The organism is Paenarthrobacter sp. YAF11_1 (assembly GCF_052113445.1).
Lineage (GTDB): Bacteria > Actinomycetota > Actinomycetes > Actinomycetales > Micrococcaceae > Arthrobacter.
The window spans coordinates 1-57671 of sequence record NZ_JBFRDF010000011.1 but is presented as its reverse complement, the minus strand read 5'-3'; the positions used below and the strand labels follow the sequence as shown (position 1 = coordinate 57671).

Sequence of the window (57671 nt, the reverse complement as noted above, 5' to 3'; positions counted from 1 at the left end):
ACTGTTTTGGGCGGCTCGGACTTCCTCGATGGCCGGGCGGGTTGCCAGGGCGGTCACGCCAACCACCAACGGAAGTGAGGTGCATTCCACCACGGTTTCCAGGACATCGCGGCGTTCCTCGGCCGTGAGCGCGGCTGCTTCGCCGAAGACGCCCAGGACGGTGAGGCCGGTTGCGCCGATGGCTTCATAGTGCTCCACGAGCCCGGACAGGCTGTCCAGGTCCACGTCCAGCGTGCTTCCTTGGAACGGTGTGGCAACAACGCCCCACACGCCGGACGGCAGGGATTCTCGGTTTTTGGGCGCAGAAGATTGCGTCATGGTTGGTTCCTTTCAGTGCGAAGTGCAAAGTACGGGAAGACGGAATGCTCAGCGGCCCGGCCAGGCGGGCATGCGCTTTTCCTGGAAGGCGCGGACGCCTTCGGCGGAGTCTTCGCTGTCCAGGGCAGCCATGAGGGCCGGCAGGCGAAGCCCGCGTGCCTCTTTGGCCGTGAGATGGGCGGTCTGTGTGACCATCTGCTTCACTGCCCGGACCGAGGTGGGGGCGCAGGCCAGGATCTGGTCCACCCAACGCTGCACCGCGGCGTCGAGCTCTTCAGCGGGAACCACCTCGTTGACGAGTCCCATGGACTGCATTTCCGCGGCGTCGGCTTTCCGAGCGGTGAGCAGCATTCCCATGGCCTGCGTGTAGGGGATCCGCCGCACCAACTGGTGGATGCCGCCGTCGAGCGCCAACCGCCCAACCCGGGGCTCGGTCAGGCCGAACTTCGCGGTATCGGCCGCCACCACGATGTCTGCTCCCAGCACCATCTCCATGCCGCCGCCCAGGGCGTAGCCGTTGACGCGGGCGATCACGGGGACATCGAGGGTGGTGCGCAGGCTCAGGCCACCGAAGCCGTTGGGATCGAGTCCGGCCCAGTACTCCAAGCCGGTCTTGTCCACGGCGGAGGCTGACATGTCCGCACCAACTGAGAAGGCACGCGGGCCGGCACCCGTGATGACCACGGCACGCACTGATGGGTCGTTCTCCAGCTGCTCCCAGATCTCATTGAGTTGGGCGTGGGTGGCAGCGTCCACGGCGTTCAGGACGTGCTGGCGGTCGATGACCACTGTTGCCACATGGTTCTCGATAGTGAGGGTCACAGCGTCAACGCGGGACTCCACAACAGCCGTCATCGGAGGACCCCCAGTTGCTGCAGGCGTTCGATGGTTTCTTCGTCGAAGCCGTTCTCCAACAGGACCTCAACGTTGTGCTCGCCGAGGCGAGGTGCCGCGCGCCGGATGGTGGGAGGCGTGGCCGAGAGCCGGATGGGTGCGTTCAGCATGCGCACCGTTCCTACTGAGGGGTGTTCGGCTTCCACGATCATGCCGTTGGCTTCGGTCTGTGCATCCGCCAACGCCTGCTCCAGGGTGTGCACCGGAGCGTTGAGCAGCCCCTGTTCCTCGAGCTGGTGCGTCCAGTACTCGGTGGAGTTGGTGGCGATATGCTCGCGGAAGATCGCCTGCAACGCCGGCTTGTTCTTGAACTGCTGCTCGAGGCTGGAGAATTCCGGCCGCTGCGTCAGGTCTTCGTCCAGGCCCAGGGCGTCGGAGATCCGTGCCAACGGGTCCGGGGTGAAGCCGCCCACCATGCACACGGCACCATCGGTGGTTTCGAAGACACCGCTCAGGGGCATCGCACCCCAGTTGACCTCGTAGCCGCGGTTGAGCTGCATGCACGCCTCCTGCATCTGAAGGTGCAGCATGGAGTCGTACATGGTCACCTCCACGCGCTGGCCAACCCCGGACGTTTCACGGGTGCGCAAGGCCAGCAGGATGCCCTGCATGAGGTGCATGCCCGTGATGTAGTCGCAGAGCGTGGTGGGGTAGATCGCCGGTTTGGTGTCCTCGGACTCCCGCCGCCACATCACACCGGAGTAGGCTTGCGCGATCGCGTCCTGGCCGCCCTTGTGCGAGTAGGGGCCGGCAGGTCCGAAGCCGGTGCCGGAGGCCCAGATGATTCCCGGGTTCGCAGCCTTGAGTTCTTCGTAGCCGAAGCCCATGCGCTCCATGACGCCGGAGCGGAAGTTGCTGACCACTACGTCGGCGTCCGCCATGAGCCGGTGCAGCACCTCGCGGCCTTCGTCCGTCCGCGTGTCCACGGAGACGCTGCGTTTGTTCCGGTTGATGGACAGGAAAATCGGGTTGTCCTGGCCATCCTGGTCCGGGAACGAGTTTCGGGAGATGTCGCCGGCGCCGGGACGCTCCACCTTGATGACGTCAGCGCCGTAGTCGCCCAACAACTGCGTGCAGGACGGGCCCATGAAAACCTGCGTGAAATCCACGATCTTGATGCCGTCCAGTGGGAGCGGCACCGTTGCCGGGGCAGTGGCGGCGAGTGCCGCCGTCGTGCTTTCCTGCTGTTCCGGTTCTACCGTCACGGTGCTCATGCCGGCACCGCTGCGGTTGCGTCCACTGTGGCGTTCGACGACGGGACGTCGCCCGGGTCTGCGCCGTGGCGGCGCATGCCCTGCTGGATATCCAGCGCGGAGACGTCCCGGACCAGGACGTTGTTCTCCACGGCGAGGGCCGCCGCGACGCCGACGGCTTGGCCCATGGCCATGCAGGGCGGGATCTCGCGGGACATTTTCTGCGCCTCCGGTGTTGCGGAGTAGTGGCGGCCGGCCACCAGGAGCTGGTCCACTTCCTTGGGCAGCAGCGAACGGTACGGATAGTAGTAGTCGCGGCCGCGGGCCACAGTGTCCTCGAAGTGGCGGCGCTGCGTGACGTCGTCCTTGGTCATGACGTACTCGCCCTGCAGAAGCCGGGTCTGGCGGACCCCCATCTGGGAGGCGACGTCCAGCATGTAGCAGTTTTCGAAGCCGGGGAGGTTGGCGCGGACGTAGTCCACGGCCTCGGAGATGCGGTCACGGGCGGCGAATTCTGCGGCGGTCATGTCGGCGGGATCCACGCCGTCGAAGCCTGACATGTGCGGAGCGTTGCACCAGACCACGCCGTCGATGGGCGTCTTGAGCCACCAGAGTTCCCAAGCGCCGCCGAGGAGGCGCTTGATCTTGCGGTTGATGGCGCGGGCTTCCTTGGGGTTGGCCTGTTCGAAGGCTTCGGCGGCGTTGGTGTCCACGTTGCCCAGGCGGAAGACGAGGGTGGTGAGGTAGTTGTCCTTGGCGTAGCTGGCGCCGGCCCGGGAAGCGACGTCGATGTCGCCGGTAGTGTCGATGACGACGTCGGCCATGAAGGCCTGCGGGCCCAGTTTCGTCTCGCAGATGACACCCTTGATCACGCCGTTGTCCACGATGGGGCGGGAGAACCAGGAGTGCAGGCGCAGGTCTACGCCAGCTTCGCGGACGAGGTCGTTGGAGACGCGCTTCCAGCCGTCGGGATCGAAGGCTGCTGCGTAGCAGATGGGCTTCGGGTTGGTGTGGGAGTGGAAGTCGAAGGTGCCGTAACGGCCCCACTTGTTCCAAAGTTCCTCGGAGGTCTTGCGGTCATCGGCCGGCGGGACGATGGCCAAGCCCAACTTCTGGAGGCGTTCCACGTATTCGGAGACGATGCCCGTGACAGTGATTTCCTGGCCGTTGATCATGTCATCGAGTACCAGGACCATGCCGCCGGAGGCCAAACCGCCCAAGGAAGAGTAGCGTTCCAGCAGCGTGACCTTGGCACCGGAGCGGGCGGCGGTGACGGCTGCGGCCACACCTGCGGGACCGCCGCCGACTACCAGGACGTCGGAACGTGAGATGACCGGGGCGGTGAGGTCCGCCATCGTAGTGCTGAGTTCAAGCGTATTCATGATGAGTCCTTACTTTCCGACGAAGATGCCGTTGGAGCGGCGTGCGGCGAGGTAGAAAACGATGCTGAGGATGGAGAGGACGGCCACGTAGACCGGGAAGACCCAGGTGATGTTCAGTGACTGGAACCAGACCAGGAGGTAGGAAGCGGTGCCGCCGAAGAGAGCCACGCCAATCCCGTAGCCCAGGGCTACGCCGGTGCCGCGGATGTTCTTAGGCATGAGGGACGAGCTGACCACGTTGTAGAGGGTCATGTTCAGGACCAGGACAATGGAGCCGCCCAGGAGGACCGCTGCGAAGCCGCCGATGCCTGGCTGGACGTACATCAGCATGAGGAACACGGACGGGATGGCGAGGATGCGGGTGACCAGGAACCACTTGGACATCGCCTTGCCATCGGCCAGTTTGCCGATGACCCAGCTGCCGATCACCAGGATGACGCCCAGGATGGTGGTGAGGGCGAAGACTGCGGTGGGATCTTCCTTGAAACCGCTGCGTGCTGCGCTGGGGAGACCGACGTTCCAGGCGTAGTTGTACGCCTGCGCTGCGCCCACCACGAAGATGATGGCAAGGACGGAGAGCCAGTGCTTACGGACTCCGGACCATACTGCCCGCGGAGTGTTGGTGGCCATTTCCTCGGCTTTGAGGGTTTCCGGCAGGGAGCGGCGGAGGTAGAGAACCACGAAGCCGAAGAGGGCACCGATGATGAAGGGTACGCGCCAGCCCCAGTCAGCCATGGCTGCACCGCCCAGGACCAGGCTGCAGAGGAAGCTGATGAGCGAGGCCAGCAGGATCCCGATGTTCACGTAGAAGGACATGATGCCCGCTACGTAGCCTTCGCGGCCCTCCGGGGCGAGTTCGACGGCGTGCGAGGTGGAAAGCGGCGCTTCGATGCCCGTTGAGATTCCCTGCAGGACCCGGCACACCAGCAGGATGATGCCCGCCGCGGGGCCGATGGTTTCATAGCTCGGAGTGACGGCGATGATCAGCGTGGTGCCGGCCATCAGCATGATGGACAGCAGCATGACACGGCGCCGGCCAATGCGGTCTGCGAGGGTTCCGAGGAGGATGCCACCCAAGGGGCGGAAGGCGAATCCGACGGCGAACACGGCCAAGGCGTTCAGCGTTGCGGAGAGCGGATCGGTATTGGGGAAGAAGTTCGGTCCGATGAAGGCGGAGAGGAGGCCGAAGACCATCCAGTCGTACCATTCCAGGGCGTTTCCGAGGCCAAGACCGAGCAGGCCCTTGCGGACTTCGGGGGTGAACTTCGCGTTCTTGCCGGGGGATGTGTGGCTGGTTTGTGGTGACGGGACTTCATTGTCCGTCGTGGTGGTGTCGAGCATGGAAGTGTCCTTACGCTGACGCCCCGGAGGGCGTGGGAGGGTATGACGCAGGAACGCCTGATGGAAGAGGCGCTTGATGCGAAAGTGGCAAGGATTGTCAGCGGCCACGGTTTCGTGTCCGGACAGTTAAGGGAAAACGCTGGCGCCGAGGGGCGGCAGGGTTACCACGCGTGTGGTGCGTTGACCCAGATGGCTACGCATACCTCTTCGTAGCTGTTCTTGTACCAGTGGGGGATCTCTGAGGAGTAGGTGATGGAGTCGCCCTCTTCAAGGCTGTAGCAGACGCCGTCCAAATAGACGTCTTTACGGCCGGAGATGATGTAGCAGAACTCTTCACCGCTGTGGGTAAACGGGGTGTCGCTGGTGTCGTGCCCTGGGGGCGTGCTGATCCACTGCGCTTCGATGCTTCCGTCGCGGTTCGGGGTGAGCAGCTCGTGCACTGCTTCACCTACGGATTCGCGGGTGACGTTCTTAAGGTTGCGCCGATCGGATTTGCGGACCACAGGGGATTTGGATTCATCCTGGCCGATGAAGAATCTTCCTACCGGGATGTCCAGGCCGTGGGCCAATTGAGCCAGTGTAGTGAAGGACGGGTTGGCCATACCGCGTTCGATCTGGCTGACGATCGCCTGGCTGAGCCCGGTGATGTCCGAGAGTTGGGCGAGGGTCATACCCTTTGCCTTGCGCATGGTGCGCACCTTGTTTCCCACCGTGGCCAGCAGTTCGCTGGTGGCCGGCGGAGCAGGAGTCTCGGTAGTCATTGCCGCATCCTTCGTTGGTGAGCTAACTCACACAACTATAGTGAAGATTTTTAGCGAGTCAATGGTTTCTCTTCAATAAGGTGAAGAAATTCACAGGAGTGGTGTTTCAAGCTCGCTGATGGTCCCGCCCACGAAGCGGTCGATTTCGCTGACTTGGGCAGAGAGCTCGTGCAGGTGGTCCGCGTTGGGCAGCAGCCTGATGCTGATTTCCAGCTCGGTAGCCAGGCGGTTCATGCAGATGGCACCCACCATGTGGCTGGAAGTCTTCAGGCTCAGGACCGCATCCATGGCATCTTCCATGTCCAAGTGTTCCAACGCCCTGTGGAGCCGGGACACCCGCCAAGGCAACAAGGCAACATAGTTGCGGACGAAGGCGCTGATGATGGCCTGGTCTCCGCCGAGCTCCGCCTGAAGCTCGGTGAGGACGGTGCGGTCCACCAGGGAGTCAGTGCACTCGTCGTACTCAGACACCAGACTCCTCCCGCCTCCAAACAATAGATTCACGATTCAACAGTAGGACCCGCGGAACGATGGAAGCGCCGGAAATCGAAAGCTTGATCCAATCTTGAGCGGACTCAAAGGGAGTCTTGATAGGCGGCCCCCAGAGTAGGACAGCAGAGGCAAGATCACGGATCTGGGGGATTCCAGGCTTGAATCAAGAAACGGGAAAAAGCATGAACAGCAGTGCTCGTCCATCACCAGGTCTGATGGTCATCGTCGTCTTTTGCATGACCGTTCTACTCGGCATCGGTGGGACCGCAGCGTACGCACTATGGGAACAAGGCACCCCCACCAAAGCCACTGACCGGGCCGTCAGCTCTGCCCCGGCTGTCTCTTCCGCCCCGTAGACGGGGAGCAGTGCGGGCCGTCCTCCAGGAATTGTGTGAGCCTGACTTCAAGAACCGACCGGTCCTTCAGTTCGCACTCCCACACCGTCAACACGTCCCAGCCGCCGGCGGCCAGTTGTTCCCGTTGCAGGGCGTCGCGCTCGCGGGTCCGGGTCCGCTTGGTTTCCCAGAACTCCGCGTTGGCCGCTGGCGCATGCTGACCCACGCGGCACGTATGGAAATGCCAAAAACAGCCGTTGACGAAGATGACTTTGTGCCGGCCCGCGAACACCAGGTCCGGTCGGCCAGGCAGCTTCGCCGCTCCGGACTGTCCATGCAGCCGGTACCGGTAACCCTTCGCGTGCAGCAGTCTGCGGACCAGCAACTCAGGCTTGGTGTTCTTGCCGCGGATCTTGGACATGTTGCGGCTGCGCTGTTCAGGCGTCAGGAGGTCCCGGCTCTCGCCCATGCCTCCAGCCTACCCAGGTGGAGTTTTTGTACACCTCCTGCCCTCAAGAGCGGGTTTTAGGGGCATTAGGTGTACAAAAACTCCAGGGTAACTGTCCGGGGTGCCTGGAACGACAACAGTCGCAGCCATTCCGGGTTTGAGTCGTGCAGTCGGACACCTTTGAGGGCTGCCGCGGTTTCATGAACGACGACGGCGGCCTCCAGTTCCGCGAGTTTGGCACCAAGGCACCGGTGGATCCCCGAGCCGAAAGCAAGGCCATATGGCGTGGGGCCGGGCCGTACGGGTTCCTCCGCCCACGGAAATCCGTGATTGCCCGTCAACTCCAACAGGATTTCCTCACCCGCGGGGATGTGCCGGCCATCCAGCTCCGTGTCCCTGCTGGCTACCCGTCGCCAGGTGAGGACGGAGGACTCGGTGGCAAGGATGTGCCGGACCAGGTCGCGGGCCTTGGATGCTGTAGCTGCCTCGCACCATGAGATGCCACGGGATCCCTCAGCCAGCCGGAACAAGGTGGTGCTGATCAGCTGCGTGGTGGTCTCCTGCCCGGCGATCAGCAGGAAGTACCCCAGGGAGCAGACCTCAGGGATGCTGAGGCCGTGGCGGGCCAGTGCGCTGAAGAGGTTGGGGCTCGGTGAGGCCACGGATTCCAGGACCAGCTCCCTGAGCCAGCGGTAGAAGTCGGCTGCGCTGTGGGCCAGCTCAAGTTGCCGGTCCGCATCCGGCCAACCCCAGAACAGTTCCAAGGAATCCAGGCTCCACGCTTTCAGCGCAGGCACATCGCGAACGGGTAGGCCCAGCATCTCCAGCATCACAATGGCCGGCGGGTCGGCGGCCACTGCCTGCACCACATCAACCGTCCCTCCGGTGGCCAGCAGGTGAGCTGCACGGGCTGCTGATACGCGGGCCAGGCCACGGATGCGCGGTTCCATCGCAGACACCTTCGCCGGCGTGAAGAAGCCCGCCACCACCTTGCGGATGCCCGCGTGGGTCCCGGTATCGTTGCTGGCCAGAACCGGGGGGAGTGCAAACCGGGCCTTCTGCAGCACGCGGAGTGCCGGCCCGCTCAGCGGCGTTACGGCCAGCAACGCGTTGGCCGGGCTGAAATCGTCGGGCCTGTGCAGGACTTCCCTCACGGTATCCGGGGTGCGGAGCACCATATAGGGACAGGTTCCGGCGTCCGGAAGTCCGGTCTCAGCTGTCAACGCTGCGCTCATACCGGCAACCCCTCAAGCCATCCGGATGCTTCTGCCCGGAAGTCGGCAGGATCCAGTCCTGACGCGCCGGCACCCACCGCACCCAGGAAACGAACGGGCCACGAGGTGATGGTTGCCCTGTTGGTCAGCTCCACCGCCCCCGGCGTCGGTGCCCATGCTCCGAGGACCACCCCCACCACCGGCAGGCTCCTGCGGTCCAACGCCTCCAAGGTCAGCGCCGTGTGGTTCAGCGTGCCCAACGCAGGCCGCGCCACCACCACGAAGCCAGCCACATCACCAAGGTGCGTGCCGAGATCAGCCAGTGTCCCGCCGTCGTGGTCCAACTCCACCAGCAAGCCGCCCGCCCCTTCCACCAGCACGTAGTCGTGACTGGCTGACAGCTCGCGGATCCGCCCGGCATGAATCCGCAGCGGCGGCAACCTGACCTCGTCCAGCGCAGCGGCCGGCACGGGGGCCATAGGCTCTTGAAGAACGACGCCGGCCTCCGCAGTCCGGGGACCAGCCAACCGGGCCACTTCGGAGCAGTCGGAATCGCCCTGCACGCTTCCGCTCTGGCACGGCTTGTAAACGGCTACAGTCCGTCCGCGTAGCTGCAGCGCGGCGGTGAGGGCCGCCGTCGTGATGGTCTTGCCCACACCGGTATCGGTGCCGGTGACCAGGATGATGGGAGGCAGTTTCATGATGTTCTCTCCAGGATGCTGCGCAACACTGCGCAGGCGTGGTCGATCTCAACAGGTGTGAGTGTGGCCCGAGCTGTGAGGCGAAGCCGCGACACCCCATCGGGAACGGACGGTGGTCGGAAGCAGCCCACCAGGACGCCTTCCGAGCTCGCTTCCTCGCTGGCAGCGAGCGCTGCCGCCGAGGAGGGCATGGGGATGGATTGGACGGCTCCAACAGAAGGCTCGACGACGGTGCCGAGCCTCTCCATCACGGGCTGAAGTTGGGCCGCCAGCGCAGTTGCGTTGCGGTGGACGGCTGCTGACCGCCATGGTTCTGCCCGCACGATGCCGATGGCGGCGAGCGCAGCGGCAGCCGCCGGGGGAGCCAGTGCGGTATCGAAGATGAAGCTGCGGGCCCGGTTCACCAGATGCTCCCTCAGCAAGGACGAGCCGAGGACGGCACCGCCTTGGCTGCCCAGTGCTTTGGACAGGGTGGCGGTGACGACGACGTTGGGGTGTCCGGCGAGCCTGGTTCCGGCCACTGCGCCGTGTCCCTGCGTGCTCCCGCTTCCCGCGACGCCCAGGCTGTGGGCTTCGTCAATCAGCAGCATGGCGTCGTGTGCTTCGGCCAGTTGCAACAGTTCGGCAAGCGGCGCCGCATCGCCGCCCACGCTGTAGATGGATTCCACGGCGATGAGGGCCCTCGGTTGGGTGCGGTTCGTTAGCTGGGCAGCCGCATCCTGGACGCTGTTGTGCGTGAACTCCTTGACCTCGGAACGGCTCAACCGGAACCCGTCCATCAACGAGGCATGGCATTGCTCATCGGCCACGATCAACGTCCCCGGACCGCCAAGAGCCGTGGTGACGCCAAGGTTCGCCAAGTAGCCGGAGGAGAAGACGAGTGCCGTGTCCATACCGGTGAGCTGCGCGAGTTCGTGCTCCACCTCCAGATGCAGCTCCGTGGTTCCCGCCACCAACCGGGACGAAGTGGCACCGGTACCCCAGCGACGGATCGCGTCCATGGCTGCTTCGGCGAGCCGGGGATCGGTGGCCAAGCCGAGGTAATCGTTGCTGGCAAGGTCAACCACCCCGTCCCTTGACCCGCGCACCCTTGGCGTCCGCACCCTTGGCGTCCGCACCAGCCCCCGGCGCTCGCGGACCCGGGCCTGGTCCTCCAACCACTGCGTCATTGCCGGGCTCATGCGAGCACCGCCTGAGTGGTCGCTTCTTTGATGGCCGCCACCATGCCGGAGGTCATCACGCCTACGTCCTCGGCGGAACTGATGTAGGGCGGCATCGCGTAGACCAGGTTCCGGAACGGGCGAACCCACACGCCATGCTCGACCGCGGCGCGCGTCACTGCGGTGACGTCCACCGCGTCCCTCAACTCGATGACGCCCACGGCGCCGAAGGTGCGGACGTCCGCAACGGCGTCGAGCATTGACGCCGGTGCCAGTCCCTCAGCAAGCCCGGTTCCAATGCGTTCCACATCCTCGCGCCAGGCCCCGGTGGCCAGGATCCCCAGGCTGGCGATGGCCGCGGCGCACGCCAGGGGATTGGCCATGAAGGTGGGACCGTGCAGGAGTGCCCCGGCGCGTCCGGAAGATACCGCCTTGGCAACGTCGCCGGTACACAGCGTCGCAGCCAAGGTGAGGTAGCCGCCGGTGAGCGCTTTGCCGACGCACATGATGTCCGGGACAACCCCGGCGTGGTCCGCGGCGAAGAGTTCACCGGTTCGCCCGAAACCCGTGGCGATCTCGTCCAGGATCAGCAGCAATCCGTAATGATCCGCGATGGTGCGCAGGATCCGAACGCACTCGGCCGGATAGGTGAACATGCCGCCGGCGCCTTGGAGCAGGGGTTCGACGATGATCGCGGCCAGTTCGTCCGAGTGCTGCGACGCCAGGCGCTCCACGTCAGCCTGCCAGTCTGCGATACCCGCCGGCGTGGCCGTTGCGGCCGCTGGCGGACGGGGAGCGAAGACGTTGGCGGCCAGCAACCCCGGGAACGAGGAATGCATGCCGTCCACGGGATCGCACACACCCATGGCAGCGAACGTGTCCCCGTGATAGCCGCCGCGGATGGTCAGGAAACGCTGGCGCTTGGGGCGGCCGGTCGCGGTCTGGAACTGCACGGCCAGTTTCAAGGCGACCTCCACGGAAATGGATCCGGAGTCGGCCAGGAACACCCGTTCCAAGCGCCGCCCCGGTTCGCCCGGCACCATGGACAGCAGGCTTTCCGCGAGCTCCACGGCAGGTTGGTGCGTGAGTCCGCCGAACATCACGTGGCTGAAACTGGTGAGCTGGCGCTGGACGGCGGCATCCATGATGGGATTGCGATAGCCGTGGATCACCGACCACCACGATGACATCGCATCAAGCACCTCATGCGTTCGGCCCTGTTCGTCGCGCAGCCGCAGCGCCACGCCGTCGGCCGCTTCCACCTCCCACAGCGGCAGCGTCGGGGAGGCAGGAGCATACGGGTGCCACAAGCTTGCACGGTCGCGCTCGATCAGCGAGCTCATGACGCCAGCCTTCCGTGCCTGGAACACTCCGCGGTCCACCCCAACGGCGTCACCTGGACCTTCATGCGGCGTCGGCATTGCGGACAAAAGCGCGGTGGCTCCATCGCCAGGCGCTGTTGGCAGCTACGGTGGGCGTCCGACGTCGGGCTGTCACCACTGCCCTCGCCCCCACCGCCGCAGTGGCCGCAGTACTGCTGGCCTATTGCGGTGGTCACAGCGACTTCTGGAATTCCTTGATGGGCATGTTCAGCTCCACCAGCAGGTTCAGGTCGGCATTGGCGGGGCGGCCCAGGGTGGTCAGGTAGTTGCCCACGATGACCGCGTTGATTCCGCCGAGCAGGCCCTCGCGGGTGCCGAGGTCGCCCAGGGTCAGTTCGCGGCCGCCTGCATAGCGGAGCACGGTGCGGGGCATAGCGAGCCGGAACGCTGCGATGGCGCGGAGGGCGTCCTTGCCGTCCATGATTCCTTGGTTTTCCAAGGGCGTTCCGGGGCGGGGGTTCAGGAAGTTGAGCGGGACTTCGTGCGGTTCAAGGGCGGCGAGTTGGGCTGCGAGTTCAGCCCGCTGGGCCACCGACTCGCCCATGCCGATCAGCGCGCCGCAGCATAATTCCATGCCGGCGGCCTTGACCATGGCGCAGGTTTCCAGCCGTTCCTCGTAGCTGTGGGTGGTGACGACCTCGGGGAAGTAGCTGCGCGCGGTTTCCAGGTTGTGGTTGTAGCGGTGGACGCCCCACTCGGCCAGTTGGTCCACTTGCCGCTGCGTGAGCATGCCCAGCGAGCAGGCGATGTTGATGTCCACGGCTTCATTGATGCGGTCGATCGCGAATTTGATCTGGTTCATGAGCTTGATGTCAGGCCCGCGGACGGCTGCGACGATGCAGAATTCCGTGGCCCCCGTGGCGGCGGTTTCCTTGGCCGCTTTGACCAGCTCCGGGATGTCCAGCCAGACGCCGCGGACGGGGGAGTCGAACAGGCCGGACTGGCTGCAGAAATGACAGTCCTCGGGGCAGCCGCCGGTCTTGATGGAGATGATGCCCTCCACTTCCACGTCCTCGCCGCAGTGCTTGAGGCGGACCTCGTGGGCCAGTTGCAGGGCTGCGGGGATGGCTTCGTCCGGTAGCTCCAGGATCTCGATGAGCTGGGCTTCGCTCAGTCCCTCGCCGCGTTCGAGGACCTGCTCGCGGGCAGTGTCCAGGATGGGGTGGGTTGCCCGGGTTTCATGGGCTGCTTCGGTTTCATGGGGTGCGTGGGTGGTCATGTCCTTGACGGTATCCGCGCTGGTGAAGGGCGATTTTGTGGGGTGCGTACAAACGGAGGTGGTTGATTTTGGAGTTGCCCGCGCGGGGCGGCTGATGCAGAAGTTACAGCTGCGAAACATGGATGTGACTGAATTGACGCGCTGCGTGACTAGCGTCGGGGGCGAGGCAAAGTCCACGACGAAAGCGACCACGAATGATCGACGACAAGACGAGTACCGCCACCCTGGAGCCGACGACGGCGGCAGGCACCGCCGTCGGGATCGGCGCCGCTGGTGCGCCGGCGGCGGGCAACGGAACTGCGACGGCAGGCAACGCCGACGCCATGAGCGCGGCGAAGGAGAGCCTGGAGGATTACACGCTCCGGTTCGCACCGCGGTCCTACCGGAAGTGGAGTGCGGGTGTGGTGGCCACCAGCGCGCTGGGCGGCATCGCGTACCTGGCCGACTTCTCCATCGGCGCGAACATCGGCATCGCCTACGGAACCGTGAACGCCATCTTCGGCATCATCGTGGCCGCGGTGATCATCTTCGCCACGGGGTTCCCGTTGGCCTACTACGCAGCCCGGTACAACATCGATTTGGACTTGATCACCCGCGGCTCGGGCTTTGGCTACTACGGCTCGGTGGTCACCAACATCATCTTTGCCACGTTTACCTTCATCTTCTTCGCTCTTGAAGGCTCCATCATGGCCCAAGGGCTGCAGTTGGGTCTCGGCATCCCACAATGGATCGGCTACGCCGTGTCCACCATCATCATCATTCCGTTGGTGATCTACGGGATGAAGACGCTGGCCACGTTGCAGGTGTGGACCACACCACTGTGGCTGTTGCTTATGGTGGTTCCCGTGGGCTATCTGCTCCTGTCCCACCCGGAGAGCATCGACGCCTTCTTCGCTTTCACGGGCGCTTCCGGCGATGGTGGTCCCAACCTGGCTTCGGTGATGCTGGCCGCCGGTGTCTGCCTGTCCCTGATGGCGCAGATCGCTGAGCAGATCGACTACCTTCGCTTCATGCCGCCCAAAACCGCAGAAAACAAGGGTGCCTGGTGGCGGGCCGTGATCCTGGCCGGACCGGGTTGGGTGATCTTCGGTGCCATCAAGCAGATCATCGGCCTGTTCATTGCCATCTACCTCATCGCCAAGCTCGACCCCGCAGCAGCATCTTCAGCCAACGAGCCGGTCCACCAGTTCCTGGGCGTCTACGAAGAAATGATGCCGGCATGGCTCGCCATGACCCTGGCCGTGGTGCTGGTGGTCATTTCCCAGATCAAAATCAACGTCACCAACGCCTACTCCGGTTCGCTCGCGTGGACCAACTCGTTCACCCGCATCACCAAGAGCTACCCGGGACGCATGGTGTTCGTGGTGGTCAACCTGGTCATCGCGTTGATCCTGATGGAGTCGAACATGTTCGAGTTCCTCAACACCATCCTGGGCTTCTACGCCAACTGCGCCATGGCCTGGGTGGTCACTGTGGCCTCCGACATCGCCATCAACAAGTACCTGCTGAAGATCTCGCCCAAGGTTCCGGAGTTCCGCCGCGGCATGCTCTACGCTGTGAACCCCGTGGGCTTCGTGTCCATGCTGGTCTCCGCCGGCGTATCCATCGCGGTGTTCTTCGGGGCGTTCGGCGCAACTGTCCAGCCGTTCTCGCCCATCTTCGCCGTGGGCCTGGCGCTGGTGTTGCCGCCAGTCCTGGCCCTGGCCACCAAGGGCCGGTACTATCTGCGGCGCACCGACGACGGCATCGACCTCCCCATGTTCGACGCCGATGGCAACCCCAGCGATGCCAAGCTGCTTTGCCACGTCACCGGCCTGGAGTTCGAGCGTCCGGACATGCTCCGGTCCGGTCAGGACGGGCCCGACGGCGAACCCCAGTACATCTCGTCCCTCGCCCTGTCCACGGATAAGTCGGGCGAGTTGGTGCTCCCGGCCCAAAAGTAACCCCTCCCAACCCAACTGAGTAGCAGTTAAGCGCGTTTTGAGCCGTCTAAACGCGCTTAACTGCGACTTACTTGGGTACACGCAAAACGCCCCGGCTTCCCATGGAGGAGCCGGGGCGTTCTGCTGTGTGTTCAGTTCTGTGGTGCTATGCGGCTTACTTGTCGAAGGCGTCCTTCGCGGCGTCCTTGACGTTCTCGCCTGCCTGCTTGGTCTTGGCTGCCGCCTGATCCGCGACACCCTCGGCCTGCAGTTTCTCGTTATTGGTGGCGTCACCCAAGGCTTCCTTCGCCTTGCCAGTGACTTCCTGTGCCTTGTTGCTGATCTTGTCTCCGAGTCCCATAGGCCCTCCTTCGATGTAATCCAACGCTGACAATCGCTAGGCTATCGAGCAATTCTGAGTACTTCCTGAACGGCCCCCTCAGATAGTCAGGATGCTTACACTGAGAGCATGGCTGAGGAGATCCGCAACGAACAAACGGAGAAAACAGACCTTGACGAGGACATTGCCATGGCCCTGGTCAACAACGTGGTCTCCACGTCCTACGATCCTTGCTTTCGCCCGCGAAGGTGCCGATGTCGCGTTCACCTACCTCAGTACCGAGCAGTTCGACAGGACCTTAAAACCAACGTCTACGCCCTGTTCTGGCTCACCAAGGCAGCCCTCCCGCATCTGCAGCCCGGTGCCGCCATTATCAACACCTCGTCCATCCAGGGGTACCACCCCAGCCCATCCCTAATGGACTATGCGGCCACCAAAGCAGCCATCAACAGCATGACTTTCTCCTTGGCGGAATCGCTGGGGCCCAAGGGCATCAGGGCCTGACCCTCCGGGTTTCACCCGGCGCTCAGGGCTTGAGGACCACCTTGATGCACCCGTCCTGCTTCTTCTGGAACTTCTCGTAGAGGGCCGGAGCCTCGTCGAGCGAGCCGGTGTGGGTGACCAAATGCATGACTCCCAGCGGATCGGCGTCGTCCTCTACCAAGGGGAGCAGGGTGTCAGTCCAGCTGCGCACATTGCATTGGCCCATGCGGAGTTGGATTTGCTTGTCGAACATGGTCATCAAGGGCATGGGGTCGGCCTGGCCACCGTAGACGCCGCTCAGTGAAATCGTGCCACCGCGGCGCACCATATCCACGGCTGTATGGAGCGCAGCAAGCCGATCGACGCTCATGGTTTCCATGGCAACCTGCGCCGGCTTGTCCGGAAGCAGGGAGACCGCCCGGTGAAGGAACGATGCCACGGGGGAACCGTGCGCTTCCATGCCCACCGCGTCCACCACTCCGTCCGGACCACGGCCCAGGGTCTCCTCCCGGACCTTCCCGGCGACGTCCGAGCTGTAGTCCATGGTTTCCACGCCGTGCTGTTCGGCCATGGCGCGACGCTCGGGAACAGGGTCGACCCCGATCACCCGGAAGCCCTTGTGGATGCCGATCCTTGCAGCAAACTGGCCAACGGGGCCAAGCCCGAGGACGGCAAGGGTGCCGCCCTCGGGGACGTTGGCATACTCCACCCCCTGCCAGGCTGTGGGCAGGATGTCGGAGAGGAAAAGGTAGCGTTCGTCGGGGGCATCCGAATCAACCTTGACCGGTCCGTAGTCTGCGAACGGAACGCGCAAATACTGCGCCTGCCCGCCGGGCACGGACCCATACAGTTCGGAATAGCCAAAGAGTGCTGCCCCTGATCCCTTGGCTGTGACCTGGGTGGTCTCACATTGCGATTGAAGGCCCTGGTTGCACATGTAGCAATGCCCGCAGGAGATATTGAACGGCACCACCACACGGTCGCCCTTCTTGAGCCGGTGAACCCCGGACCCGACTTCTTCGACAATTCCCATCGGCTCATGGCCAATCACATCGCCTTTGTGCATGTACGGTCCAAGGACTTCATAGAGGTGAAGGTCCGAGCCGCAAATGGCTGTGGACGTGATGCGGACAATTGCATCCGTGGGTTCCTGGATGGACGGATCGGGGACGTCCTGGACACTCAATGAGCGCCGGCCTTGCCATGTCACTGCTTTCACGATTGGATCTCCCTGCGTTTGGGCTGGGTGGGTCCCGCCCTGCTGGAGACCCTTCCAGCGAAGCAGAGAAGGAACGGGTGCACAAGGTTCAGCCAGCAAATCCATAAGGAATCTGACCATTGGTGTTAACATGGTGGCCAAGGGAGAGAGTTTCGGGCAGAGATGACCGAGGAGTGTCCGCAGTGCCGACCATGAAAAAGCCTCTGGTTCCAAGCGACGCAAACCGCTCTCGCGCCCACCATCCTTCGTTCCACGACGCCGCAGCAGTCCTCAACCGGAACGGCCGCTGCGGCTTCCGGATGGAGCTGCCGGCCTGAGAGCCAATCGTTTCGAGGTCCGCCAATCTGGGTACACCTCGACTAGAAAGCACAGCGTGGGCCACGAGCGGCGCCCCTGAAGCCCGCTCATCAGGGAGGTAATCCAAATGGATACAGGACAACTGGTACTGATTATCGTGCTGGCCGTTGTAGTGATCGCCGTTGTCATCGTGGCGGTAGTCATCGGCCGCCGGAAAAAGGCAGAAGTCAACCGCCACCGGGCCGAGGAACTGCGGGAGAAAGCAGCCGAAGAGGCCATCGGCGCGCATCAAGCAAAGGCCGAGTCCGCGCAAGCCGAGGCCGCCGCGCTCCAGGCGGAAGTCGAGGCAAACCGGCTCCGTAAAGATGCGGAACAGCATGCCGCGAAGGCCAACGAAGCCAAAGAGCGGATCGACGAAAACCTGCGCCGTGCCGACAAGCTGGACCCCAACGTCCGGGATGAGCGGGACCGCACGAACGACCACAACCGCACGGCCGACGACAACAACCCTGCCACGCGGGATCGCGCCGATGAACGCTCCACCGTCGCGGACCGCGCGACTGACCGGGACCGTTCCGCGCACGACGACGGTGAGCGCCTGACGCGCGACCGTAGCGGACGTGACGGCTCACCTCGTGAGGGCTCACCTCGTGATGGTGACAGGAATTCATAGTTTCAACGGAGAAACGGAGGCAGGAAGTGAGCATCGTTGAGAGACGAACAGGTCAGGCGGTGCGCTCGGCTGAGTCGAAAGCGAGCCGACACGCAGTAGACGTCGTTCTTGGGCATTTGGGCGAGATTGGGCCGGCCGTGGCGGCCCTTCGCCGGGAGTCCTCCAGGCTTGCCGAATGGGGCGAGGAATTGGCACGCGTCCGGCGTCGCGGGGGTAGTGTGTTCGCAGCCGGCAGCGATGGATCAGCGCATGAGGCACAGAGATTCGCCTCCGAGCTGGCCGCCCACGACCCCGGGGACGGCGCCACTTTCAAGGCCATCTCGATCTCAAAGAACGCAGGCGCGGAGGGTGCCGGCAGCATCAGCGCCCAAATCTCGCAGCAGGTACGCAGCGGCGACATCGTGGTCCTGCTCGCAGCGAAAGGCATCACCGACGATCTCCGTGATGCAGCCGCCGCAGCAAAATCCAAGGGCGCGCGGGTGTGGGCACTGACGGGAAGGGACTCCAGAGACCTCGCCCAGTCGGTCAACGAAGCCATTTGCGTCAACACGGACCCAGCCCACGCTGAAGAAGCACATCTTGTGGCCGTGTTGGCTCTCTGCGAGTGTTTCGATGACGCGCTGAGGCAGGTCGAGAAGGGGTAGCGCACCACCTTCCAATCGCGCGACGTGTGATCTGCGCCTCCTTCGGAATAGTTGCAGACGCCATGCAGTTGCTCAGAATGAACCTGATTCATTCTGAAAGGAACTGCGCATGCTGTTTTCCCCACTGGCCCTCGGCGAGCTTGAACTTTCCAACCGACTGGTGATGGCGCCCCTGACGCGCCTCCGTGCGGGCCAGAATGGCGTGCCGGGTCCGTTGATCGCCGAGCACTACCGCCAGCGGGCTTCCCTGGGCCTGATCGTCAGCGAAGGAACTTATCCGGTTCCGGCCGGGCAGTCCTACCCGGGACAGCCAGGGCTCGTCACGGAGGAGCAGATCGGCGGCTGGAAGACAGTCACCGACACCGTTCACGCTGAAGGTGGCCGGATTTTCGCGCAGGTCATGCATGGAGGCCGCGTTTCCCACGCCGACATCACTGGTGGCCACGAGATCGTGGGCCCCAGCGCTGTTGCCATCGAAGGTGATGTCCGCACCCCCAACGGCAAGCAGCCGTACCCGGTGCCGCGTGAGCTCCGCACCGACGAACTTCCGGGTGTCATTCAGGAGATCGTCACCGCCTCGAAGAACGCCATCGAGGCAGGCTTCGACGGCGTTGAACTCCACTCCGCCAACGGTTACCTGCTGCACGAATTCCTGGCCCCCAACTCCAACGTCCGCACCGACAGCTACGGCGGCTCCCCGGAGAACCGGGCGCGTTTCGTGATCGAGACTGTCAACGCCGTGGTGGAGGCTCTGGGTGCCAACCGTGTGGGCATCCGCATTTCCCCCGAGCACAACGTGCAGGGCATCGCAGAAACCGATGCGGCAGACGTACGGGCAACCTACGAGGTCTTGGTGGACACCATCGCCCCCCTCAACCTGGCCTACCTGAGCATCCTGCACCACGACCCCAAGAGTGCTTTGGTCCAGGACCTCCGGGAGCGCTTCAACGGAACGTTCCTGGTGAACACCGGCTTCAGCGAAATCACTACCCGCGACGAAGCCTTCGCGATCATCGAAGGTGGCCTCGCCGACGCCGTGGTTGTCGGACGCCCCGCTATTGCCAACCCGGACCTCGCCCGTCGCTGGCGCGAAAGCCTGCCGCTCAACGAGCCGGATGCTTCCACTTTCTACGCCGAAGGCGCCGAGGGCTACACGGACTACCCGTTCTACGCCAATTAAGATTCCCGCGCGCTGACCGCGTAAAGCACCTCAGCAAGACCACGACGTCGGCACCCACGCCCGGGTGCCGACGTCGTGGTTTAACGTGTGGTCGCCCAAGCGGCTGGGGCAGTGGGGGAGGTATGTGACAGCTGCGCTTACACGGCCAGCCGCGAGCTTTCCTATAGGATTTGTGGCATGCCTGATCCTTCCCCGGCCGTTGCCCGCGCTGGCTTCCCCGTCAGCCGCCAAGTGTTGGCCGACCACGTCTACGAAGCCCTCCTTGAGTGGCTCATGGACGGCCGTTTGGAACCGGGGGCGGCAGTGAGCATCGACGGGATGGCTCGTGAACTGGACGTCTCGCCGACTCCCGTGCGGGAGGCCCTTGCCCGGTTGGAGCACACCGGAATGGTCCGGCGGGTGGCGCTGAAAGGCTACAGGGTAGCCCCCGTATTCACCCGCGAAGACTTCGCGGAACTGATGGAAGCCAGACTCTCCATTGAACCCGTCAATGCAAAACTGGCGTGTTCCCGCATGACGGCGGAGGGGTTGGATGCCCTGAGGCAGGCCGTGGAGGATCTGAAGACGGCGCCCCGGGGCGGGACTTTTGCCGAGTACCGCAGCTACCTGGAAGCCGACGAACGTTTCCACCAACTCATCGCTGCGCAGGCGAACAACCAGTTCCTGCTCGCGGCGTACAACACCCTGGGCGGCCAGATCCAGCGGTTCCGGCTGTTCGGGGGAGTGGGCATCACCGACGCCGAGCAGGCCATCGCAGAGCACCAGGCCGTGCTGGACGCCATGACCAGCGGTGATCCGGAGAAAGCCGCGGACATGATGATCGACCACGTCGAAAAGGTCCGGGGCCGGGCCATGGCTGACGCACCGGAAGACTAGGCCCAACGTTCCGTCCCGGCTCGCACCCGTTTCCGCCGTGCGCGCCCGTTCGTGGTTGATGGCCCACCCTTTTGCGCCGAATGCACCAGTGGTTACGGGTGCATTCGGCGGTAGGGGTAGCGACAGTTCGGAGGGCGCCCGCCCACCCCACTGGACGTTCACCGTTCCCAGGAGCTGAGCACACCCAAGTGACTCTCTTCACAGCTAAATGTATGACATATAGGATCTAGGAAGTTTCCCAAAAAGGGTTGACAGCATTGCTTGATTCGTAAATCCTATAGGAAACAGGATTCCACGAAGGAGTGATCATCATGGCGTACACCGCCGAGAATTGGCCCATCACCGCGGCCCTCCTGCAGTTCCCCGGCATTGACGCCAAGGGGCAGCAGGTCAACGATGCCGACGCTTCCGTGTGGGCTTCGGTCCTCCAGGAAGTGAAGGACGCAGGTTTTGCGAACGCTGACCTGACCGACAGCTGGGTTCGCCCGGGCGACCTCAGCAAGGACCGCCTCACCGAATTCAAGCAGACCGCTGACGAGGTGGGCATTGGGGTTCCCGTCATCTCCGCTATCCGCCGCAGCGTCATCCACGCAACGGACTGGGCAGACAACCTCGCCTACAGCCACCGCACCATCGATGCCGCTGCCGAGCTTGGCTGTGAAGTGGTGTCCTTTGGGCTTCACCAGGCCATCACGCCGGAGCAGCAGGAACAGCTGTGGTTCTGGACCGTGGAGGGTTACAAAGATCCCGTGGGTGACAAGGAAGTGTGGGGCAACGCCGTCTCCCGTCTTCGCGAGCTCGGCAAGCACGCGGCAGAGGCCGGCGTGCTGATCTCGCTGGAAATGTACGAGGACACCTACCTCGGAACTGCTGACTCCTCCGTTCAGCTGGTCCAGGACATCGGCTTGGACAACGTCGGCCTAAACCCGGACCTCGGCAACCTGATCCGCCTGCACCGGCCCATCGAGGACTGGCGCGAGATGGTGGCCAAGACCCTGCCGTACTCCAATTACTGGCACATGAAGAACTACATCCGGGACGAGGATGTAGCCCGCGACAGCTACATCACCATGCCMGCCCCGATGGAGAGCGGCCTCATCAACTACCGCGAGGCCTTCAAGTTCGCGCTGTCCGTCGGATTCCAGGGCATCCTCTGCACTGAGCACTACGGCGGCGATGGTCTCAGCGTCACTGCCAGCAACCAGGAATACCTCCGCCGCCACGTCCTGCCGAAGACCGCAGGCTATGAACTCGGCAAGAGCCAGGTGGCCCAAGGTCGCCAGGTACCGGCTACGCAGCTCGCAGGAGTCTAGGAAGATGACCCGGATTTTTGATAACCCGGCAGACTTTGCTGATGACGCGTTGGACGGATTTGTAGCTGCCAACCGCGGGTACGTTGCCCGCGTTGACGGTGGCGTGGTCCGCTCCACCGAAGTCCCGGCCGGTCAGGTCGCTATGGTGGTCGGCGGCGGCTCGGGACACTACCCGGCGTTCGCTGGACTCGTCGGGCCCGGGCTTGCCACTGGTTCGGCGTGCGGCAACATGTTCGCTTCTCCGGCGGCCGGCCAGGTGTACCGCGTTGCAAAGGCTGCCAACGCCGGCGGTGGAGTCCTGCTCAGCTACGGCAACTACGCCGGCGATGTCCTGCACTTCGGCCAGGCGCAGCTCCGCCTCAACGCAGAGGGCATCGAAACGCGGACGGTCACCGTCACTGACGACATCGCCAGTGCGCCGATCGAGCAACTAGAGAAGCGTCGGGGCATTGCCGGCGACCTCACCGTCTTCAAGATCGCCGGCGCTGCCGCCGAAGCGGGACTGGACCTTGACGGCGTCGAGCGCTTGGCCATCAAGACCAACTATCGGACCCGTTCCCTGGGCGTGGCTTTTGACGGTTGCACGCTTCCCGGCGCCAAGGATCCGCTGTTCCACGTGCCTGCCGGGCAGATGTCGCTGGGTCTCGGTATCCATGGCGAGCCCGGCATTTCCGAGCACACCATGCCCACAGCATCCGAGCTGGCCGAACTTCTCGTTTCGAAGCTTCTCAACGACAAGCCCGAGGACGCCGGGGACCGTGTGGTGGTAATCGTCAACGGCCTCGGAACGGTGAAGTACGACGAACTCTTCCTGCTGTTCGGCAAGGTGGAAAAGCTGCTCGCGGCCGCGGGACTCACCGTTGTTGAACCCGAGTGCGGCGAGCTGGTGACCAGCCTGGACATGTCCGGACTGTCGCTGACGCTGCTGTGGCTCGACGAAGAACTTGAACAGTTCTGGGCCGCACCCGCGGACACTCCGGCGTTCCGCAAGGGCAGCATGTCGCCCCGCACACCCCGTGCTGCCATCACAGCCGACGACGCCGGAACCGCCGACGTCGAACAGCCCACCGCTGCTGCAGCTGACCTCGGGCAGCTGGCCGTCGCCGTGCTCGCCCAGGTGAGGGACGTCGTCGTCGAGCATGAAGATGAACTCGGCAAGCTGGACGCGATCGCCGGCGATGGCGACCACGGCATCGGTATGCGGCGCGGCGTGGACGCAGCGGCGGCGGCAGGCGAAGCCGCCGCGGGTTCCTCTGTTGCAAACATCCTGACCGCAGCCGGCGAGGCCTGGAGCGAACGTGCTGGCGGAACCTCGGGAGCCCTGTGGGGATCAGCGGTCATCGCCGCCGGGTTGTCGCTCGGGAACCGCGAAACGTACACATCCGAGGATGCGGGCGCCGCTGTGAGGGCTTTCGTCCGCGCCATCACCGAACTCGGCAAGGCCGAGCTTGGGGACAAGACCATGGTGGACGCGCTCCTGCCCTTCCGTGACGCCTTTCTGACAGAGCTCGACGGCGGGGCTCCCGTTGACCGGGCGCTGGCAGTTGCCGCTGCGGCTGCCGAGTCCGCTGCCGCCAAGACGGCGGATTTGCGCCCGCTCAAGGGCCGGGCACGCCCTCTCGCGGAAAAGAGCCTCGGCCATCCCGATCCGGGGGCGGTCTCCTTCGGGCTGATCACCTCGAGGATCTCGCAATTCATCGATTCACAACTGGCCACGGCTGCCCCCACGGGCCAGCGGTCGGCCGGGAACGGAGCCCAAGCATGAGCAACACCGAAGGCTGGCGCATCGTCGTTGGCAATGACGAAGCCGGAGTCGAATACAAGCAGGCACTCCTGGCTTTGCTGGAAGCGGATCACCGCGTGGCAACAGTGACGGACGTCGGCGTTGGTTTCAACGACTCCACCGCGTACCCGCACGTCGCCGTTGATGCCGCCCGCAAAGTGGCCGAGGGAGACGCCGACCGCGCACTGTTGATCTGCGGTACGGGCCTTGGTGTGGCCATCGCGGCCAACAAGGTCCCCGGAATCCGCGCGGTCACGGCCCACGACAGCTACTCAGTGGAGCGCTCGGTGCTGAGCAACAACGCACAGGTCCTCACGCTCGGCCAGCGGGTGATTGGCTTGGAACTGGCCAAAAAGCTCGTAGGGGAGTGGCTGGGCCACCGCTTCGACCACACCTCATCCTCCGCCGCCAAGGTGGACGCCATTTGCTCGTACGAGCCCGACTACACGAAGGCAGTCTGATCATGACCACACCGGAAGCAACCGAAGCGACAGCCAACAACGCAGCCCGGAAGATCGCCGTCGTCGGCTCCGGCTACATGGGTGGCGGCATTGCCCAGGTACTGGCGCTGGGCGGGGCGCGTGTTGCGCTGGCCGATGTCTCCGCCGAGATCGCGCAGAAGAACTACGACCGCCTGCTGGAGGAGTCGGAACAGTTCATCGCCGATGGCCTCTTCCCCGCAGGGTCCACGGAGATTCTCAAGCAAAACCTGTGGGCCGCCAAGGACATAGAAGAAGCCGTAGCGGACGCCGATTTCATTGAGGAGTGCGTTCCCGAGGTACTGGAGATCAAGCACCAAACCCTCGCCCGCATCAGTGCCGCTGCCCGCCCGGACGCCCTGATCGGTTCCAACACCTCCACGATTTCCATTGGCGCACTGGCAGAAGCGGTCACCAACCCGGAGCGGTTCCTGGGCGTGCACTTCTCCAACCCGTCCCCGTTCATTCCCGGCGTAGAGATCATCCCTCACGCCGGCACGGATGCCGCAACGGTTGCCGCGTCCCGCGAGCTGGTCCACGCTGCCGGTAAGCAGACCGCCGTCGTCAAGGACGTCACCGGCTTCGTGCTGAACCGTCTGCAGTACGCGCTGTTCCACGAAGCCGCACAGCTGGTGGAGCAGGGAATCGCAACAGCGGACGACGTCGACACACTGGTGCGTACGACGTTCGGCTTCCGCTTGCCCTTCTTCGGTCCGTTCGCCATTGCGGATATGGCCGGTTTGGACGTTTACAACTTCTGCTACAAGTCGCTGCAGACCGGCTTCCCGGAACGCTTCGCGACGCCGAAGATCCTCTCGGACCTGGTGGACGCAGGCAAGCTGGGCACCAAGACCGGTGCAGGCTTCCTCAACGTTCCCGCCGAGCGCACTCCGGAACTCATCGCCTATCGCAACAAGGCCTACGTGGCCATGCAGAAGCTCATTGAAGAGCTCGGCCCGGCCCCCATCAACTAAGACCTTTCAGGAGAAGACCACATGACTTTCCCCGCAGAACGCACAGCAATCGTCACCGGCGCCGTTTCCGAGCGCGGCATCGGCCGGGCCACCGTCAACTACCTGGCCGCGCAGGGCTGGAACATCGGCATTATTGATCTCGATGACGCAGCTTGCAAGATCGCAGCCAAAGAAATCGCCGCCGAGTACGGCGTTCAGGCCCACGGCGTCGGCGCCAACGTCGCCAGTGAAGCCGAGGTCCGCGCAGCCATTGACGAGCTGGAAAACGAACTGCCGCAGATCGTGGCGCTGGCCAACGTTGCCGGTGTGAGCTCGCCTGTTGGCTACTTGGAACTGGAACCCGCTGAGTGGGACCGGGTCCTGAACATCAACCTCAACGGCGTCCACTACGCCACCCGCCGCGTGGCCGAGTCCATGGTCAAGAACCGCATCGGCCGGATCGTGAACATCTCCTCGGTCTCCGCCCAGCGCGGTGGCGGCACCTTCTCGAAAACCCCGTACTCCGTGGCCAAGGCCGGCGTCATTGGCCTGACCCGTGCTACCGCCCGTGAACTCGGCGGGTACGACATCACCGTCAACGCCATTTCTCCCGGCCCCATCGACACCGACATCATGGGCGGCACGCTGAGCCAGGAACGCAAGGACGAGCTCACCAAGGACCTGGTAGTGAACCGTGTGGGCTCCACCCGGGACATCGCCGCCGCCATCGCCTTCCTCATCAGCGAAGACTCCGGATACATCTCCGGCCAAACGCTGAATGTGGATGGCGGACTGTACATGCACTAGGGGCCTCCATGAAGACCTGGACACGAGAACGCAAGATCTACCTGGCCGTGGGCGTCCTCGCCTGCGCCGTGGGCATGGTGCTCATTTTCTTCCCGCGCTGATCGCGGCTGACCGCGCCAGTGTGCGGCTGACCGCACTCGTCATTTTCCTGTCACTCAAAGAGGAGTTTCAATGTCTGTTGCCACCAATTCCACGAAGGAGTTGCTGGATACGCCGGTCCTCAAATCGGCCATTTCCAAGGCGTCCCGGCGGCTCATGCCAATGCTCGTCATCCTGTACGTGGTGGCCTTCCTGGATCGCACCAACGTTGGCTTCGCTGAAGCCGCGTTGGAAGTGGACCGGGGCATCACCGCCGGTGCGTATGCATTGGGTGCCGGTATTTTCTTCATCGGCTACGCCCTGTTCGAGATTCCCAGCAACCTGCTGCTCACCAAGTTTGGTGCCAAGGTGTGGCTGGCCCGCATCGCCATCACGTGGGGCATCGTCTCTGCGTGCTTCGCCTTCGTCCAGGGTGAAACGTCCTTCATCATTCTCAGGTTCCTGCTGGGCGTCACCGAAGCCGGCCTGTTCCCCGGCGTCATCATGTTCCTGGCGGCCTGGTTCCCCAACAAGGTTCGCGTGAAGATGTTCGCCATCTTCTACCTGGCCCAGCCGTTCTCCCAGATGATGGGTGCACCCCTGTCCGGCTGGCTCATCAACATCGGCGACCAGGTTCCGGGCGTTGCCGGCTGGCAGGTGATGTTCTTCGTTGAGGGCATGCTCGCCGTCCTGGCCGGTATTGCCGCCTACTTCTTCCTCATCAACAGTCCCCAGGACGCCAAGTTCCTGACCAAGGAAGAGAAACGGGCCCTGTCCGATGTCATGGCGCTCGAGGACACGGTGAAAGAGGAAACCGGCCCTCGTGGCGTTCTCGCTTCCATGCGCAACGGCCGTGTCTGGTACTTCACCGTCATCTACTTCTGCCTGCAAGTGGCCGTCTACGGCGTGACGTTCTACCTGCCACAACAGGTGGCGCAGCTGACCGGACAAAAGGTGGGCATCGCCGTCGGACTCCTCGCGGCCATCCCGTGGTTCTTCGGCATCTTCGCCTGCTACTTCATCGGCAAGGCAGCCAACACCGTGGCGCGTCGCCGTCGCTGGGGCACAGCATTGTTCATCTCCACGGGCCTTTGCATCTTTGGTTCCGCGTGGGCCGGTGCCAACCAGATGCCGGCCCTGGGCATCATCTTCATCACCCTTGCGGTGTGCAGCTTCCTGTCCACCGGCCCCATTTGCTGGTCATATCCGACGGCGTTCCTCACCGGAACTGCCGCGGCCGCCGGTATCGGCCTGATCAACTCCCTCGGAAACCTGGGTGGGTTCGTGGCGCCGATCCTGCGGACCACGGTCAACGAGGTCACGGCGTCGGACACCGGAACCATGGGTGTCTATGCCTTGGGTGTCCTGCCATTCCTGGCCGCGCTGCTGATGTTCGGCACCAAGCGTTTCAGCAACAAGGCCGACGAACTGCTGGAGAAATAGAGCGTGAACCTGCCTGCTTTCCCTTCTGCTGCGGACCCTGCCACGGACACCGCGCTGGACACTGTGTTCATCGGCGTCAGCACCAAGATGTACATGGGCTATGCGCAGAGCTTGGCGTGGCTGGCGCAATTGGTGGCAGAAGTAGACGCCCGTCCGGCCCTCGCGGCCGGGCGGGTGGTCCCGTTCGTGATCCCGTCGCATCCGGTGTTGCCCGCGGCAGCGGGTTTGCTTGAGGGCTCGCCACTGGTCTTAGGGGCCCAGAACTGCGGCTGGGCTGAGGGGCCATGGACGGGTGAGGTGTCACCGTCCATGCTCGCTGAGCTCGGAGTGGGCTTCGTGGAAATCGGTCACGCTGAGCGGCGACGCTACTTTGCCGAGGACGGGGCGATGATCGCGCTCAAGGTCAGTGCCGCCGTCGATGCCGGGCTGACTCCGCTGCTCTGTGTGGGAGAGTCCGAGATTCTGGAACCTGAAGCAGCGGCGGACACGGTGTTCGGGCAGATCAAAGCCGCAGTGTCCGGCGACTGGTCGCTGGCCTCGAAACTTGTGATCGCCTACGAGCCCGTCTGGGCGATCGGCGCTCCTGAACCTGCCTCAGCGGCATATGTTTCGCGGGTAGTCGGTACCTTGCGGGAGTCGCTGGCCCGGCACGGGTTGGCCAGGTTGCCCATCATTTATGGCGGGTCGGCGAAACCCGGCTTGTTGCCGCAGCTGGATGGGGTTTCCGGGCTGTTTCTTGGCCGCTTCGCGCACGACGCCAGCAACTTCGGCCGGGTCCTGGACGAAGCCTTAAGTTTTTGTACAGCAGATGCCCTTAAGACGCCTTCTAAAGGGCATGAGGTGTACGAAAACTCCGCTGGCAGAGAGCCACGAAGCCGCCGAGGTTTTCCAGGCCTTCCGGATGGGTCGGCAGGTAATTGGTCAGTTCAGGCGAACGCACGACGACGGCACGCCACTGACCGCGCGACACCGCCACGTTGATCCGGTTGCGGGACAGCAGGAATTCCATGCCGCGGGGTACTTCTCCGGCGGCCGATGCGGCCATGGAGACAATGACCACCGGGGCTTCCTGGCCTTGGAACTTGTCCACGGTACCTACCCGCACTTTCCCGAGGCCGGCAGATCGGAGTTCATGTTTGATGAGCTGGACCTGGGCGTTATAGGCCGCGACCACCAGGATGTCGGTTTCCTCAAGGGGACGGCGTTCGGGAGAGTCCGAAGGGTCCAGCCATTTCAAGCCCAGATGAGCCTGGACTTGCCGGACCACCTCAACAGCTTCTTCGGGCGAGGCAGTGGAGTTGGCGGTGTGCGTAACGTACACACAGGAAATTCCGGGGCCCGCCCCTTCGAGTTCACGCATGGTTGCAGCAGGAGCAGCCTCGAGCCGGTTGTCGTAGGACAGTTCTGACACTGCGCTGCACAGTGCCGGGTGCATGCGCCATGACAACGCCAGGAAGTAGCCAAGGTGGGACGGCAAGGTGTTGTAGCCATCCGACAGCCAACCCAAGGCTGATTCATCAACGGGTTCGGGGTGCTTGCCTTGGGTGACCTGGGGAAGTTGCTGTGGGTCACCGAGGAGCAGGAGCCGTTTGGCGGCCCGGCTGACAGCCATGGTGTTGGCGAGCGAGAACTGTCCCGCTTCGTCGATGACCAGGAGATCGAGCGACCCGGCGGGGACTTCCTTACCCACCATGGTCCACGCCGTGCCGCCGATCAGGGCGCCACCCGGCTTGGACAAGAGCTCTTCCACGTCGCCTTTGGCACAGTTGGTCCACGGCACGGGATCGTTGTGCTTGACGTCCTTGGCCACCAGGCGGGGATCGATACCTGCCTTCTCCACCGCCGCGCAGAGCATGTTCTCAACTACAGCGTGGGATTGCGCCACGACGCCGACCTTCCACCCGTCGGCCACCAGCCTGGCCAGCACGTGGGCACCCACATGGGTCTTGCCGCTGCCGGGAGGACCCTGAACGGCCAGATAGGAATGGTCCAGGTCCTTGACCGCCGCTGTGATGGCATCGATGTAGCCATCGGGGCCGGAGGAAACTGCTGGAAGGTTGGCCAGGGTACCCAGCCTCGGCGGCTGCCGGAGGACCAGGTCCAAGGCCGGATCCTTGGGCCAGGAGGGTAACGCCGCGCGGAGCTTGGTGGCCAACGCGGCCAACGCAGCCCTTTGCCCGGTCGTCTGAATCGGGCTGTCCGGGGTCAGTGCCATGGGGGTCTGGACGAACTCGGTTGAGTCTTTGCGAAGCTTCTCGACGATGGTGACGGACTCGAAGTCCCCCTCTTCGCCGACTCCGATGACCTCGGTCCCGCCCCACCCCGCACGGCCCAGCACAGTGGATTCCTTGGCAGCCAGGGCATCCGGCAACGGAGTCCCGTACATTCTGAAGTACTTCCTGCCCGGATCCAATCCCGCGCCATCACCGGAGCGGCCAAGCAGTTTCACGATCCGGGCAGGGTTGCTGCGAGGTGTTGGTTTCGCCCAGTCCTGCAGCAACTCCGCGTGGTCCACCACGAATTGGTCGCGGGACTCGTCCCAATGTGAAGTTGGCTTTTCCAAGCGGTCGAAGTGCTCCCACCAATGCTGTTTATCCTCACGGCGGTGGTACCCGACTCCGGCAGCGACGATGCTGATGGCCCGGGAATCCGGCGTTGTCTGTTCTTCCAAGGGCAGACCAGCCACGTAGTCGAACAGCGCTTTCTCTTCGGGCGGGGCCTCGTACTTCTCCGGCTCGGTGTCTGACTGTGGGTGCTCCTCCACAGGGCCGCCGGGGACGATGGAGCGCTCCGCGGCCCGGGCAAGCAGCCAGTTGCGCAGCTCCAGCGTCGACAAGCAGTCGTACTCGTTGTAGTCCCTGATCCCTTCGAGAATGGCCGTAGCCTGCGCGCGATCCCCGTTGTCGCGTGCCGTGCAGTAGTCCGCGTAGGCCACCACGGAAGCTCCGGCGTCGGTGACATCCCCGGAACGCAAATGCTGGCCCATGTACAGCGGTTCAAGTTTCTTGATGCTGTAGGAGTTCTCGGAGACACGGAGGCTGTGCCGGACGGTGTCAAAGAGGTCCACCAGGACACCTTGGCGCAGGAGGTCGTCGACGGCGGTTTCGCCCACCACATGCGTCAGGGACAGGTTCCGCAGCGCCGTCTTTTCGTAGGAAGCGTAGTGATAAATGTGCATCCCGGGATAGATGGCCCGGCGCTGGGCCACGTAGTCCAGGAAGTCCACAAATGCTTGCCCTTCCTCAGCGCGTGAATGCGCCCAGAAAGGCCGGAACACAGGTTCCGTCCCGGGCTCCACGGGGTTCTCGATGACGCCGAAGAGGTACTCCAGTCCCCACTTTCCCGTGGCGGGGTCCTGCCAAAGGGGATCGCCCTCGAAATCGAAGAAGATATCGCCCGGGTCCGGTACGGGAAGCCTGCCGAGGGTGTTGTCCGGCAGCACGTTGTAACTGATGGCTTTGGTTTCTCCGGACTTGTCCGAGTACGTGACGGTGCCGTCAGGGTTGCCGGTACCCGTCTGCAGTTGGGCCTGCTCGCGGAGCCTGAGCAGCGTGGAGTCGCCGACCGCTGGCAGGGCGGCGAGGTGGTCGATGGTGGTGACCCCGGACTCGATGAGTTTCTTGCGGCGGCTGATGCGCATGCCCGCGACCATGAGGAGATCGCGGTGCAGCTGGACCTGTTCGGCGCAATAGTCGCAGCGGCCGCAGGCTGAGTACCGGGAGTCACCCCATTCCACCGGACCGGGCTCCGAGGCATGCGCAGATGTCATGCCAAGGAAGCGTTCACGCCGTTCCGTGAAAACAGGGAGGATCTGCGAGAGGGGGTGGTCGCTGTGGACCCTGTTGCCCAGCACCAGGGTGACGGTGGGGTCCGGCCTGATTCCGGCTTTGAGCAGTTGGTCTCCATACGCCGCGAGCTGCAGGAGGGCTGTGACCTTGGCATGGCGGGCGAGCTTGGTATCGAACACCGCATAAAGCCCCCCGGGCTGCTTCACCAGGAAGTCGGAACGCCCGTGGAATTGGCCGTCGAAGAACGCGGCCTGAAACACCACATCCGCTCCGGAACGCAGGGCCTCGATGGATTCCGCGTGCTTGGCCGAAAGGGTTGCGCGGTCCATCGCCGTGGCGGGGACGACGTCGTAAACGCCCCTGCCGGTGGCCGCATCCCAGTGCCCGAACCTGTCAACGAACTCATCCAGCACCCGATGCTCGTGGACATCGCCTAGGGCAGCGGTACGTTCCAACATGGCGTCTGCCGCGAAGTCCGGCTTGGGCGAACGGCCAAGTTTTTCGTCGAGTTTGCGGAGCAGCTGGTACTCGCAGGTTGCTGCAATGACGAGGTCGCTGGCAGAGAAGACCAGGTCCCGCGGGGCGCCCGCCATCTGCGGATCGAGAAAGAACACAGCGACCCACCTTCCTTCCACGCCGGTTGAAATCCTTGTAGCCAAGCTATCAGCGGGCACCGACAAAATAACTTCCGGCAAGATAGCGTCCGGCCACTCTAGACTGCACCCATGACCGATACAGCCCCCAGCGTGGACCCAGCCTTCGAAGCCGCCTACCAGGCAGCACAAAAGAGCCTCAGCGAGGGCGGCATTCCCATTGGGGCCGCCTTGGCCCGCAACGGCGTGGTGGTCGCCAGCGGACATAACGAACGTGTCCAGCACGGCGACCCGATTGCGCACGGCGAGATGTCCGCGCTCCGGGCGGCCGGACGACAAAAGACCTATCGCGACACCACGCTCTACACCACACTGGCGCCTTGCGCGATGTGCACGGGAACCATCATCCAATTCAAGATCCCGCGGGTTGTGGTGGGCGAAGCCGAGACCTTCCCCGGCGAATTCGACCTCCTGCGCTCACGTGGCGTTGAGGTGGTGGTCCTGGACGATCCCCGTTGCGTGGACATGATGCGCACGTTCCAGGAAGAGCACCCTGAGCTGTGGGCAGAGGACATCGCGGAATAGCCGCTGGCCCAAACCCGCGAAAGAAGAGAGCGACGGCGGCACTCGCCTGTGAGCAAGAGGCAAGTGCCGCCGTCGCCGGCTACAGAGGGTCCATATGCCAGCTAGCCATCCGACGACTTTTTGGCAGGCTTCCTCGGAGCCGCCCGGCGGGAACGGGCCGCCGGAGTTGGGGGAATCAGTTCTTTGACCTGGGCCAGCACTGCGGAGTTGGCGCCCCGGGTGCCCAGGTCCTTTGCAAGGGTTTCCACCTCGGACTTTGCGGCGGCGCTGTTGTCCGCCTTCGCGTGGAGTTCCGTGCGCAATTCCACCAGGCCGCGGTAGGCCAGGTTGCTCGCCGCGCCGGCAGACTGTTGATAGCTGGCAAGGCCGGCATCGGTCAGGGCCAGCGCCCGCTGGGGATCAGCGCTATGGTGCTTGACCATCTTTTCGTCCTTGCGGCGATAGAAATCATCACCCACAGACTGCGCGACGGCGGTGGCCGCCTTGACGCCCAAAGGCTCACCGCCAAAGCGTTCTGCGGCCTCGGTCAAGGCATTCAAGCCTCTCTCCAAATGGGGAGACATGGACCCTTCAAACGCCAAGGTCAGGCCAACTTCGCGGGTGAAGAACTCAGTAGCGAAGCGGTCCTCTTCCCTGGTGACAGGGAAACCAACGCGCAGCGGCAACGTGTTGGACGCCTGCACGATGCCGTCCGTGGAATAGACGGCGCGAACCAGATACTGCCCGGGTTCGTCGAAAGCGAAGCCCTCCACCCCGTAAGCAAGCTGGACGAGTTGGCTGAAGCGATCACTGCCGTCGTCGTCGCCCACCGGCGCCGGTGCCAGCGTGACCATTTCCGGGAGGCCGTAGAAGCAGACCACCGATTCGTGCAGCACCACCGTTCCGTTGGGCTTCTGGATGTACACGGTGGTGTTGCCGTAGCGGGGATCCAGCCGGCCATCCACCATGACCGGCACGTCAGTGGTATTCCGCAGCCGGAACTCGATGGACACAGGTTCCATGTAGTCGAAGTGGTCCTTTGCAGAGAGCGTCAGTTCCACGTCGCTGCCCGGACCGGAAACTGTCATGGCGCCCGCCGGGGATTCCAAGTGCCCACCGGAGGCCCAAGGATCGCCGCCCATGATCACGGAGGCGCGGTCTCCGTGGCGCATGTGGAGGAGCTCATCGTCGTCGAAGCGGAAGCGGAAGTTGCCCCAGAAGGAGTCAGTGCCGTTGCGCTGATCGTATTTCCAGTCGTAGTTCATCCAAGACAGCGAGTCCGGGCGGGCCTTGTCCCAGGCATGCAGGAAGTTGAACGCGTGCCCGGCCTCGTGGACCCAGGTGTAGAGGAAGTGCCGCATGGCCCACGCCTGATCCTGGGTGACCGGGTTGGAGACGAGGTTGGTGAACCAGGAGTGGTTCCGGAAGACCGCAAAACCTTGGCGGTCCGGTCCGCGGCCTGCCCCGCCAAAGCCCGCAGCGGCGTCGAACATAATGCCACCCACGCCGGCGGTGTCGAAGATACCGGCCTGGATGCCCCACATGTTCCATGCCGGCCATCCCGAGTTGTACTTGCCGAACGAGGTTTCCATGGCGTCATGGAGTTCTCCGACGTTCCAGGAAGCGAAGCCTGCCGCGCTGTCGTCGATGACTGTGTGGACCGGATCGATGGTGACCGCGATTCCGGCGTCCGTATAGGAGGACTCGATGGTGATGGTCCGGTCGGGCAGGTCAGCGGGACGGTTGGTGTGGGCATGGCTGTTGTAGATGGGGACCTTGGGCTCGATGTCCACCGAGGAGCAGTAGTCCAACTCCAGGTTCATGTCACGGAAGGCCTCCGAACGGTAAGAGCACGCATAGGGCTGGCCGAGGATCCCGCCGGACGTGAACGTGGCAACAGCCCCGGTAACAGCACCATGGGACCACGAGACCACAATGTCCACGGTGGTGGCAGGGTGGGTTCCTTTCCAAAAGCGGACGGTCCCCAGGACATGCACGTCGGTGTCGGTGAAGGTGATGGCAGGGATGTCCACAATCCAGGACTCCACATACGTCTTCACCAACTGGTTGACACCGGCGACCTTGACGAAGCGGGTGCTGTAGAAATCGCCGCTGACCTTGTTCATGACCGGCGACTCGGCGTTGCCGCGGGCGTCGATATCCAAACGGAGGTCCAGGGCGCTTCCTATGGGGCCGGGGTTGCCTTGGAAACCTTCATAGCGTCCACTGACCGCTGCGGGACGCCGGCACCTCCAGAATTCCGTTGAGGGAAGGGACTGGACAGGGTTATTGGAGGGGACAGGGGTGTAGTAGGTGCTGGGGACGTTGGGGGTGTCCATGAGGGGATCTTTCTCGCTCTGAAGCAGTCAAATATGCGATCGCCCACGCGCTCTTGGCGCAGAGGCGGCATGACGGTCCAGGGCGGGGCGGGGTGCGCGTGATGAGACTCAGATGAGGCTCAGTTGAGTTGAAATGGCCAATGCCCAGAAGCCGTGTGTAACCCACACTGAGGATACTCCAGCGAATGGACTATATCCAGAGAAACCAGGCCATTTTTTGGTCGGCAGAGGGCCCCGATGATCTGGTCAGCGGTACCCGCCGGGCGTAGGCTGGCATCATCGGCGCCCGGAGCCGAAGGACTCGTGCCGAAGGCCCCGCGTCGATCACCCCAATCGATGAAGGAGGACCCATGAGTGCCGTACGTGAATTCATGACCACGGATGCGCAGTGCATCGCCGAGGATAAAACTCTCCAGGAAGCCGCCATGCTGATGAAGGATCTGGACTGCGGTTCACTTCCCATCTGCGGCAGCGACGGTAAGCTCACCGGCTTCATCACCGACCGCGACATTGTGGTCAAGTGTTTGGCCGAAGGTAAGGATGCCCGCGAAGTCCTTGCCCGCGAGCTCGCCACCGGCAAGCCGTACTGGGTGGACGCCGATGCCAACGTGGACGAGGCCGTCACCATGATGGAGGACCGCCAAGTGCGCCGCCTGCCCGTCATCAGCGACCACAAGTTGGTGGGCATCATCAGCCAGGGCGATATTGCCCGCAACCACTATGCCGAACAGCGCCTCGGCGAAATGGTGGAGCACATCTCCGCCAAGGAGCACATGGCCCACTGAGTCCGGCTTAGCGGTTCCGCAGCATCCATGCCAGCCGCCGCGAGGCCCTCCCTTAGAGGAAGGCCTCGCGGCCCGTTCCTTCACGCAACACCAGTTCGCCCGCTTCGATGGAGACGATCAGGCTCTTGGGTTTCCCCACGAGCTTCTTGGTTGCGCTGAGTTGTCGGCTACTGACTTCCACCCCCACCGTGGCACCCTTGGCGGGAAGTTCCACCGTGACTTCGTCGGCCATCCCCAGCAGCATCTTGGTGGAGATGCCGCGCTCGGACACGGCTTCCTTGCCGTTGACGGTGACGGTCACGTCATCGGAATCAAACCCGTCCTGAAGGATGATGAGCAGTTCCTGCATGGTCCAACTACAGCACTAACGGCGTCCCCGGGATAGGCCTTCCCGCTACCCGCCTTCGGAAACTGTCGGCCACGTGAGGCAAACTGTCATGGTGACTTCAAATCTCCAACACCAGTCAGCTGATTCCGCCATCCACGCCCAGATCGCCGCTGAACTCGGCGTCAAGGCCTGGCAAGTCAAGGCCGCGGTGGAACTGCTCGACGCCGGATCCACCGTCCCGTTCATCGCCCGCTACCGCAAGGAAGTCACCGGGACGCTCGATGACACCCAGCTCCGCGACCTCGAAGAACGGCTCAGATACCTGCGTGAGCTGGAAGAACGTCGTAAGTCCGTACTCGAAGCGATTGCCGCGCAAGGCAAGCTGACCCCGGAACTGGAAGCCGCCGTCGTCGGTGCCGATACCAAGGCGCGCCTTGAGGACATCTACCTGCCGTTCAAATCCAAGCGCCGCACCAAGGCCCAGATCGCCCGCGAAGCCGGGCTGGAGCCGCTGGCCGACGTCCTGCTCGCCAATCCCCAGCTTGACCCCACTACCGAGGCCGCCAAGTACCTGAACTCCGAGCACTCCATCGACGACGCCACCGCAGCGCTCGCAGGAGCCCGCGCCATCTTGGTGGAGCGTGTGGGGCAGGACGCCGATCTCGCCGAAGACCTGCGTGAACGCCTCTGGAAGCAGGGACGCATGGTGTCCCGCGTCAAGAAGGGCATGGAGACCGAGGGCCAGAAGTTCAAGGATTACTTCGAGTTCACGCAGGTGCCCTCCGGCATGCCGTCGCACCGCGTGCTCGCGCTGTTGCGTGGTGAAAAGGACGGTGTCCTGGAGTTGGATCTCGCCGAGGCGGACCCCGCCGACGACGACGCCCTGGCGGCCGCCCGCGGCAAGTACGAGAACGCTGTGGCCAAGTGCCTCGGAGTCGTCAACCAGGGGCGGCCCGCCGATACCTGGTTGACGCAGACTGCCCAGCTCGCCTGGCGGGGCCGCATCCTGGACCGACTGACCACCGATCTTCGCGGACGTATGTTCGCGGATGCCGAGGATGAAGCCGTGCGGGTCTTTGCCGCCAATCTGCGCGACGTCCTGCTGGCTGCTCCGGCCGGAAACAGGTCCACGCTGGGCTTGGACCCGGGGCTCCGGACCGGCGTGAAGGTGGCCGTAGTGGACGGCACGGGCAAAGTGGTCACCACGGATACGATCTACCCGCATGCCCCTGCGAAGAAGTGGGACGAAGCCCTGGCCACCCTCGGCAGGCTCGCCAAGCAGTACAACGTGGAACTTGTCGCGATCGGCAACGGCACCGCCTCCCGCGAGACGGACAAGCTGGCTACCGAGCTGATCAAATCGCTCGAAGCCGCAGGTTCCAAAGGTCTTCAGAAGCTGGTGGTCTCCGAAGCCGGAGCTTCCGTGTACTCTGCCTCTGCTCTGGCTGCTTCCGAACTTCCGGGCATGGACGTTTCGCTGCGTGGAGCTGTGTCCATTGCCCGCCGCCTTCAGGATCCCTTGGCGGAACTGGTCAAGATCGAGCCGAAGTCCATCGGCGTGGGGCAGTACCAGCACGACGTCACCGCCGCGAAGCTGGACCGTTCCTTGGATGCCGTGGTGGAAGACTGCGTGAACGCCGTGGGCGTGGACGTGAACACCGCATCACCAGCGCTGTTGAGCCGTGTGGCCGGCGTCGGTCCCTTGCTGAGCGAGAACATCGTGGCTTACCGGAACGAGAATGGCCCGTTCGCCAAACGCAGCGACCTGAAGAAAGTGCCGCGGCTGGGCGCCAAGGCCTTCGAACAGTGCGCCGGCTTCCTCCGCATCACCGGGGGAGCGGAGCCGCTGGATGCCTCCAGCGTGCACCCGGAGGCTTACTCCGTGGCCCGCAAGATCCTGGTTGCAGCCGGTGGCGGACCCGCCACGGCACTGGATCCACAGTCTTTCGTGGACGGCACCTTCGGTCTGCCTACGGTCAAGGACATCATGTCCGAACTGGAGAAGCCGGGCCGCGATCCACGTCCTGCGTTCAAGGCGGCGTCGTTCTCAGAGGGCATCGAGAAGATCTCCGACCTCAAGCCCGGCATGATCCTTGAGGGCACAGTGACCAACGTGGCCGCGTTTGGTGCGTTCGTGGACGTCGGCGTGCACCAGGACGGGCTGGTCCACGTCTCGGCGCTGTCCAACAAGTTCGTCTCGGATCCCCGCGAAATAGTGAAGTCCGGCCAGGTGGTCCGGGTCAAGGTCCTTGAAGCCGACCCCGAGCGGAAGCGCATCTCTTTGACGTTGAGGCTCGACGACGAACCCGGCGCAGCGGGCGGCCGCAGCTCCGGCGGGCGTGCTTCGGGCGGGCAGAGTACCGTCGAGCGTGCAGGTGGCCAGCCTGGTCAGCGCGGCGGCGGACAGCCGGGCCAGGGGGCGCCGCGGCAGGGCCAGCCGGGTCAGCGTTCCGGCCAGCCCGGCCAAGGGGCGCCGCGGCAGGGCCAGCCGGGTCAGCGTTCGGGCCAGCCGGGCCAGCGCGGCGGTGGCCAGCCGGGTCAGCGTTCCGGTCAGCCCGGCCAGGGTGATCGTCGTCAGGGCGGCGGGCGGCCAGGCAAACCCCAGCAGGCTCCGGAGCCCGCGAACACGGCCATGGCTGAAGCTCTGCGAAGGGCTGGACTCGGAAAGTAGCGGCGGACTCGGGAAGTAGCGGCGGACTCGGGAAGTAGGCCAACCCCCGTCGAATCCTCGTCTTGTTCGCCTGACGGTCCCCACTACGGTGAGGCGGACGAACAAGGCCGGGTTTGCCCAGCGCGCGTGGGCTACAAACCCGCGGTCCTGGCTTCCCACACCTCCGCATCCGAGGGCTGGAGGGCCATGGGCAGCCAGCGTCCGATGCGTTCGAAGGCCTCTCGCCTCACCGGTTCCGGTGAGAGGAAGATGTCGTGGAACGCGTTCGGCAGCCGGCTCACCGTGACGGTGTCCGCCAAGGACAGCGAGCGGTGGGCCACGGCGTCCACGTTGAGGGCGACGTCGGCGGTGAGTGCATCAGCGGACCACTTTGGCTGCAGATAGCTCTTGTCCGAGAGAAGGACGAGCACGGGAACGTCGATGCCCAGACCTGCTGCCACGGTGGCTTGGCCGCGGAACACGGCGTCGAGGAAGGCCGGAGTCACCGGGAAGCCCCGGTCTGGCCGCCACTCGAGGTTGTAGTTCCACTCGCCATCCAAAGTGGCTGACACGGCCCGGGTGTAGATCCCCGGATCCACTGGCGGCAGTGGCGCCAGGGGGTGGAGCCGGGCGTGGAGCCCCACCAAGGGAGCGATCGCCCGTCTGCCCAGCTCAGTCGCCTGGAATTCCAGCCACGGACTGTTGAGGATCAACGCCGACGCCATTCCGGGATGGCGGGCAGCCCACAGGCTGAGCGTGAGCCCGCCAGTGGAGTGGCCCAAGAGAATGAGCGGCCGATCCTGCCCAGGGATGCCTTGGCCAGGAACACCGGAGCGGCCCATTGCCGACAACGCTGCTGCGATGTCGGCGTCGTAGTCAGTCAGGTTGGTGACGAATCCCGGGACCATGCCCGGGCTCAAGCTGCGGCCGTAGTTGTGCAGGTCCAGGGCGTAGAAGCGTGCGCCGGCCCGGTGCCAGAACTCGGCTACGTGCTTTTGGAAGAAGTAGTCGGACCAGCCGTGAACGTAAAGGACATCGGCATCGAAGTCAGGGGCTTCAGCAACGTCCAGCCACGGAGCGCCGGTGTCCAGGCACTGCCCGTCAGCGCCGAGGTAGCGAACTAACGTGGCGTCAGCGCCGCCGTCGAGGTTGAGCGTTTGCTGCTCAAAGCCTTCGCCAAGAATGTCCGGTTTCCACGGCTGCGTCATGACTGTGATCGTAGCGGTTCGCCAGTGTCGGCGTCCTTTTCCTTTTGCCATGGCCAGCGGCCGGTGATTTCAAGCTCAAGGGAGAAGCTCAGGAAGGTCCGGATCAGCACGATAATCGCCAGAACACCGACGCTCTCAAAGGTGGGAGTGACCGCGACGGTTCGGATGATGTCGGCGGCCACCAGGAGTTCCAGCCCCAACAGGATGGAACGGCCCAACAACTGCCGGTAGGAGCGGTAGGGGGAGAACGGCGTGAGCCCCTGCGCCCGTTTGGGTTGATACCCGCGCAGGGCCATCGGAACGGAAACCAAGGCTCCGATCACCATGACCGCTACCCCGGCGAAGTCCATGTACCGGCCGACTGCTTCGATGATGTGCTGGAAATCCATGACACTCCCTGCCTGGGTGCGGGCTGCCGCCGTCGAGTCGTCGCCGTGTTCGCCTGTCAGGCCGCACTACGGTGTGACAGGCGAACAGCGGCGGGTTCCAAGCTACAGCGCGGGTGCCGGGACCGGGAAGAAGACCCGGGGATCCTGCAGGAGCGCGGGGTAGTCGAAGTCGGAGCGCTTGATGACGTTGGTGACCTCGAAGTTGCGGGCGAAGCGGCCGGCCACCGTGATGGGCCGGCCCTGGATCAAGCCAACAGCGAACGTCTGGCCATCATCGAACGGGACGGCCAGCTCGGTTTTGCCGGGCAACGTGTTGAAGGCCTGCTCCTGTGCCTGGCGCTTCCGCGTGGGCTTCTTCTCGCGCGGTGCGACCGGACGTTTCTTGGGGCCGCCTACCTGCCGGCGGGACTTCTCCTCCGCGTACACAAACTGGTACTCGTCAGGGTCCGCAACAGGCGTGGACTTGGCCTTGCCGTGTGGCGGCATGCTGACGGTGGTGAGCTGCTCCGGACGGAGGTCCTCCACGTTGGAGCGCAGGATCAAGAGGCGGTCCTCTTCCGGGTCCTCCGGGTGGAACTCGTGCTTGGGCTCAGGCCACACGTATTCCAACTTTTCCTCGATGCCGGGGAAAATCTGCGCATAGTGCTTGGGGTCTTTGCCCAGCAGCTTGGAGCGGTGGCTGAGGTGCAGGTCCTCGTGTCCGAGCCACGGCGGCATGACGATCCGGGAGGCGTAGTCCGGGTGGGCTGCCTGCGGGGCGAATTCGGCGATGTTCGCGCGTGTGTTGTCCGGGTGCCCGCGGTCCATCCATTCATCTGCCATGGCCAGGCCGTACATGGTGAGGGCAGGGACGTGGCCCATCCACATGCGGACGGCAGGGTGCTGCTGCCAACCGTACTCCGGGATCACCAAAGCGCGGAGGACCTGGAGTGCTTCGACGCGCTGCTTGCCGAGCCTTGAGGTGTCGAGCGCCTTGGCACTCTCACGGAAATCGGCGAAGGGGAGGAAAGTCTGCATCCTTTCAGTTTGAGGGTGCCGGGCGTGAGAACCAAGTTGAGTGCTCCGGGACACGTGCCTTTGTTGGGGCCTAGAGTTGCAGGGTGGAAACTTTTGACGAGAAAACTGTCACCACGGCGCCCCCGGTTGCCGAACTGCACCTGCACATCGAAGGGACTCTCCAGCCAGAGTTGATCTTTGCCCTGGCCGAACGAAACGGCATCGAGTTGCCGTACGAAGACATCGAGGAACTGCGCGAAAAGTACGAGTTCACGGATCTGCAGTCCTTCCTGGACCTCTACTACGCCAACATGGCTGTTCTGCAGACCGAGCAGGACTTCACCGACATGACGCGTGCCTACCTGAAGCGGGCAGCCGCCGGGGGAGTGCGCCACGCGGAAATCATGATGGACCCCCAAGCCCACATCTCCCGGGGTGTGGCACTGGAAACCTGCGTCAACGGCGTGGCCAACGCCTTGTCCACCTCCGAAGAAGACTTTGGCGTCTCCACCCTCCTCATTGCCGCGTTCCTGCGGGACATGTCCGAGGACTCTGCCCTGGAGGTTCTGGACCAGCTCCTTGCCATGCATGCACCGATAGCGGGCATCGGGCTGGACTCCGCAGAGGTGGGCAATCCGCCGTCGAAATTTGAACGCCTGTACCAGCGCGCCGGCGAGGCCGGGCTGCGCAGGATCGCCCACGCGGGCGAGGAAGGCCCGGCCAGCTACATCACCGAGGCCTTGGATGTGCTCCACGTGGAGCGGATTGATCATGGCATCCGGTGCATGGAAGACACGGACGTGGTCCAGCGCCTGGTGGCGGAGCAGGTCCCACTGACTGTGTGCCCGCTCTCCAACGTGAGGTTGCGCGCAGTGGACAAGCTGGAGGACCACCCCTTGCCCGAAATGCTCGCCATCGGCCTGAACGTTTGCGTGAACTCCGACGACCCCGCCTATTTCGGTGGCTATGTGGACGACAACTTTGAACAACTGGCCAAGGTCCTGGAATTCTCCGTGCCGGAACAGGCCACGTTGGCGGCCAACTCCATCCGTGCTTCGTTCGCCAGTGACGCCCGGAAGTCGGTTCTGCTGGACGAGGTCACCGAGTGGGTGAAGGCTTCGGTTCCCCACGCCTGAACGGCCCATGGACCCAGTCAGCCGATACCCGTAGATCACTTGCGGCGTCCGGGATGTCACACTCGGTCACGACACACGCTGTTTACCTTCTGCAGTCGCGGGAATTAACAATTCATTGGCAAACTGCAAGAGAGTATTCACCCGTTGAAGGAGAAGCATGGGCGCGAACACCGCCGAGAACACCAACCTTCGTCTGAAGGCCGTACTGGACATCCTCGCTGAAAGCGTGTGGTCCGAGACAACCCTCAACGCCGGCGAGGTCCTGGCCGAAGCGATCGTCCGCGTACCTTTCAATGATCACGAGGCTGAACTTCTTAGTGGCGGCATCCCCCGCGGCCACAAGACACTCACCTCGGCATCGGCCAAGCTGGTGAAGGCCGGATGGCTGGTCAAGGGCCGTTCCGGCTGGACCATTCCGGAGGACGGCTTGCGTGCGACCGTGGCTTTCCCGGATGCGGCCGCTTTCGGAGCAGCGCTCGACGCCGGAACCCCGGTTCCAGCCGACGTTCCCGTCCCGACGGCCCCGCCTGCGACCGCGCTGCCCGCGAAGACTGCGGCCAAGAAGGCAGCAGCCACCAAGCGGGCTGCGGCTCCGAGGAAAGCGGCTGCTCCGAAGGTCGCGGCTACCGACGTAGCGGAGCCAAAGGTTGCCGCCGCAAAGGTGTCGGCACCCAAGGCCAAGGCCGCCACAGCCACCAAGGCACCGGCCGCGAAAAAGGCCACCCGCAAGGCGCCGGCCAAGGCAGCGTCGAGCCCCGCCGTCGAGACCGTGCCGCAGCCGGACGCCGTCGCCATTGCCGGAGACTTCAACAAGATCCTGGGAGCTCCCGAGGACTGGGCGCCGCAGTACGACGAAGCCCAGATGGAGTTCAACCCGCTGGTTCAGGTGTGGACCATCACGGCTGAACTGCCCGCCGGTTTCTACACGTACAAGATCGCGCTCAACCGTTCGTGGGATGAGAACTACGGTGCGTTCGGGGCGCGCGATGGCGCCAACCACGAGTTGAACCACGACGGCGGCCCGGTCACCATCACGTACAGCCACGAGACGCGGGACATCGTGGTCGGCTAGTTTTCCGGTTCGAAAACCTGCCCTTGTTTGCTCTCCTCTTCGTTGAACGATGAGTGGGACGGACAGGGGCAGGTTTCGTTAAGGTGGTTCCATGACTGACGAAGCCCAGCGCGTCACAGCCCGCATCACCGGCGTGGTCCAAGGCGTGGGATTCCGCTACTGGACTGCCCGGAAAGCCGACGAACTCACGCTGAAGGGAACGGTGCGCAACAGCCCCGACGGCTCGGTGGAGTTGGTTGCCGAGGGAACTGGCGCCGATGTTGAGCACCTCATGAAGTGGCTCCACTCGTCACGTGCCCCGGGCCGCGTGGCGGACGTTGATTTCCACGTGTCCGAGGCCACAAGCGAGTTCAACGACTTCCGGATTATCGACTAGGGGCCGAACCGGTCCCACGCTGACTCAGGCAGGCTGAACAGCAGTCCGCGTCGCCTCAATGTAGTGCTCCAGAGGCTTCAGCGCGGGCTGCGATGAAGCATCCCGGACAGCGTCCGCGCCAACGGCATTTGCCACTGCCAGGGCGTGCGAATACTCCAGCGCGGACTGAAGTGCCAGGACCAGGGCAGCGCAGAACGCATCCCCTGCGCCGATGGTGTTGGCAATATCAGTGACGCGCACGGCAGGGGCCTCGGCCACCCGTTCGCCGTCGACGAAGATTGCCGAGCCATCGCCACCGTAGGTGACGGCAACCAGGGGAGCGTCGCGAAGAGCGGGAATCAGCTCATACTCCGTCTCGTTCACGATCACCAGGTTGCAGCGTTCCAAAAGTTCGGGAATGATCGGCGCCGCCGGGGCGGCGTTCAGGACGAAGAAACCCGTTGCGCGCCGGGCAGCCTCCAACACCACGTCCTGGTCCACTTCGAGCTGGCAGAGGACAGCCTCGTCGGCACCGAAGCTCACGCCTTCCAAGGACACGGAACCGTTGGCGCCGGGGCACACCACAATCTTGTTCTCGCCCTCGCTGTCCACCAGCACCAATGCGGTACCGGTAGCGGCGTCCACGCGGGCAATGTCCTGGACGTCGACGCCGGCACCTGACATCGCGCTGATGAGGCCGAGGCCAGCGTCATCCTGGCCTACTGCCCCCACCATGCGGGACGTACCCGCGAGCCGGGCCGCCGCAACCGCTTGGTTGGCGCCCTTGCCGCCGGGCTGCTGGCGGAGGATGCCGCCGCCCACGGTTTCGCCCGGGGAGGGAAGCCGGCCGGCGGTGGCGGTGATGTCGAGGTTGATGCTGCCCACCACGGTCAGGGATGAGGGCGCAGCAAACTGGGGGGACGTGCTCATGTAAGGTCCTTTACGGGTGAAGGTCGGTTCAGGAAATCAGGGGAAAGTCAGGAGGACTGGATGACGGAGAGGTGGCCGGCCTTGGCAGCCACCAGGCATTTGGCGAGGTAGAAGGCATTGCCGCTCCGGCGCACGTATTGGGTGAGCACAAGTACGGGATCGGACGGGCGGAGGCCCAGCAACTTGGCGCGGCTGGGACCTGCGGTGCTGAGGCTGATTTCGCATTCGCCGGGACCGAGGGAAACTCCGGGAAGACCGCCGAGGACCTCCAGAAGCGTGGACGCGGAAAGAGTGGGAGCCTCTGCCGCTTCGGCCAGGGCCTGGGCTTCAGGGATTCCTTGGGCCACGTTTTCCTGCAAGTGGGCAACTGGTTCGCCGTTCCTGATGAGCACGCTTTCCCAGAACCACACGTCCTCATCGGGCTGCACGCCGATGCCAGGAGCCACGAATTCCGACGCAGGCTGCTTGATGGCGGCGACCCGCTTGACCTGGATGTCCTGGTCCGGCCCGCCAAGGAGTTGGTCGAACGGACGAATGTGTTCGATGCCGATGCGGGGGAGCGAGTCGGCAACGAAGCGGCCCACACCGCGGCGTGCCCGGGTGAGTCCGTCTTCTTCGAGCAACATCAGCGCTTCCCGGATCACGGTGCGGCTGACGTCCATCATGGTGCCCAGCTCGGTCTCCGTGGGAAGCAGCGAGCCTGGCGGCAGGATCTTGGTGCGGATGGCCTCGGCGATGCGGGAGTAGGCCGCGACGCGCAAAGGCTGACCTGGCTGGGTGGCGATGGGTCGTGACAGGAACTGGACGGCGTTGTCGGTCAAGGGTGCCTCACTTGAGATGGGTTACCGACACTGTACCGGATGAGTGTGACAGGTTGCACAAGCTCGTAATACATGCTTGTATAACAACTCACATCTCGTGGCGCCGCCCAGCGCCCTCGGACAAAGGAGTTTGATGTGAACATCCCCACCGCCACAGGCCCGCAGACGGTCGACCCGCAGCCCGTCGACCCGCAGGACCCAGCATCGACGCAGACACCGGCAGCAGCCACGGACGAAGGCCGCTTCCACGGCAAAGCCGCCGCCCTGCTGATCACCACGCTGGTCCTGGCAGTGCTGGCCTTCCAGCTCAACGCCAGCATGATCACTCCGGCACTCCCGCATATCGGCTCCTTCTTCGGCGAAACACCTGAAGCCGTGGCGCAGGTTCAATCGATGTTCTTCCTTGCCGGCGCCATTTCCGGTCCGGTCATCGGCCGATGGAGCGACTTCATCGGCCGCCGCAATGCCCTCCTCCTGGTCCTGGCGATCATGGGCGCGGGAACGGTGCTGTGTATTTTCGCGCCCACCCTGCCTCTGCTGGTCACGGGCCGCTTCCTGCAGGGTGTCTCCAGTGCCATCTTTGCGCTGTCCTACATCGTGCTCAATGAGTACCTGCCGGCCCGGCTCTTCGGCACCTCCATCGGCATCATCGCGGCCATCAACGGCGGCGTTGGCGGCGTGGATGGCTACTTCGGCGGACTCATGGCCGAGACCCTTGGCTTCCAGTCGATCTTCGTCGCTGTCCTGGTACTGGCCGCGATCGCCGTCGTCTGCGTCATCAAAGTGGTCCCCGGCGGCAAGTCCGCTGCGGCTCCGGGCCGGATGGACTGGTGGGGCGCAGGTTCCCTGTCCGTGTTCCTGGTCTTCATCACCTATTTTGTCTCCACGGGTTCTTCGGCCGGCTGGACCTCGCCTGCCGCCCTCGGCCTGCTCGCTGGCAGCATCGTTTCCTTTGCCGCGTTCTGGCTCATCGAGAAGAAGCGCGAAACTCCGCTGGTGGCAGTTCACCACCTCCGTTCACGCCAGGTCTGGCCCGTCATCGCCACCACCGTGCTGACGCTCGCCGGAATCTTTGCCATCATCAACTTCACCGTGGTGTTGCTGAGCCAGGACAAGGAAAACGGCTTCGGCCTGTCCGCGTCGGTCGCCGCCCTGCTCTTCCTCACCCCGGCTGCACTGATCGGCGTCTTCGCCGCACCGCTGGCCGGCTGGATCGCCGACCGCCGCGGTTGGATCAAGACCGTCCGGGTCGGCACGGCAACCAGCCTCGCCTGCGCGATCGCCGCAGCACTGTTCTCGCATCACCAAGTGGCCGTCCTGATTGCGATCGCCGCCCTGGGCATCTTCTACAACGGCTTCTTCCTCACGGCCATCAACGGCCTGTCCGTCCTGCTGTCGCCCAAGGAAGCACCGGCCGCTTTGCCAGGCATCAACGGTGCCTCGTTCGGCATCGGGGCGAGCCTCGGCGTCGTGATTGTTGCCCCGTTCGCGGGCCTCGGCACCGCTGCCGGGTACTCCACAGCTCTGTGGATCTCAGTGTCCATCACTGCTCTGGCCTTCATCGTCAGCCTGTTCATCGCGGCTCCCAAGGGCGAAAAGATCTAACGCACGACGTCGGCACGCGGCTTAGCGCGCCACGCACCAGAGCTTCACCCCACCCGCCCAACAAGCAGTCCGCTCCATCCTGAAACGAGAGACCACCATGACCCAGCCCGCACCCTTTTTCCTTGACTGCGATACCGGCATCGACGACGCCCTCGCCCTCGCCTACCTCCTGGCCTCTCCGCGGGCGGAGCTGGTAGGAATCGGCACCGTCAGCGGCAATGTCAGCGCGGCCGGCGGCGCCCGGAACACCCTGGACCTGCTGAACCTGGCCGGCCACCCGGGCATTCCGGTGGCTGTCGGGGCGCACGATCCGCAGGTGGGCACCTTCCACGGCGGGGCCCCGCACGTGCACGGCGACAACGGCATCGGCGGAGTGGACCTGGCTCAGTCTGACCGCGAACCGGTGAAAGCCACCGCTGCCGAACTGTTGATCCAGCTGGCCCACCAGTACGCGGGAGAGTTGCGGCTGGTGGCCATTGGCCCGCTGACCAACATTGCCGAGGCGCTGCGCCTGGAACCCAAGCTGCCCGAGCTCATTGCCGAGGTCACCATCATGGGCGGCGCGGCGCTGGCCCCGGGGAACATCACGCCGGTGGCCGAAGCCAACATCGCCAACGATCCCGAGGCCGCTGCTGAGGTCCTGGCTGCCGACTGGAACGTCACCCTGGTACCCCTGGACGTCACCATGACCAACGTCCTCGAAGAGAATCACCGGCAGGAACTGCTGGCCACCGACCACCCGGTGTCGCAGGCACTCGGAGAAATGCTGGGCTACTACTTCGGCTTCTACATCGACATTTTCGGCCGGGCATGCTCGGCGATGCACGATCCCCTCGCCGCGGCCATCGCCGTCAGGGGAGTGGAGTTGACCCTGGCTCCCACCGTTCGCGTCCAGGTGGACACCACGGACGGACCCGGTCGCGGCCAGACTGTGTGCGATCTCCGTGGACAGTACGCCGGCTTCCCGGAGCAGCGCGGTGCCCGCTGCCGGGTAGTGATGGAAATTGGCGAGGACTTCGCACCGCACCTGCTGGGTACTTTGCAGGCGGCCTGGCTTACTGAAGAGCAGGAGACCGTGCCCGTCGCCTAACGGGCGGGAGACTGGGGCATCGACGACGACGGCGGCAGCGGCCCGCCGTCGTCGTCCGCGTTTAAGCTGTGCTGCCTGTACGCAAAAGCTGTGCCTACGTGTACATGAGCGAGCCGGGCGTGGTGAGCTTTTCGCCGGTTTCCAGCCAGGTTTTGAGGCCGGACAGGATCATGGGCCAGCCGCCGTAGAGTTGGTCGTTGGCGCCTTCGCGGAGTTGATCGTGCGTGACGGTGAGGTGGCATGAGTCGCCCACGGGTTCGATTTCCCACGTGATGCGTGACGTTCCCTCGGCCTTCACGTCGTCGCCCCACAGCGCACGCATGGTTTGGACGAGGCGTCGCGGGGGATCGACTTCGATGTTCTCGCCCTCGCCGAGCGGTGCGCCGGCATTCGCGTTGTGCATCTCGAAGCGGCTACCGGGTGTCCAGTCCGAGGTAAAAGTGTTTCCGAACTGGTACTTGCTGCGGATGTCGCTGTCCGTGATGGCTTCCCAGAGCCGTTCCGGAGTGGTCTTGATGTAAATCTCGAAGATCTTTTCCATGGGACTTTCCAATCTGGATTTGAGGTCGCTGAGGGCAGCGGCCCATGGTTCTGCGTATTTACTCACCCAGCGATCGTGGATGAGGCGGATGGGTACCGGGTTCAGGAAGTGCAGCTTTTCACGACCCCGACGGCGGGTGACCACCAATCCGGCATCTTCCAGCAGCTTGAGGTGCTTGGCGATGCCGAAACGGGTCATCTCGAACCGGGCCCCCAAGGCGGACGCGGACTGGCCATCCTCGCGGAACAGTTCGTCCAGCAATTCCCTGCGGGTGGGGTCTGCCAAGGCCTTGAACACGGTGTCCATGGCCTCAGGATAGGTGACCATTTGGTCACGTGTCAATGGTTTCGAACCTGGTCCTCGGTGGGCGGGGGATGGCGGCGAGATCGTGGGAAGCGCGTGAGATCGCCGTTCCTTTCCCAGTGATCCCGCAGGCTTCCCGCGAACTCGGCAGCGCCCGGCAGCGTAGCGGCCCGCCTGGCACGGGTGCTTCGACCGGCGGTACCTCCGATAGTTTCCATACTTGATCGGAAACTTCCTTGATAACCCATGCAATTTGGCCCGCTACGACTGCGATTTGTTGCTCCGAAACACCCCCATTGAGGCGGCAGCGACTGGAATTCAGGGCCTCAAGGTTACTCATGAGTTTCCGATACCAGCCTGTTGTTATTGCGTAAACTTTACGATAGTTTCTCTCTGTGATGTGCGTCGCACTGCGATGTGGGCGACGAAGGCCGAGTGAAGGACAACGATGACCATCCACCCTGAGGACTTGCGGACAGCCGAGGCGCGGCTGCAGCAACTGCACCAACGAATAGGCGGCATAGCCTATGGCGGGGATTACAACCCCGAGCAATGGCCCCGCGAAGTGTGGCTCGAGGACGCACAACTCATGCAGCAGGCCGGGGTCAACCTGGTGACGCTGGCGGTTTTTTCCTGGAGCCGCCTGGAGACCAGCGATGGCGTGTTCGACTTTGGTTGGCTGGACGACGTCATGGACCTGATGCACTCGCACGGCATCGGCGTTGACCTGGCAACACCGGACGCCGTGCCGCCGGCCTGGTTGGTGGAGCAGCACCCGGACATCATGCCGGAGCGCCCCGACGGCAGCATTTTTGGCTTCGGATCCAGGCAGCACTTCGATGTTTCCCACCCCGTGTACCGGGCCAAGTCGCTGGCCCTGGCCGAGAAAATGGGGGAGCGCTACGCCAGCCACCCTGCACTGCGGATGTGGCACGTCGGCAACGAATACGGTCCGGTGTCCTATGGGCCTTGGGCTGAGAAGGCGTTCCGGGAATGGCTTCAGCGAAAGTACTCGTCCCTGGATGACCTCAACCAGGCGTGGAGCACCACGGTGTGGGGCCAGCTCTACTCCGACTGGAACCAGGTCCGCCTCCCCGCCCAACCCCGCACGTGGTCCAACCCGTCACGCCGCCTGGACTTCCACCGCTTCACGTCGGACAGCATGCTGGAACATTTCAAGGCCGAGCGGGATGTCCTTCGCCGTCACAGCCCGGATCTTCCGATCCTCACCAACTTCATGCGCTTCTACAAGACCAACGACTACTGGGCCTGGGCCGCTGAGGAAGACGCCGCGGCACTGGACATCTACCCGGACCCTCGTGAGGAAGACGCCCACATCGCGGCAGCGTTGAACTTCGACCTCATGCGATCACTCCGCCAAGGCCAGCCCTGGATGGTGATGGAGCAAGCCACCGGCGCGGTCAGCCAATGGTCCGTCAACGTCTCCAAGCTTCCGGGCAAGATGCGGCTCGGCTCTTACCAGGCCATAGCCCAGGGCGCAGATTCCATCCTGTTCTTCCAGTGGCGGCAAGCCAAGGGTGGAACCGAGCGCTACCACTCGGCCATGGTGAACCATGCCGGCCCGAACACCCGGATCTTCCGGGAAGTGTGCCAGCTCGGCCAGGAACTGAAGTCCCTTGGTGACCTGACGGGCACACGGTCCACGGCCAAGGTGGCCATCGTTTTCGACTGGGACTGCTGGTGGGCGTTGGAGCTAGGCAACTCGCCGAGGTCGGACCTGAACTACGCGCAGGAAGTCCTGCGGTTCTACCGTCCCTTTTTCGAGGCCAACATCACTGTTGATTTCGTCAACGCCAACAGCGACCTTTCCGGGTACAGCCTGGTGATCATGCCGGCGTCGTACCTCCTCACCGACGCTGCTGCTTCCCGGTTTGAGAACTACGTGGCCGACGGCGGACGGCTGGTGGTCTCCTACCTTTCGGGCATCGTGGACCAGGACAACACCATCCGGCTGGGCGGCTACCCGGGCGCGTTGAGGAACGTCCTCGGTGCCTGGAGCGAGGAAATGCACCCGCTCGCCGGCGCGGACGAGCAAGTAAAGCTCTCAACGCCCGACGGCGGCACCTCCTCCGCGAGTTACTGGACTGAGCATGTGCACGCCGAATCCGCGGAGGTCCTGGCCAGCTACTCCTCGGGCCGCCTTGCCGGCGCTCCGGCCGTCACCCGAAATTCCTTTGGTCTGGGCACCGCACTGTACGTGTCGGCACGCGTTGACGAGGACTTGCTGAACCAGTTCCTGGAAGACCAACTCCGCGCGGCTGGTGTGGAGCCGGAACTGAAGGCGCCCGCGGGAGTCCAGGTCCGGCGTCGTGCTTCCGTTGCCGCTGACGGCACCAACAAGAGCTTCCTCATGGTGCTCAACTACAACGATGCGCCGTCCGGCGTTGACGTGCTCGACGGCGGCACGGACCGCCTCAGCGGACGCGCGGTCACCGGGCTGGTTGAGCTCCCTGCCAACGGTGTCCTGATTCTCGAGGAAACTGCAGGACGGGCGGCGGACTGATGGCATTACGACTGGATGTTCCACCCAAAGCGGTGGCGGGCCCTGAACCGGCATCGGCAAAGAAGCGGCGCAACAAGCCCGGGAGCTGGAAGTTGGCACTCAAACGCGACTGGCGCTTGTACACGCTGCTGGCACTGCCGCTGCTGTATCTCCTGATTTTCAGATACCTGCCCATGGCCGGCAATGTGATCGCTTTCCGCCAGTTCCAGCCCGGAGGCAGCATCTTCGGCGAGAAGTGGGTGGGCTTCAAATACATCACCCTGTTCATCAACGATCCCAGCTTCTGGCAGGCCTTCCAGAACACCATCATCCTTGGTGTCCTGACCCTGGTGTTCTGCTTCCCGATGCCCATCATCTTCGCGCTGATGCTCAACGAGCTGAGGTCGCAGAAGTTCAAGAAGTTCGTCCAGACCGTGGCCTACCTGCCGCACTTCATGTCCGTGGTGATCATCGCCGGCATGATCCTGCAGAACTTCTCCATGACCGGCACCGTGAACCAAATAGCGGAATCGTTGTTCGGAACCACCGTGAACTTCACGCAAGACCCGGGCTGGTTCAGACCCATGTACATCAGCTCCGAGGTCTGGCAGACCATGGGCTGGGGCGCCATCCTCTACCTTGCCGCGCTGACCCGCGTGGACGAATCCCTGTATGAAGCGGCCAGGATCGACGGCGCCAACCGCTGGCAACAGACCTGGCACGTGACGCTCCCCGCCATCAGGCCAACCATCATCACCCTGCTGATCCTGAACATCGGCACATTCATGGCGGTGGGCTTCGAGAAGATCCTGCTCATCTACAACCCGCTCAACTACGCAACCTCAGACGTCATCTCCACCTACCTGTACCGGGTGGGCCTGGAATCCAGCAACTTCAGCTACGCGGCCGCCATCGGAATGTTCGAATCCGTCATCGGCCTCACGCTGATCCTCTCAGCGAACGCGATCTCAAAGCGGCTCGCAGGAACGAGCCTGTGGTGAACAAGACAGCTACTGCCATCAAGGGCGGCGCCGCCCAAGGCGTCCTGGTGAAGGATATGAAAGTCTCACGCGCCATGCGGTTCTTCCGGGCCTTCAACCTGGTGTTCCTGCTGCTGGTGGTGTTCCTGACGGTGTACCCGTTCCTGAACATCATTGCCCAGTCGTTCTCCAGCGAAGGGTTCATCAACGCCGGCCAGGTCAACCTGTTCCCGATGGGCTTCAACACCGAGACGTACAAGCTGATCCTGGCCGACTCCACGTTCTGGAACAACTACGGCAATACCGTCCTGTACACCGTGGTGGCAACGGCCATTTCCATGGTCCTCACCACCGCCTTCGCCTACGCAATCGCCAAGAAGGACCTCAAAGGACGCAGCGTCTTCATTGGCCTGGCCGTGTTCACCATGTTTTTCAACGGCGGGCTGATTCCCAACTACGTGCTCATCAGTTCCCTGGGCATGCGCGACACCATCTGGGCCGTGGTGCTGCCGAACGCCATCAGTGTGTTCAACCTGCTCATCATGAAGTCCTTCTTCGAGAACATGCCCCGCGAACTGGAGGAAGCAGCGTCGATTGATGGGCTCACCCAGTACGGGGTGCTGTTCCGGGTGGTGTTGCCGCTCAGCAAGGCAATCGTGGCCACCATGATCCTGTTCTACGCCGTAGCCAACTGGAACTCCTGGTTCCAGGCCTTCCTCTACCTCGACAATCCGGACCTCTTCCCGGTCACCATCTACCTGCGCAACATGATCGCCGGAGTCACCACAGCGGGCTCAGCCGGCGGAACAGCGGAGAACGTCGGCCAGATCGCCGCCAACATCCAGTCGGTCACCATCGTCCTGACCGTCATCCCCATCCTTTGCGTCTACCCCTTCGTGCAGAAGTACTTCTTCTCGGGCGTCATGCTCGGTTCCGTCAAGGAATAACCCTTATGAAAGGACATCCCATGATCCACAAACCTGAGCTCCGCAGGCCAGAATTCCGTAGGCGCGATTTTCTTGGACTCGCCTCCGTTGTCACCATCGGACTCATGCTGACCAGTTGCGACGCCGAAACCACCGAAAAGGTGGATACGTCCAAGTCCCGCAACGGTGCGATGGACAGCTTCGGCGTTGGTGACACGTTCAAGGCGACGGTGCCGCTCACGTTCACGTTCCTGTTCTCCGATCAGCCAACCTACCCGTATAAGAAGGACTGGCTGCTGTTCACCAAGATGGCCAGCGACAACAACGTCACCTTGGAACCCACCATCGTGCCCAACAGCGACTACGAGCAGAAGCGCAGCCTGCTCATCAGCTCAGGCAGCGCCCCGGAAATCATCGCCAAGACCTACCCAGGGCAGGAAGCAGCGTTCGTTTCCGCCGGTGCCGTCCTTCCCGTCAGCGACTACGTGGACCTGATGCCGCACTTCCAGGAGAAGGTGAAGAAGTGGAAGCTGGAGCCTGAGATAGAAGGACTGACCCAGGAAGACGGTAAGTACTACGTCCTGCCCGGCCTGCACGAGGAACTCTGGCCCGACTACTCCCTGTGCTTCCGCAAGGATGTGCTGAAGAAGGAAGGCCTTACCGCGCCCACCACCTGGGACGAATTCCGTGAGGTGCTGCGCTCGCTGAAGAAGGCCTACCCGGACGTGGTGCCCTACTCCGACCGGTTCAAGGGCGACAGTGTCCTGAACATTGCCAGCGCCGCCTTCGGGACGCAGGCCGGGTGGGGGCTGGTGGACGGCCTGCAGTTCGATGAGGACAAGAAGGAGTTCGGCTTTGCCGCCGGCTCGGACAAGTTCAAGGACCTGGTGACCTACTTCAACTCCCTGGTGTCCGAGGGCCTGATGGACCCTGAAAGCTTCACCCAGACCGACGACTCCGCCATCCAGAAATTCGTGTCCGGCAAGTCGTTCGTCATCAGCGCCAACTCGCAGAATGTCATCACCTACCGCACGTCCATGGAGCAGTCCCTGGGCAAGGGCAACTTTGAGATCGGCAAGATCACGGTTCCCGGTGGCCCGGCAGGAGACATCATCGGTGGAACCCGGTTGGAGAACGGCATCATGCTGAACTCGTCCGTGAAGGACAAAGACAGTTTCGTGGCACTCATCCAGTACATCGACTGGTTGTTCTACAGCGACGCCGGTCAGGAGTTCAGCAAGTGGGGCGTGGAAGGAACCACGTTCACCAAGTCCGGCGGCAAGCGTCAACTCGCCTCCGACATCAACTTCCAGGGACTCAATCCCGCCGGCACCAAGGACCTCCGGGTGGAGTACGGATTTTCCGGCGGCAACTTCGCCTACGGCGGCGCCACGGAACTGCTGCAGTCCACGTTCAATGACGAGGAATTGGCGTTCCAGGAGGCCATGAAGGCCAAGAAGCCACGCCCCGTGCCCCCGCCCGTACCGTTCAACGACATTGACCGGGAGCAGGCGACCCTTGCACTCACCCCGCTGAAGGACCACGTCAAACAGAACACCCTCAAGTTCATCACCGGGCAGCGCGCTCTGGGCGAGTTCGACGCCTACGTCAAGGAACTCGACAGCAAGGGCCAGACGAAATACGTGGAGTTGGCGAACAAAGCCTACAAAGCGTACGCGGACAAGAAGTAGCTCTTCGGATGGCTGCAAAGGAAGCACAGTACGGGTCCGGCCCGTTGTTCAGGGCGGCGGGCGTGGTGTACGGCGTGATGGTGGGTGGGGCTTTGCTGGTGCTGGCCAATGCGCTGGTAGTGCTCATGCCGTTGCTGGCTGGACTCGTGGGTCCTATGGCGTTGTTGGGGATCGTGTTGGTGGGCCCCTCGGTGGTGGCTGCCTGCTACGCCTTTAATCGACTTCTCACCGGTGAGGATACGGGGGTATTCCACGACTTTCTGAAGTCTTACCGTCGCAACTTCGGCCAGGCCTTGGTGGTATGGCTTCCTTACGCTGCCCTCCTTGCAGTCATCGTCGCGAACCTCTCCAGCCTGCCGGGCAGCAACCCTGAAACGGTTGCTGCCCGGATCGGGCTGGTGGGGCTTGGCCTCTTGGTGAGCACGGCTGCCCTGCACGCGATGCTGCTGCTTTCCCGCTTCGATTTCCGCACCGTGGACCTCTACCGGCTGTCCATCTACAGCATTGGTGTCCGGAAACGGGTGGCACTGGGAAACGTGGGGATCCTCTTCATTACGGGCTTCGTGATGATCTCCACCAGCGTGTGGCTGATGTTGTTCGTCGGCGGCCTGATGGTCTACCTGCTGTGCCTGAATTCCCGACCGCTGCTGGCGTTGGTGGAGGAAAGGTTCACCGTTTCAGTAGCTGCCAGCGCAGCAGTTCCCGCGGCTGGATCCTCCCCGGCGGGCTAGAGGTTCGTCCGGACCACGGCACCTTGGGCGATCACCGTGCTGACCTTTTCCAGAGCCGAGCCATCGGTCAGGGGATCCGAATCCACCACCACGACATCCGCCATGGAGCCGCGAACCAAGCGACCGACGCTTTCGCCGCGTCCCAGCAAACGCGCCGCATTGGTGGTGGCTGCCTGCAATGCTTCCAAGGGGGTCAGTCCGGCTTCCGCGAGCAAGCGAGCCTCCGTGCCGATCGGTGTCACGTCCGTTCCGAAGGAATCGGTGCCGGCCACAATCGTGACTCCAGCGTCCTTGGCTGCGCGCACCGCGGCCTGAAGGATGGGTGTGTACTCCGTTCCGCGTGCGGCCAGGATCGGGTTGGAGGAGCGGGCCATGCTGGTGATGGCATCCATGGTGGGTGTGAAGAAGGTGCCGCGCCGGGCCATCTCCTGGATGGTCTTTTCCGTCATGAAGACGCCATGCTCGATGCTGCGGACCCCGGCGCGGACTGCGCCGTCGATTCCTTCGGCGCTGTAGGCATGGCAGAGGACACCGGCTCCCTTGGCTGCCTTAACGATCGCTCCGAGCTGATCCACGTTGTAGACCAACTCACGGGGATCCTGCTCCGGAAGGCCCGCCCGCGGGTTGGCGCGGGTCTTGATGACCTCGGCGCCGCGCTTGAGGTTGATGCGGGTCAGGTACGCGAGGTCCTGCGGCTCCGTCACGCCACCGCTGAGCGTCGCCAAAGGTGCCAAGTCCGGATCAGCCAAGAGGGAATCGCCCTGATCCGGTGAAATAAACAGCCCCGCCGGAGTCATCCTGGGCGAGAGTCCAGGAGCCCACGACGGCAGCGCTGCTAGGGCAATGTCCTGGTAGAAAGTGCTCGAACCGCTGCGTACGCTGGTGGCTCCGCCTTGCAGGAGGGCACGGGCGTCGGCCAGTGCGTTGGCGTGGACGTGGGCATCGACGAGTCCTGGCAGGACCCATTTACCCGAGGCGTTGAGCCTGCGGGCACGGTTCGCGACGGCGGCAACAGCCTTGCGCGTTTCGTCCCGGGTACCGACGGCGGTGACCTTGCCGCCGTCGAGCACCACCACACCATCTGCCACAGCGTCGCCGGTCTTTGGGTCAACCACTGTTCCGCCCTCGATAATGAGCGCCTGGGTGGTCAACGGACGTCCGGGGTAGTTCGGGCCAGACTTCGCGTTGTCCGCGAGGGCGGCTGGCGCTGATGCCAACTGCGTTGCGATGCCGGCCACGGAGATCCCGGCCAGTGCTGCAGCTCCGGCGAGGATGCCTCGGCGGGGCAACTCACCCTGGGGCTTGGGTGCTGAGGTGTGATCGTGAAGGCACATTGTTGGACTCCTGGGGAACGAGCTGCTGGGCCGCTACTTGGCTGCGGTTAAGCATTTGGTATTCCAGAATGCCTCAGGCTTGTGGGGTGACGCAAGCAATAGTTGAAACTTACTGAAGAGATTTGCCTGCTTGGTATTCCAAGACGTGGGCCTGCTTGGTGGACCTCATTGGTGGACGCGCTTGGGGGCATCCCAAAATTCCGACCCGCAAGTTCACTCCCGCCCGAGCCCGCGGCGCATCCCGCGCACACCGTTCCCGCGGCGCATCCCGCGCGCGCCGTTCCTGCGGGGCATCCCGCGCGCGCCCAGCATCAGGCCTGGCCCGCACGCCGTTATTGAGGCAGTCCAAGACGCGCCCAGCATCAGGCTGGGCTCCGGACACCGTTAAAGAGGCATTCCGGGACGCGCCCACTATCAGGCCGGGGCCCGCGCACGCCGTTATTCAGGCAGTCCCGACAGTCCCGAGAGTCTTCGTTCGTTGCCGGTGTTGGGCGGGGTTGTGTTCTGCTGAGGCTTTCTTGTGTTTTGTGGGGTGTGTGGTGGTGGTTGCGTCGGGGTGTTTGGTGGGGGTCGATGTGGGGTGGGGGGATGAACCAGGGGACGCCGGTTTCCATGTCGATCCGCCACTGTTCCTTGTGGATGAGGTGGTGGTGGTGGCTGCAGAGCAGGGTGCCGTTCTCTGT

General features: G+C 63.7%; 50 protein-coding genes and 3 pseudogenes (1 of these 53 running past the window's edge). 26 read left to right on the top strand and 27 right to left on the bottom strand.

Going from position 1 to position 57671, the window contains the following annotated elements; all coding sequences use genetic code 11:
• From AB4Y77_RS16760 to bioB, 14 genes are all read right to left on the bottom strand, one after another.
• Positions 1-318 carry the 5' end (the start) of a dihydrodipicolinate synthase family protein gene (locus AB4Y77_RS16760; RefSeq protein ID WP_442014699.1) on the bottom strand. The gene continues 639 nt to the left of window position 1, outside the view, so only the first 318 of its 957 coding nucleotides appear in the window; it begins with the start codon at positions 316-318; its stop codon lies beyond the left edge, outside the window.
• A 48-nt stretch (positions 319-366) separates the two neighbouring features.
• Positions 367-1173 (bottom strand): enoyl-CoA hydratase-related protein, encoded by an 807-nt coding sequence (locus AB4Y77_RS16755; RefSeq protein ID WP_442014698.1) that lies wholly within the window; start codon positions 1171-1173, stop codon positions 367-369.
• Positions 1170-2426, bottom strand: a complete 1257-nt coding sequence (locus AB4Y77_RS16750; protein WP_442014697.1) for a CaiB/BaiF CoA transferase family protein — start codon at positions 2424-2426, stop codon at positions 1170-1172. Before AB4Y77_RS16750 ends, AB4Y77_RS16755 begins: the two co-directional genes overlap by 4 nt.
• A complete protein-coding gene (locus AB4Y77_RS16745; protein ID WP_442014696.1) occupies positions 2423-3787 on the bottom strand; it encodes an FAD-dependent oxidoreductase in 1365 nt (454 codons plus the stop codon). Before AB4Y77_RS16745 ends, AB4Y77_RS16750 begins: the two co-directional genes overlap by 4 nt.
• A gap of 9 nt (positions 3788-3796) precedes the next feature.
• Positions 3797-5128 (bottom strand): MFS transporter, encoded by a 1332-nt coding sequence (locus AB4Y77_RS16740; protein ID WP_442014695.1) that lies wholly within the window; start codon positions 5126-5128, stop codon positions 3797-3799.
• 161 nt (positions 5129-5289) lie between these two features.
• Complete coding sequence (locus AB4Y77_RS16735; RefSeq protein ID WP_442014694.1) at positions 5290-5889, bottom strand: helix-turn-helix domain-containing protein; 600 nt, start codon at positions 5887-5889, stop codon at positions 5290-5292.
• A 90-nt stretch (positions 5890-5979) separates the two neighbouring features.
• Entirely contained in the window at positions 5980-6360 is a 381-nt protein-coding gene (locus AB4Y77_RS16730) for an Hpt domain-containing protein (RefSeq protein WP_442014693.1), read from the bottom strand.
• Between the two features lie 342 nt (positions 6361-6702).
• Positions 6703-7185 carry a very short patch repair endonuclease gene (locus tag AB4Y77_RS16725; RefSeq protein ID WP_442014692.1) on the bottom strand — a complete coding sequence of 161 codons (483 nt, stop codon included), beginning with the start codon at positions 7183-7185 and terminating at the stop codon, positions 6703-6705.
• A gap of 65 nt (positions 7186-7250) precedes the next feature.
• Positions 7251-8399 carry a cytochrome P450 gene (locus AB4Y77_RS16720; protein ID WP_442014691.1) on the bottom strand — a complete coding sequence of 383 codons (1149 nt, stop codon included), beginning with the start codon at positions 8397-8399 and terminating at the stop codon, positions 7251-7253.
• Positions 8396-9079 (bottom strand): dethiobiotin synthase, encoded by a 684-nt coding sequence (bioD, locus tag AB4Y77_RS16715; protein WP_442014690.1) that lies wholly within the window; start codon positions 9077-9079, stop codon positions 8396-8398. Before bioD ends, AB4Y77_RS16720 begins: the two co-directional genes overlap by 4 nt.
• A complete protein-coding gene (locus AB4Y77_RS16710; protein WP_442014755.1) occupies positions 9076-10248 on the bottom strand; it encodes an 8-amino-7-oxononanoate synthase in 1173 nt (390 codons plus the stop codon). The genes bioD and AB4Y77_RS16710 overlap by 4 nt, the downstream gene beginning before the upstream one ends.
• A gap of 8 nt (positions 10249-10256) precedes the next feature.
• Entirely contained in the window at positions 10257-11582 is a 1326-nt protein-coding gene (gene bioA, locus AB4Y77_RS16705) for an adenosylmethionine--8-amino-7-oxononanoate transaminase (protein WP_442014689.1), read from the bottom strand.
• Positions 11579-11686, bottom strand: coding sequence for a biotin synthase auxiliary protein BsaP (gene bsaP / locus AB4Y77_RS16700; RefSeq protein ID WP_442014754.1), 108 nt, complete (start codon positions 11684-11686; stop codon positions 11579-11581). The genes bioA and bsaP overlap by 4 nt, the downstream gene beginning before the upstream one ends.
• A 107-nt stretch (positions 11687-11793) precedes the next feature.
• Positions 11794-12840: a biotin synthase BioB gene (gene bioB / locus AB4Y77_RS16695; RefSeq protein WP_311211851.1), complete on the bottom strand. Its 1047-nt coding sequence runs from the start codon at positions 12838-12840 to the stop codon at positions 11794-11796.
• A 194-nt stretch (positions 12841-13034) separates the two neighbouring features.
• On the opposite strand from bioB, the gene AB4Y77_RS16690 reads away from it, so the two are divergent.
• Positions 13035-14783 carry a purine-cytosine permease family protein gene (locus tag AB4Y77_RS16690; RefSeq protein WP_442014688.1) on the top strand — a complete coding sequence of 583 codons (1749 nt, stop codon included), beginning with the start codon at positions 13035-13037 and terminating at the stop codon, positions 14781-14783.
• A 154-nt stretch (positions 14784-14937) separates the two neighbouring features.
• Here the strand turns inward: AB4Y77_RS16690 and AB4Y77_RS16685 are convergent, their stop codons facing one another.
• Positions 14938-15123 carry a CsbD family protein gene (locus AB4Y77_RS16685; RefSeq protein WP_018777112.1) on the bottom strand — a complete coding sequence of 62 codons (186 nt, stop codon included), beginning with the start codon at positions 15121-15123 and terminating at the stop codon, positions 14938-14940.
• 250 nt (positions 15124-15373) lie between these two features.
• On the opposite strand from AB4Y77_RS16685, the pseudogene AB4Y77_RS16680 reads away from it, so the two are divergent.
• Positions 15374-15600: pseudogene (locus AB4Y77_RS16680) on the top strand (SDR family NAD(P)-dependent oxidoreductase); the annotation flags it as partial.
• A 28-nt stretch (positions 15601-15628) separates the two neighbouring features.
• Here AB4Y77_RS16680 and AB4Y77_RS16675 read toward each other — a convergent pair.
• A complete protein-coding gene (locus tag AB4Y77_RS16675; protein WP_442014687.1) occupies positions 15629-16804 on the bottom strand; it encodes a zinc-dependent alcohol dehydrogenase in 1176 nt (391 codons plus the stop codon).
• Between the two features lie 424 nt (positions 16805-17228).
• Between AB4Y77_RS16675 and AB4Y77_RS16670 the strand changes: the two genes are divergently transcribed.
• From AB4Y77_RS16670 to AB4Y77_RS16620, 11 genes and pseudogenes are all read left to right on the top strand, one after another.
• Positions 17229-17774, top strand: a complete 546-nt coding sequence (locus tag AB4Y77_RS16670) for a hypothetical protein (RefSeq protein WP_311211855.1) — start codon at positions 17229-17231, stop codon at positions 17772-17774.
• A 26-nt stretch (positions 17775-17800) separates the two neighbouring features.
• Entirely contained in the window at positions 17801-18418 is a 618-nt protein-coding gene (locus AB4Y77_RS16665) for an SIS domain-containing protein (RefSeq protein ID WP_442014686.1), read from the top strand.
• A 109-nt stretch (positions 18419-18527) separates the two neighbouring features.
• On the top strand, positions 18528-19598 hold the full coding sequence (locus AB4Y77_RS16660; RefSeq protein WP_442014685.1) for an alkene reductase: 1071 nt from the start codon (positions 18528-18530) through the stop codon (positions 19596-19598).
• 177 nt (positions 19599-19775) lie between these two features.
• Positions 19776-20474 (top strand): GntR family transcriptional regulator, encoded by a 699-nt coding sequence (locus AB4Y77_RS16655; protein ID WP_442014684.1) that lies wholly within the window; start codon positions 19776-19778, stop codon positions 20472-20474.
• Positions 20475-20785: 311 nt separating this feature from the next.
• A complete protein-coding gene (locus tag AB4Y77_RS16650) occupies positions 20786-21787 on the top strand; it encodes a sugar phosphate isomerase/epimerase family protein (RefSeq protein ID WP_442014683.1) in 1002 nt (333 codons plus the stop codon).
• A 4-nt stretch (positions 21788-21791) separates the two neighbouring features.
• Positions 21792-23552 carry a dihydroxyacetone kinase subunit DhaL gene (dhaL, locus tag AB4Y77_RS16645; protein ID WP_442014682.1) on the top strand — a complete coding sequence of 587 codons (1761 nt, stop codon included), beginning with the start codon at positions 21792-21794 and terminating at the stop codon, positions 23550-23552.
• Entirely contained in the window at positions 23549-24031 is a 483-nt protein-coding gene (locus AB4Y77_RS16640) for a ribose-5-phosphate isomerase (RefSeq protein WP_442014681.1), read from the top strand. The genes dhaL and AB4Y77_RS16640 overlap by 4 nt, the downstream gene beginning before the upstream one ends.
• A gap of 2 nt (positions 24032-24033) precedes the next feature.
• Entirely contained in the window at positions 24034-25023 is a 990-nt protein-coding gene (locus AB4Y77_RS16635; protein ID WP_442014680.1) for a 3-hydroxyacyl-CoA dehydrogenase family protein, read from the top strand.
• A gap of 21 nt (positions 25024-25044) precedes the next feature.
• Positions 25045-25809, top strand: a complete 765-nt coding sequence (locus tag AB4Y77_RS16630) for an SDR family NAD(P)-dependent oxidoreductase (RefSeq protein ID WP_311211863.1) — start codon at positions 25045-25047, stop codon at positions 25807-25809.
• A gap of 171 nt (positions 25810-25980) precedes the next feature.
• A complete protein-coding gene (locus AB4Y77_RS16625; protein WP_442014679.1) occupies positions 25981-27330 on the top strand; it encodes an MFS transporter in 1350 nt (449 codons plus the stop codon).
• 9 nt (positions 27331-27339) lie between these two features.
• A pseudogene (locus tag AB4Y77_RS16620) lies at positions 27340-28164 on the top strand (triose-phosphate isomerase family protein); the annotation flags it as partial.
• Here the strand turns inward: AB4Y77_RS16620 and AB4Y77_RS16615 are convergent.
• The gene (locus AB4Y77_RS16615; protein ID WP_442014678.1) at positions 28157-31732 is read right to left on the bottom strand and encodes a TM0106 family RecB-like putative nuclease; all 3576 of its coding nucleotides are present in this window, start codon (positions 31730-31732) and stop codon (positions 28157-28159) included. The pseudogene AB4Y77_RS16620 and the gene AB4Y77_RS16615 overlap by 8 nt on opposite strands.
• A gap of 111 nt (positions 31733-31843) precedes the next feature.
• On the opposite strand from AB4Y77_RS16615, the gene AB4Y77_RS16610 reads away from it, so the two are divergent.
• Positions 31844-32296, top strand: coding sequence for a nucleoside deaminase (locus AB4Y77_RS16610; protein ID WP_311211866.1), 453 nt, complete (start codon positions 31844-31846; stop codon positions 32294-32296).
• 101 nt (positions 32297-32397) lie between these two features.
• Here the strand turns inward: AB4Y77_RS16610 and AB4Y77_RS16605 are convergent, their stop codons facing one another.
• Positions 32398-34614 carry a hypothetical protein gene (locus AB4Y77_RS16605; protein ID WP_442014677.1) on the bottom strand — a complete coding sequence of 739 codons (2217 nt, stop codon included), beginning with the start codon at positions 34612-34614 and terminating at the stop codon, positions 32398-32400.
• A 350-nt stretch (positions 34615-34964) separates the two neighbouring features.
• On the opposite strand from AB4Y77_RS16605, the gene AB4Y77_RS16600 reads away from it, so the two are divergent.
• Positions 34965-35399 (top strand): CBS domain-containing protein, encoded by a 435-nt coding sequence (locus AB4Y77_RS16600; protein ID WP_442014676.1) that lies wholly within the window; start codon positions 34965-34967, stop codon positions 35397-35399.
• A gap of 52 nt (positions 35400-35451) precedes the next feature.
• Here AB4Y77_RS16600 and AB4Y77_RS16595 read toward each other — a convergent pair whose 3' ends face one another.
• A complete protein-coding gene (locus AB4Y77_RS16595; RefSeq protein ID WP_442014675.1) occupies positions 35452-35748 on the bottom strand; it encodes a hypothetical protein in 297 nt (98 codons plus the stop codon).
• Between the two features lie 88 nt (positions 35749-35836).
• Between AB4Y77_RS16595 and AB4Y77_RS16590 the strand changes: the two genes are divergently transcribed.
• Entirely contained in the window at positions 35837-38398 is a 2562-nt protein-coding gene (locus AB4Y77_RS16590; RefSeq protein WP_442014674.1) for a Tex family protein, read from the top strand.
• Positions 38399-38529: 131 nt separating this feature from the next.
• Here AB4Y77_RS16590 and AB4Y77_RS16585 read toward each other — a convergent pair whose 3' ends face one another.
• From AB4Y77_RS16585 to AB4Y77_RS16575, 3 genes are all read right to left on the bottom strand, one after another.
• Positions 38530-39585, bottom strand: coding sequence for an alpha/beta hydrolase (locus tag AB4Y77_RS16585; protein WP_442014673.1), 1056 nt, complete (start codon positions 39583-39585; stop codon positions 38530-38532).
• Entirely contained in the window at positions 39582-39974 is a 393-nt protein-coding gene (locus AB4Y77_RS16580) for a DUF1622 domain-containing protein (RefSeq protein WP_442014672.1), read from the bottom strand. Before AB4Y77_RS16580 ends, AB4Y77_RS16585 begins: the two co-directional genes overlap by 4 nt.
• A gap of 102 nt (positions 39975-40076) precedes the next feature.
• On the bottom strand, positions 40077-40991 hold the full coding sequence (locus AB4Y77_RS16575) for an MSMEG_6728 family protein (RefSeq protein WP_311211873.1): 915 nt from the start codon (positions 40989-40991) through the stop codon (positions 40077-40079).
• 83 nt (positions 40992-41074) lie between these two features.
• Between AB4Y77_RS16575 and AB4Y77_RS16570 the strand changes: the two genes are divergently transcribed.
• The 3 genes from AB4Y77_RS16570 (at position 41075) to AB4Y77_RS16560 (ending at position 43554) form a co-directional block, all read left to right on the top strand.
• Positions 41075-42106: an adenosine deaminase gene (locus AB4Y77_RS16570; protein ID WP_442014671.1), complete on the top strand. Its 1032-nt coding sequence runs from the start codon at positions 41075-41077 to the stop codon at positions 42104-42106.
• A 157-nt stretch (positions 42107-42263) separates the two neighbouring features.
• Positions 42264-43178 carry a pullulanase X25 domain-containing protein gene (locus AB4Y77_RS16565; protein WP_442014670.1) on the top strand — a complete coding sequence of 305 codons (915 nt, stop codon included), beginning with the start codon at positions 42264-42266 and terminating at the stop codon, positions 43176-43178.
• A 91-nt stretch (positions 43179-43269) separates the two neighbouring features.
• The gene (locus AB4Y77_RS16560; RefSeq protein ID WP_442014669.1) at positions 43270-43554 is read left to right on the top strand and encodes an acylphosphatase; all 285 of its coding nucleotides are present in this window, start codon (positions 43270-43272) and stop codon (positions 43552-43554) included.
• A gap of 24 nt (positions 43555-43578) precedes the next feature.
• Here AB4Y77_RS16560 and AB4Y77_RS16555 read toward each other — a convergent pair whose 3' ends face one another.
• Positions 43579-44463 (bottom strand): ribokinase, encoded by an 885-nt coding sequence (locus AB4Y77_RS16555; RefSeq protein WP_442014668.1) that lies wholly within the window; start codon positions 44461-44463, stop codon positions 43579-43581.
• A gap of 47 nt (positions 44464-44510) precedes the next feature.
• The gene (locus AB4Y77_RS16550; protein WP_311211878.1) at positions 44511-45284 is read right to left on the bottom strand and encodes a GntR family transcriptional regulator; all 774 of its coding nucleotides are present in this window, start codon (positions 45282-45284) and stop codon (positions 44511-44513) included.
• Positions 45285-45419: 135 nt separating this feature from the next.
• Between AB4Y77_RS16550 and AB4Y77_RS16545 the strand changes: the two genes are divergently transcribed.
• Positions 45420-46889, top strand: a complete 1470-nt coding sequence (locus tag AB4Y77_RS16545) for an MFS transporter (protein WP_442014667.1) — start codon at positions 45420-45422, stop codon at positions 46887-46889.
• Between the two features lie 97 nt (positions 46890-46986).
• The gene (locus AB4Y77_RS16540) at positions 46987-47979 is read left to right on the top strand and encodes a nucleoside hydrolase (RefSeq protein ID WP_442014666.1); all 993 of its coding nucleotides are present in this window, start codon (positions 46987-46989) and stop codon (positions 47977-47979) included.
• A gap of 94 nt (positions 47980-48073) precedes the next feature.
• On the opposite strand, the gene AB4Y77_RS16535 is transcribed toward AB4Y77_RS16540, so the two are convergent.
• Positions 48074-48826, bottom strand: a complete 753-nt coding sequence (locus AB4Y77_RS16535; RefSeq protein WP_442014665.1) for an ArsR/SmtB family transcription factor — start codon at positions 48824-48826, stop codon at positions 48074-48076.
• A gap of 445 nt (positions 48827-49271) precedes the next feature.
• Here AB4Y77_RS16535 and AB4Y77_RS16530 point away from each other — a divergent pair, with 445 nt between their 5' ends.
• The 5 genes from AB4Y77_RS16530 to AB4Y77_RS16510 are packed head-to-tail and all read left to right on the top strand — an operon-like array spanning position 49272 to position 55654.
• Positions 49272-51347 carry a beta-galactosidase gene (locus AB4Y77_RS16530; protein ID WP_442014664.1) on the top strand — a complete coding sequence of 692 codons (2076 nt, stop codon included), beginning with the start codon at positions 49272-49274 and terminating at the stop codon, positions 51345-51347.
• On the top strand, positions 51347-52327 hold the full coding sequence (locus AB4Y77_RS16525) for an ABC transporter permease (RefSeq protein WP_311211883.1): 981 nt from the start codon (positions 51347-51349) through the stop codon (positions 52325-52327). Before AB4Y77_RS16530 ends, AB4Y77_RS16525 begins: the two co-directional genes overlap by 1 nt.
• Positions 52328-52383: 56 nt before the next feature.
• Positions 52384-53253 carry a carbohydrate ABC transporter permease gene (locus AB4Y77_RS16520; protein WP_442014753.1) on the top strand — a complete coding sequence of 290 codons (870 nt, stop codon included), beginning with the start codon at positions 52384-52386 and terminating at the stop codon, positions 53251-53253.
• 5 nt (positions 53254-53258) lie between these two features.
• Positions 53259-54923, top strand: a complete 1665-nt coding sequence (locus AB4Y77_RS16515; RefSeq protein WP_442014663.1) for an ABC transporter substrate-binding protein — start codon at positions 53259-53261, stop codon at positions 54921-54923.
• A gap of 8 nt (positions 54924-54931) precedes the next feature.
• Positions 54932-55654, top strand: a complete 723-nt coding sequence (locus AB4Y77_RS16510; RefSeq protein WP_442014662.1) for a YesL family protein — start codon at positions 54932-54934, stop codon at positions 55652-55654.
• Here the strand turns inward: AB4Y77_RS16510 and AB4Y77_RS16505 are convergent.
• Positions 55651-56988: an amidohydrolase family protein gene (locus AB4Y77_RS16505; protein WP_311211886.1), complete on the bottom strand. Its 1338-nt coding sequence runs from the start codon at positions 56986-56988 to the stop codon at positions 55651-55653. The genes AB4Y77_RS16510 and AB4Y77_RS16505 overlap by 4 nt on opposite strands.
• A gap of 521 nt (positions 56989-57509) precedes the next feature.
• Positions 57510-57671 (bottom strand): annotated as a pseudogene (locus tag AB4Y77_RS16500) (DUF222 domain-containing protein); the annotation flags it as partial.

Coding starts and splice junctions, on each gene's coding strand:
- AB4Y77_RS16660 (WP_442014685.1), top strand. CDS start 18,528: ATGCTGTTTTCCCCACTGGCCCTCGGCGAGCTTGAACTTTCCAACCGA.
- AB4Y77_RS16580 (WP_442014672.1), bottom strand. CDS start 39,974: ATGGATTTCCAGCACATCATCGAAGCAGTCGGCCGGTACATGGACTTC.
- AB4Y77_RS16575 (WP_311211873.1), bottom strand. CDS start 40,991: ATGCAGACTTTCCTCCCCTTCGCCGATTTCCGTGAGAGTGCCAAGGCG.
- AB4Y77_RS16525 (WP_311211883.1), top strand. CDS start 51,347: ATGGCATTACGACTGGATGTTCCACCCAAAGCGGTGGCGGGCCCTGAA.
- AB4Y77_RS16735 (WP_442014694.1), bottom strand. CDS start 5,889: ATGACTACCGAGACTCCTGCTCCGCCGGCCACCAGCGAACTGCTGGCC.
- AB4Y77_RS16510 (WP_442014662.1), top strand. CDS start 54,932: ATGGCTGCAAAGGAAGCACAGTACGGGTCCGGCCCGTTGTTCAGGGCG.
- AB4Y77_RS16630 (WP_311211863.1), top strand. CDS start 25,045: ATGACTTTCCCCGCAGAACGCACAGCAATCGTCACCGGCGCCGTTTCC.
- AB4Y77_RS16635 (WP_442014680.1), top strand. CDS start 24,034: ATGACCACACCGGAAGCAACCGAAGCGACAGCCAACAACGCAGCCCGG.
- AB4Y77_RS16520 (WP_442014753.1), top strand. CDS start 52,384: ATGAAAGTCTCACGCGCCATGCGGTTCTTCCGGGCCTTCAACCTGGTG.
- AB4Y77_RS16670 (WP_311211855.1), top strand. CDS start 17,229: ATGGATACAGGACAACTGGTACTGATTATCGTGCTGGCCGTTGTAGTG.
- bsaP (WP_442014754.1), bottom strand. CDS start 11,686: ATGGAGCCACCGCGCTTTTGTCCGCAATGCCGACGCCGCATGAAGGTC.
- AB4Y77_RS16600 (WP_442014676.1), top strand. CDS start 34,965: ATGAGTGCCGTACGTGAATTCATGACCACGGATGCGCAGTGCATCGCC.
- AB4Y77_RS16590 (WP_442014674.1), top strand. CDS start 35,837: ATGGTGACTTCAAATCTCCAACACCAGTCAGCTGATTCCGCCATCCAC.
- AB4Y77_RS16750 (WP_442014697.1), bottom strand. CDS start 2,426: ATGAGCACCGTGACGGTAGAACCGGAACAGCAGGAAAGCACGACGGCG.
- bioB (WP_311211851.1), bottom strand. CDS start 12,840: ATGACCACCCACGCACCCCATGAAACCGAAGCAGCCCATGAAACCCGG.
- AB4Y77_RS16740 (WP_442014695.1), bottom strand. CDS start 5,128: ATGCTCGACACCACCACGACGGACAATGAAGTCCCGTCACCACAAACC.
- AB4Y77_RS16535 (WP_442014665.1), bottom strand. CDS start 48,826: ATGGACACCGTGTTCAAGGCCTTGGCAGACCCCACCCGCAGGGAATTG.
- AB4Y77_RS16745 (WP_442014696.1), bottom strand. CDS start 3,787: ATGAATACGCTTGAACTCAGCACTACGATGGCGGACCTCACCGCCCCG.
- AB4Y77_RS16585 (WP_442014673.1), bottom strand. CDS start 39,585: ATGACGCAGCCGTGGAAACCGGACATTCTTGGCGAAGGCTTTGAGCAG.
- bioA (WP_442014689.1), bottom strand. CDS start 11,582: ATGAGCTCGCTGATCGAGCGCGACCGTGCAAGCTTGTGGCACCCGTAT.
- AB4Y77_RS16540 (WP_442014666.1), top strand. CDS start 46,987: ATGACCCAGCCCGCACCCTTTTTCCTTGACTGCGATACCGGCATCGAC.
- AB4Y77_RS16690 (WP_442014688.1), top strand. CDS start 13,035: ATGATCGACGACAAGACGAGTACCGCCACCCTGGAGCCGACGACGGCG.
- AB4Y77_RS16555 (WP_442014668.1), bottom strand. CDS start 44,463: ATGAGCACGTCCCCCCAGTTTGCTGCGCCCTCATCCCTGACCGTGGTG.
- AB4Y77_RS16720 (WP_442014691.1), bottom strand. CDS start 8,399: ATGAGCGCAGCGTTGACAGCTGAGACCGGACTTCCGGACGCCGGAACC.
- dhaL (WP_442014682.1), top strand. CDS start 21,792: ATGACCCGGATTTTTGATAACCCGGCAGACTTTGCTGATGACGCGTTG.
- AB4Y77_RS16595 (WP_442014675.1), bottom strand. CDS start 35,748: ATGCAGGAACTGCTCATCATCCTTCAGGACGGGTTTGATTCCGATGAC.
- AB4Y77_RS16610 (WP_311211866.1), top strand. CDS start 31,844: ATGACCGATACAGCCCCCAGCGTGGACCCAGCCTTCGAAGCCGCCTAC.
- AB4Y77_RS16530 (WP_442014664.1), top strand. CDS start 49,272: ATGACCATCCACCCTGAGGACTTGCGGACAGCCGAGGCGCGGCTGCAG.
- AB4Y77_RS16655 (WP_442014684.1), top strand. CDS start 19,776: ATGCCTGATCCTTCCCCGGCCGTTGCCCGCGCTGGCTTCCCCGTCAGC.
- AB4Y77_RS16565 (WP_442014670.1), top strand. CDS start 42,264: ATGGGCGCGAACACCGCCGAGAACACCAACCTTCGTCTGAAGGCCGTA.
- AB4Y77_RS16710 (WP_442014755.1), bottom strand. CDS start 10,248: ATGACGCAGTGGTTGGAGGACCAGGCCCGGGTCCGCGAGCGCCGGGGG.
- AB4Y77_RS16640 (WP_442014681.1), top strand. CDS start 23,549: ATGAGCAACACCGAAGGCTGGCGCATCGTCGTTGGCAATGACGAAGCC.
- AB4Y77_RS16755 (WP_442014698.1), bottom strand. CDS start 1,173: ATGACGGCTGTTGTGGAGTCCCGCGTTGACGCTGTGACCCTCACTATC.
- AB4Y77_RS16605 (WP_442014677.1), bottom strand. CDS start 34,614: ATGGACACCCCCAACGTCCCCAGCACCTACTACACCCCTGTCCCCTCC.
- AB4Y77_RS16625 (WP_442014679.1), top strand. CDS start 25,981: ATGTCTGTTGCCACCAATTCCACGAAGGAGTTGCTGGATACGCCGGTC.
- AB4Y77_RS16560 (WP_442014669.1), top strand. CDS start 43,270: ATGACTGACGAAGCCCAGCGCGTCACAGCCCGCATCACCGGCGTGGTC.
- AB4Y77_RS16505 (WP_311211886.1), bottom strand. CDS start 56,988: ATGTGCCTTCACGATCACACCTCAGCACCCAAGCCCCAGGGTGAGTTG.
- AB4Y77_RS16515 (WP_442014663.1), top strand. CDS start 53,259: ATGAAAGGACATCCCATGATCCACAAACCTGAGCTCCGCAGGCCAGAA.
- AB4Y77_RS16685 (WP_018777112.1), bottom strand. CDS start 15,123: ATGGGACTCGGAGACAAGATCAGCAACAAGGCACAGGAAGTCACTGGC.
- AB4Y77_RS16725 (WP_442014692.1), bottom strand. CDS start 7,185: ATGGGCGAGAGCCGGGACCTCCTGACGCCTGAACAGCGCAGCCGCAAC.
- bioD (WP_442014690.1), bottom strand. CDS start 9,079: ATGAAACTGCCTCCCATCATCCTGGTCACCGGCACCGATACCGGTGTG.